The organism is Pseudoduganella rivuli (assembly GCF_009674485.1).
Classification (GTDB): Bacteria; Pseudomonadota; Gammaproteobacteria; order Burkholderiales; family Burkholderiaceae_D; genus Rugamonas; species Rugamonas rivuli_B.
The window spans coordinates 171,287-228,957 of the sequence record NZ_WKJJ01000014.1 but is presented as its reverse complement, the minus strand read 5'-3'; the positions used below and the strand labels follow the sequence as shown (position 1 = coordinate 228,957).

At 65.4% G+C, this 57,671-nt stretch carries 46 protein-coding genes (2 of these 46 running past the window's edge); 30 read left to right on the top strand and 16 right to left on the bottom strand.

The window, feature by feature from the left end; all coding sequences use genetic code 11:
- A protein-coding gene (locus GJ700_RS22285; RefSeq protein ID WP_154377993.1) for a hypothetical protein crosses the window boundary here: on the bottom strand, nt 1-297 show its 5' portion. 33 nt of this gene lie to the left of the window's left edge; 297 of the gene's 330 nt are visible here — the first part of the coding sequence; the start codon lies at nt 295-297; its stop codon lies beyond the left edge, outside the window.
- A 131-nt stretch (nt 298-428) separates the two neighbouring features.
- Here GJ700_RS22285 and GJ700_RS22280 point away from each other — a divergent pair, with 131 nt between their 5' ends.
- The 7 genes from GJ700_RS22280 (at nt 429) to eno (ending at nt 10,806) form a co-directional block, all read left to right on the top strand.
- Complete coding sequence (locus tag GJ700_RS22280) at nt 429-1,565, top strand: mechanosensitive ion channel family protein (protein WP_154377991.1); 1,137 nt, start codon at nt 429-431, stop codon at nt 1,563-1,565.
- A 198-nt stretch (nt 1,566-1,763) separates the two neighbouring features.
- Complete coding sequence (locus GJ700_RS22275) at nt 1,764-2,774, top strand: phospholipase C/P1 nuclease family protein (protein WP_229507170.1); 1,011 nt, start codon at nt 1,764-1,766, stop codon at nt 2,772-2,774.
- Nucleotides 2,774-4,174, top strand: coding sequence for a peptidylprolyl isomerase (locus GJ700_RS22270; RefSeq protein ID WP_229507169.1), 1,401 nt, complete (start codon nt 2,774-2,776; stop codon nt 4,172-4,174). The genes GJ700_RS22275 and GJ700_RS22270 overlap by 1 nt, the downstream gene beginning before the upstream one ends.
- Entirely contained in the window at nt 4,171-4,725 is a 555-nt protein-coding gene (locus GJ700_RS22265; RefSeq protein ID WP_154377987.1) for a flagellar biosynthesis protein FlhF, read from the top strand. The genes GJ700_RS22270 and GJ700_RS22265 overlap by 4 nt, the downstream gene beginning before the upstream one ends.
- A gap of 335 nt (nt 4,726-5,060) precedes the next feature.
- Complete coding sequence (gene ppc, locus GJ700_RS22260) at nt 5,061-7,832, top strand: phosphoenolpyruvate carboxylase (protein WP_154377985.1); 2,772 nt, start codon at nt 5,061-5,063, stop codon at nt 7,830-7,832.
- A 105-nt stretch (nt 7,833-7,937) separates the two neighbouring features.
- Complete coding sequence (pyk, locus tag GJ700_RS22255) at nt 7,938-9,437, top strand: pyruvate kinase (RefSeq protein WP_371868073.1); 1,500 nt, start codon at nt 7,938-7,940, stop codon at nt 9,435-9,437.
- 85 nt (nt 9,438-9,522) lie between these two features.
- Entirely contained in the window at nt 9,523-10,806 is a 1,284-nt protein-coding gene (gene eno, locus GJ700_RS22250) for a phosphopyruvate hydratase (RefSeq protein ID WP_154377982.1), read from the top strand.
- A gap of 68 nt (nt 10,807-10,874) precedes the next feature.
- On the opposite strand, the gene GJ700_RS22245 is transcribed toward eno, so the two are convergent.
- Nucleotides 10,875-12,665, bottom strand: coding sequence for a sensor histidine kinase (locus tag GJ700_RS22245; RefSeq protein WP_195763976.1), 1,791 nt, complete (start codon nt 12,663-12,665; stop codon nt 10,875-10,877).
- A 215-nt stretch (nt 12,666-12,880) separates the two neighbouring features.
- On the opposite strand from GJ700_RS22245, the gene GJ700_RS22240 reads away from it, so the two are divergent.
- Genes GJ700_RS22240 through GJ700_RS22195 form a run of 10 tightly spaced genes read left to right on the top strand, consistent with a single transcriptional unit; the run spans nt 12,881 to nt 20,539 of the window.
- On the top strand, nt 12,881-14,035 hold the full coding sequence (locus GJ700_RS22240) for a sigma-54 interaction domain-containing protein (protein ID WP_371868071.1): 1,155 nt from the start codon (nt 12,881-12,883) through the stop codon (nt 14,033-14,035).
- Complete coding sequence (gene ccmA / locus GJ700_RS22235) at nt 14,032-14,757, top strand: cytochrome c biogenesis heme-transporting ATPase CcmA (protein WP_154377978.1); 726 nt, start codon at nt 14,032-14,034, stop codon at nt 14,755-14,757. Before GJ700_RS22240 ends, ccmA begins: the two co-directional genes overlap by 4 nt.
- Nucleotides 14,754-15,422: a heme exporter protein CcmB gene (gene ccmB, locus GJ700_RS22230; RefSeq protein ID WP_154377976.1), complete on the top strand. Its 669-nt coding sequence runs from the start codon at nt 14,754-14,756 to the stop codon at nt 15,420-15,422. The genes ccmA and ccmB overlap by 4 nt, the downstream gene beginning before the upstream one ends.
- Nucleotides 15,423-15,452: 30 nt before the next feature.
- Nucleotides 15,453-16,232, top strand: coding sequence for a heme ABC transporter permease CcmC (gene ccmC / locus GJ700_RS22225; protein WP_154377974.1), 780 nt, complete (start codon nt 15,453-15,455; stop codon nt 16,230-16,232).
- A complete protein-coding gene (gene ccmD, locus GJ700_RS22220; RefSeq protein ID WP_154377972.1) occupies nt 16,229-16,414 on the top strand; it encodes a heme exporter protein CcmD in 186 nt (61 codons plus the stop codon). The genes ccmC and ccmD overlap by 4 nt, the downstream gene beginning before the upstream one ends.
- The gene (gene ccmE / locus GJ700_RS22215) at nt 16,411-16,899 is read left to right on the top strand and encodes a cytochrome c maturation protein CcmE (RefSeq protein ID WP_154377971.1); all 489 of its coding nucleotides are present in this window, start codon (nt 16,411-16,413) and stop codon (nt 16,897-16,899) included. Before ccmD ends, ccmE begins: the two co-directional genes overlap by 4 nt.
- Complete coding sequence (locus tag GJ700_RS22210) at nt 16,896-18,893, top strand: heme lyase CcmF/NrfE family subunit (protein WP_154377969.1); 1,998 nt, start codon at nt 16,896-16,898, stop codon at nt 18,891-18,893. Before ccmE ends, GJ700_RS22210 begins: the two co-directional genes overlap by 4 nt.
- The gene (locus GJ700_RS22205) at nt 18,890-19,420 is read left to right on the top strand and encodes a DsbE family thiol:disulfide interchange protein (RefSeq protein WP_154377967.1); all 531 of its coding nucleotides are present in this window, start codon (nt 18,890-18,892) and stop codon (nt 19,418-19,420) included. Before GJ700_RS22210 ends, GJ700_RS22205 begins: the two co-directional genes overlap by 4 nt.
- Nucleotides 19,413-19,868 (top strand): cytochrome c-type biogenesis protein, encoded by a 456-nt coding sequence (locus GJ700_RS22200; protein ID WP_371868070.1) that lies wholly within the window; start codon nt 19,413-19,415, stop codon nt 19,866-19,868. Before GJ700_RS22205 ends, GJ700_RS22200 begins: the two co-directional genes overlap by 8 nt.
- Entirely contained in the window at nt 19,865-20,539 is a 675-nt protein-coding gene (locus GJ700_RS22195; RefSeq protein ID WP_154377965.1) for a tetratricopeptide repeat protein, read from the top strand. Before GJ700_RS22200 ends, GJ700_RS22195 begins: the two co-directional genes overlap by 4 nt.
- 226 nt (nt 20,540-20,765) lie before the next feature.
- Here GJ700_RS22195 and GJ700_RS22190 read toward each other — a convergent pair whose 3' ends face one another.
- From GJ700_RS22190 to GJ700_RS22140, 11 genes are all read right to left on the bottom strand, one after another.
- A complete protein-coding gene (locus GJ700_RS22190; protein WP_154377963.1) occupies nt 20,766-21,497 on the bottom strand; it encodes a lectin in 732 nt (243 codons plus the stop codon).
- 13 nt (nt 21,498-21,510) lie between these two features.
- Nucleotides 21,511-21,990: a c-type cytochrome gene (locus tag GJ700_RS22185; protein ID WP_154377961.1), complete on the bottom strand. Its 480-nt coding sequence runs from the start codon at nt 21,988-21,990 to the stop codon at nt 21,511-21,513.
- A gap of 70 nt (nt 21,991-22,060) precedes the next feature.
- A complete protein-coding gene (locus tag GJ700_RS22180) occupies nt 22,061-23,050 on the bottom strand; it encodes an SMP-30/gluconolactonase/LRE family protein (protein WP_154377959.1) in 990 nt (329 codons plus the stop codon).
- 21 nt (nt 23,051-23,071) lie between these two features.
- Nucleotides 23,072-23,668, bottom strand: a complete 597-nt coding sequence (locus GJ700_RS22175) for a peroxiredoxin (RefSeq protein ID WP_308700703.1) — start codon at nt 23,666-23,668, stop codon at nt 23,072-23,074.
- 21 nt (nt 23,669-23,689) lie between these two features.
- Nucleotides 23,690-24,337 carry a c-type cytochrome gene (locus GJ700_RS22170; protein ID WP_371868076.1) on the bottom strand — a complete coding sequence of 216 codons (648 nt, stop codon included), beginning with the start codon at nt 24,335-24,337 and terminating at the stop codon, nt 23,690-23,692.
- A gap of 54 nt (nt 24,338-24,391) precedes the next feature.
- A complete protein-coding gene (locus GJ700_RS22165) occupies nt 24,392-24,694 on the bottom strand; it encodes a hypothetical protein (protein WP_229507167.1) in 303 nt (100 codons plus the stop codon).
- A 153-nt stretch (nt 24,695-24,847) separates the two neighbouring features.
- Nucleotides 24,848-26,293: a DUF1501 domain-containing protein gene (locus GJ700_RS22160; RefSeq protein WP_154377956.1), complete on the bottom strand. Its 1,446-nt coding sequence runs from the start codon at nt 26,291-26,293 to the stop codon at nt 24,848-24,850.
- Nucleotides 26,294-26,341: 48 nt separating this feature from the next.
- Nucleotides 26,342-28,687 carry a DUF1549 and DUF1553 domain-containing protein gene (locus tag GJ700_RS22155; RefSeq protein WP_154377954.1) on the bottom strand — a complete coding sequence of 782 codons (2,346 nt, stop codon included), beginning with the start codon at nt 28,685-28,687 and terminating at the stop codon, nt 26,342-26,344.
- Nucleotides 28,688-28,882: 195 nt separating this feature from the next.
- Complete coding sequence (locus tag GJ700_RS22150; RefSeq protein WP_195763975.1) at nt 28,883-31,705, bottom strand: LamG-like jellyroll fold domain-containing protein; 2,823 nt, start codon at nt 31,703-31,705, stop codon at nt 28,883-28,885.
- A 240-nt stretch (nt 31,706-31,945) separates the two neighbouring features.
- Entirely contained in the window at nt 31,946-34,705 is a 2,760-nt protein-coding gene (locus GJ700_RS22145) for a TonB-dependent receptor (protein ID WP_154377953.1), read from the bottom strand.
- Between the two features lie 207 nt (nt 34,706-34,912).
- On the bottom strand, nt 34,913-37,759 hold the full coding sequence (locus GJ700_RS22140) for a TonB-dependent receptor (RefSeq protein ID WP_154377951.1): 2,847 nt from the start codon (nt 37,757-37,759) through the stop codon (nt 34,913-34,915).
- Nucleotides 37,760-38,185: 426 nt separating this feature from the next.
- Between GJ700_RS22140 and GJ700_RS22135 the strand changes: the two genes are divergently transcribed.
- From GJ700_RS22135 to GJ700_RS22105, 7 genes are read left to right on the top strand one after another with little or no spacing between them, the layout of a single operon-like run.
- The gene (locus tag GJ700_RS22135; protein WP_154377949.1) at nt 38,186-38,647 is read left to right on the top strand and encodes a rhodanese-like domain-containing protein; all 462 of its coding nucleotides are present in this window, start codon (nt 38,186-38,188) and stop codon (nt 38,645-38,647) included.
- A gap of 13 nt (nt 38,648-38,660) precedes the next feature.
- Entirely contained in the window at nt 38,661-39,755 is a 1,095-nt protein-coding gene (locus tag GJ700_RS22130; RefSeq protein WP_154377947.1) for a cytochrome b/b6 domain-containing protein, read from the top strand.
- Between the two features lie 36 nt (nt 39,756-39,791).
- Nucleotides 39,792-40,580: an energy transducer TonB gene (locus GJ700_RS22125; protein WP_154377945.1), complete on the top strand. Its 789-nt coding sequence runs from the start codon at nt 39,792-39,794 to the stop codon at nt 40,578-40,580.
- A 55-nt stretch (nt 40,581-40,635) separates the two neighbouring features.
- A complete protein-coding gene (locus tag GJ700_RS22120; protein ID WP_154377943.1) occupies nt 40,636-41,373 on the top strand; it encodes a MotA/TolQ/ExbB proton channel family protein in 738 nt (245 codons plus the stop codon).
- Nucleotides 41,373-41,783 carry an ExbD/TolR family protein gene (locus GJ700_RS22115; protein WP_154377941.1) on the top strand — a complete coding sequence of 137 codons (411 nt, stop codon included), beginning with the start codon at nt 41,373-41,375 and terminating at the stop codon, nt 41,781-41,783. Before GJ700_RS22120 ends, GJ700_RS22115 begins: the two co-directional genes overlap by 1 nt.
- 16 nt (nt 41,784-41,799) lie before the next feature.
- Entirely contained in the window at nt 41,800-43,092 is a 1,293-nt protein-coding gene (locus GJ700_RS22110; RefSeq protein WP_154377939.1) for an efflux RND transporter periplasmic adaptor subunit, read from the top strand.
- Entirely contained in the window at nt 43,089-46,247 is a 3,159-nt protein-coding gene (locus GJ700_RS22105; RefSeq protein ID WP_154377937.1) for an efflux RND transporter permease subunit, read from the top strand. Before GJ700_RS22110 ends, GJ700_RS22105 begins: the two co-directional genes overlap by 4 nt.
- Before the next feature lie 8 nt (nt 46,248-46,255).
- Here the strand turns inward: GJ700_RS22105 and GJ700_RS22100 are convergent, their stop codons facing one another.
- The 3 genes from GJ700_RS22100 to GJ700_RS22090 form a co-directional block, all read right to left on the bottom strand.
- Nucleotides 46,256-49,834: a pectinesterase family protein gene (locus GJ700_RS22100; RefSeq protein WP_154377935.1), complete on the bottom strand. Its 3,579-nt coding sequence runs from the start codon at nt 49,832-49,834 to the stop codon at nt 46,256-46,258.
- 28 nt (nt 49,835-49,862) lie between these two features.
- Nucleotides 49,863-50,474 carry a PEP-CTERM sorting domain-containing protein gene (locus GJ700_RS22095; protein WP_154377933.1) on the bottom strand — a complete coding sequence of 204 codons (612 nt, stop codon included), beginning with the start codon at nt 50,472-50,474 and terminating at the stop codon, nt 49,863-49,865.
- A 208-nt stretch (nt 50,475-50,682) separates the two neighbouring features.
- Nucleotides 50,683-51,645, bottom strand: a complete 963-nt coding sequence (locus GJ700_RS22090; RefSeq protein ID WP_154377931.1) for a LysR family transcriptional regulator — start codon at nt 51,643-51,645, stop codon at nt 50,683-50,685.
- A 130-nt stretch (nt 51,646-51,775) separates the two neighbouring features.
- On the opposite strand from GJ700_RS22090, the gene GJ700_RS22085 reads away from it, so the two are divergent.
- The 6 genes from GJ700_RS22085 to GJ700_RS22060 form a co-directional block, all read left to right on the top strand.
- Nucleotides 51,776-53,053 (top strand): NAD(P)/FAD-dependent oxidoreductase, encoded by a 1,278-nt coding sequence (locus tag GJ700_RS22085; protein WP_154377929.1) that lies wholly within the window; start codon nt 51,776-51,778, stop codon nt 53,051-53,053.
- Between the two features lie 96 nt (nt 53,054-53,149).
- Nucleotides 53,150-54,517, top strand: coding sequence for an MATE family efflux transporter (locus GJ700_RS22080; RefSeq protein ID WP_154377927.1), 1,368 nt, complete (start codon nt 53,150-53,152; stop codon nt 54,515-54,517).
- Between the two features lie 128 nt (nt 54,518-54,645).
- Entirely contained in the window at nt 54,646-55,197 is a 552-nt protein-coding gene (locus tag GJ700_RS22075; protein WP_154377925.1) for a hypothetical protein, read from the top strand.
- A 113-nt stretch (nt 55,198-55,310) separates the two neighbouring features.
- Nucleotides 55,311-56,864, top strand: coding sequence for a S10 family peptidase (locus GJ700_RS22070; RefSeq protein WP_443094166.1), 1,554 nt, complete (start codon nt 55,311-55,313; stop codon nt 56,862-56,864).
- Nucleotides 56,861-57,250, top strand: coding sequence for an EF-hand domain-containing protein (locus GJ700_RS22065; protein ID WP_154377923.1), 390 nt, complete (start codon nt 56,861-56,863; stop codon nt 57,248-57,250). Before GJ700_RS22070 ends, GJ700_RS22065 begins: the two co-directional genes overlap by 4 nt.
- A 78-nt stretch (nt 57,251-57,328) precedes the next feature.
- A protein-coding gene (locus tag GJ700_RS22060; protein ID WP_371868068.1) for an AMP nucleosidase crosses the window boundary here: on the top strand, nt 57,329-57,671 show its 5' end (the start). 1,145 nt of this gene lie beyond the right edge of the window; only the first 343 of its 1,488 coding nucleotides appear in the window; the start codon lies at nt 57,329-57,331; the stop codon falls past the right edge of the window.

Here is a 57,671-nt window from a genome sequence, read left to right as displayed (position 1 = left end):
CCCGGGACGGTCGTCGGCGAGTTTTCCCGCGCCGCTTTCCACCGGCGTGCCGGAACCGCGTGTACCAGCCTCGTGGCCGTAACCCGTATTGCCGCTGACGGCTGGCGCCACATCGGCGCGCTGCATGGAGTCGCCGCCGCGCGTTCCAGCCGTATTGCCGTGCGGCGTAGCGGCGTTATTGGTGCTGGTGGTGCTGGTGGAGCTGATGACGCTGTTGGCTGGATGGCCGGTGGCGGCATTGCCGCTTTCATGCGCGGCCGGTTGTTCGCCGCGGCTGTGTTCTTTTCCTGTATGCATGTTGAACTCCTGTGGGACTGACTGTCAGGCTGCCACGGTTGCCGTCCCGCCGTATGTGCGGCCGCGCACGGTCAGGGCCGCATTGCCGCATTACAGTAGCGGCTGGCAAGTAGGCATGGAAGGAAACAGGTTTGAGCTACCAAAAATTCATCGCAACGTTCGATGGCATCGTGGACGGCATCGACTGGCAAAACTGGCTGCTCAGCATTGGCGTGGCGGTCGCCAGCTATCTGGCGATTCACGGCGCGGTGGCGCTGTGCCGCCGCCGGCTCGAGCAAGTGCAGGCGGACCGCCGCGCCAGCAAGCCAATGGCTGAGCTGCTGTGCGCGATGCTGAAAAAGACCAGCAACCTGGTGGTGGTGGTCACGGCGCTGCTGATCGGCCTGACGGTGCTGGACTTGCCGCAGCCGTGGGCGGACCGCGTGACGCACCTGTGGTTCGTGACGCTGGGCGTGCAAATCGGCCTGTATGTGAACCAGCTGGTCGATATCAGCGCGCGCCGCTATTTCGGTGGACGCTCGTCCGTGAGCATGCGCGATACCGGCGCCGCCAACCCGACCGTGGCCCGCACGCTGATGGTGTGGGCGTTGAAGACGGCGCTGTGGGTCGTGCTGTTCCTGGCCATCCTGTCCAACCTGGGCATCAATATTTCTGCCTTCGTCGCCAGCCTCGGGATCGGCGGCATCGCCGTGGCGCTGGCCGTGCAAAATATCCTGGGCGACTTGTTCGCCTCGCTGTCGATCGCCGTCGACAAGCCGTTTGAAGTGGGCGACGCCATCAGCGTCAACGGCTTTTCCGGCACGGTGGAGCACGTGGGGCTGAAAACCACGCGCATCCGCGCCGACAGCGGCGAACAGATCGTCATCGCCAATGCGGATTTGCTGAAAAATACCGTGCGCAACTTCAAGCGCATGCAAAACCGGCGCGTGCAGTTTTCGCTGAACCTGGCGCCGTCGACGCCGGTCGAGGTGGCCGAAAGGGTGCCGGAAGCGTTGCAGCACGTGGTGGAAGCGCAGCGCCAGGTGCGCTTCGACCGCGCGCATTTAAAGTCCGTCACGCAGGACGCGCTGGAATTCGAAGTCGTCTATTACGTGCTCGACCCGTCGTATGCCGCCTACATGGACGTGCAACAGCAAGTGCTGCTCGGTTCCATGCGGGTGCTGTCCGGCATCGGCGCGAGCACGGCCAAGGCCAGCCAGCGCGTGCTGGTCGACGGCCAGGGCCATCTGCGGCCCCCGACGCCGTTGCGTTCGATGCCCAAACCTTAGCGCACCCCACCGAATCCCCTGTCACGGTTGTGTCACAAAGCGCATATAAAGTGTGGCTTTTACGCAAAAATTGCATAACAAGTTTGTCAAATAGTTAAATTTGCCGATTTGTTATGTTACGCTGCGCGACTCGTTTTAAACGCGACCGTTCGTACTTTTTCGTACTTTTACACACACAGGGGAAACATGAAATTTGGAATGACTGCCATGGCGCTGGCCATGGCGGCGTGCACCGTTGCGCCTGCCCACGCCTGGCAACAGGAAACCCACCGCCGTATCGTGCTGGACGCGGTGACGTTCATGAAAAACAATCCGTCCACCACCAACTACACCAAGCTGGCGACGGGCATTGCGCGCGCCGGCTACACGGTCGACCAGTTCGCGCAGGCGCTGGGGCAGGGCGCCTATGACGTCGACGATTTCGCCGACACCTACCTGTGCGGCGCATCGACGGGCAGCTGCGTGCTGGCGCCGGTGTGGGGCGCGGGCGCGTCCATCGTCAAATACACGTCGTACTGGCACTTCCAGAACCACACCTCCGGCCCGGACGTGCACGGCAACCCGTTTGGCGGCTACAACTACGCCAAGCTGACGGTGAACGGCGACGTCGACAACATGGCGGCCGGCTGGCTGTATGGCGACTACCTGGACGACGGTCCCGGCGGCCTGAAAGGCTGGTTCGGCGACAGCAGCAAATACAACAGCTATGGCATCACGGAAGCGCACTACCGCCTGGGCGGCAGCTCGAACGTGAACCAGTACGCCGACTTTGAAACCATGCCGTTCCAGCCGATCGACAACCTGGGCCAGTACTGGTTCCAGCAATTCCTGGCGCAACCGACCGCGCAGACGCTGGGCTTCGTGCTGCACACCACGGACTTGCTGCAGCCGCACCACACGTGGACCACGTCCGCGCACGACCACGGCGGCTGGGAACAGTGGGTGCAGGATTACTACGACACGGAAAAACTCAACGATCCGGCGCTGGTGAAAGCCGCGCTGGCCGACTTCACGCCGGTGGCGCCGACCGGCGTCGACATCCGCCCGCTGCTGACGCAGGGCGGCACCTATTCGTACGCCAACGGCGGCATCGTGCTGTCGTCCAGCGACCACGGCGACCGCCGCCGCGTGGCGCAGCAAATGGTGCCGCATTCGATCGCCATGGTGGTGCATGTGCTGAACCGCGCAGCGGAACGGTTGGGTAACTGATGGGCGTGCGGGCAGTGTTGTACCAGCCCGCGCGGGCGATGCTGGCGGCGGTTGCGCTGGCCGGCATTGCGCTGCCGCCGGCAACGGCCGCCGTGCGCTATGGCCTCGACGATCCCGCGCTGGCGGCCCGCATCGATGCGGCGCCGCTGCATGCGTTCACGGTCGATACACTGTGGCGGCAGGCGCGCCTGGCCGATCCGCAAGCTGCCCGCGCGGCGACCCTGGAAGGGCTGGTGGCCGAACGGCTGCTGGCCGCCAGCGCCCGTGCGCAGTGGGGCGAAGCCGCATTGTTGACGGGGCAGGGCGTCGCGTATGCGCACGACGTGGCGCTGGACGACCAGCTGGCCGCGCTGCTGCGCAGTCTCTACAAAACAGAATTGGAACAGGCGCTGGCGCAACTGCCGGGCGGCAGCCTCGATGGGCTGGTGGTGGCGGAACCCGCCATCGATGGCGCCGCGATGGCGGCTACGTTCGATGCCGTGTTCGGCAAGCCGGGGGCGCTACGCCTCGATTATTCGCTGACGGCGGCGCAAGCGCAACACGCGAAAGCCATGCCGGTGCTGGCCTACCGCTTGCCGGGCGGCGGCGCCGGCACGCTGTCGCTGTACGACATATACCGCCGCCAGAACGTGCAGGGCCGCATTGCGCTGCATATGCGCCAGCCGGGGGCGTTGAAACAGCAGGCGCGCCAGGCGCTGGGCGTGCTGGCCGTGCTGGACTGGGCGGGATCCCGCTTCGGGGCGGCCGCGCTGGCGGACCTGCGCCGCGCCCTGTCCGACCAGGCGGTGACCCTGGCGGTGCAGCGGTTGCACGGCATCGGCGCCGATACCGACAGCGGCAGCCCGCTGTTGAACCAGCTGGCGGCGCAGGCGGACAGCGATGCCATCCGCGCGTATTACGACCAGCACCGCGATGAATTCCGCCGCATCGACAAGGTCAGGGCGCGCCATGTGCGCACCCATGATGAGGCGGCGGCGCAGGCAGCCTACGCCGCGCTGAAGGGCGGCGCGGACTTTGCCTCGGTGGCGCGCAAGTTTTCCATGGCTGCCGATGCGGCACAGGGCGGCGACCTGGGATGGATCGATGCCTCCGGCAAGACGTCGTGGTTGCAGCAACTGGCGTTTGCGCAGCCGCCAGGCACGGTATCGCGCCCCGTGCGTGCGCCGGTCGGACCGCAGGACAAGGCGTACTGGGAAATCGTATTGGTGGAACAGCGCGTCGATGGCGTGCAGCCGCCGGAAGCGGAAAGCGTCCGTTACGTGGCCAGCCGCGCCATTGCGCGCCGTAGCGCCATCGCGCAATTGGCCGCGCTGCGCGCCCGCGTGGTGCGGGAGGCCGACATTGAACTGAACCGCAGCCTGCTCGATGCGCCGCTGCGGGTGCTGGAGGCGCGGCCATGAAACGCATCACCGTGATTGCCGCGCTGGCGTTCATTGGCGCCGCCGCATGGTATTGGTGGCCCGCGCAGGGCGAGGCGGCGGGGCCGGGTGGTGGCGCGCCGGCCGCTCCGGCCCCGGCCCCTGCCGCGCAGGCCGCAACCCGTCCGCAATGGATGGATGCGCTGGCGGAGCAACCGCCGCCCGAGCCGGAGCGGGTGCCGCTGCCGCCCGTCGACAGCAGCGCCCCCGCATGGCTGTCGATGGCCGAAGCGCGCGAACACGGTGACCCGCGCACTCCGCCCGTGGTGCACGACGACCCCGCCACCCACGCGCAACCCACCGCCGGGCAACTGGCCGACCCGCAGGCATACCGCCGCTTCGAACAGGGCCAGCATGCGCGGCTGCTGGCGTCGTTCGCCGACGCCGCCCGGGATGAAGTGCCACGCCTGCGCGCCGATGTGGAGCGGGGCAGGGCGGCAGGGGTGGCTGAGGCGGAGCTGGCGAAGATGGAAGAAAAGATCCGGCGGATAGAAGCGTTGCGGGACGAGGTGGCGCGGGGGGCCACCCAATAGTTTCCATGGCCGCGCTTGCGGCAGGAAAAAGTGAAAATTTCCTTCTTAGTAATTTTCTCCCCGGGAAAAACCTGTCGCAGCAGGGCTCTCCGGCGGATGCTTTGACCAGTTGCAACGATTGGTCTACACAACTCCCAGCCGCACGATCGTGCCTTTCTTACCCCCATGCTGCGTCGCAAAACTTTCTAGTTGCCTGCTTTAACGATTTTGCACATAATGTAGTAAATTTACCTTATACCTGATGTACGCCACGGCTTATAGTTGAGCTATGTCGTATTTGGTGTAATTCTTATTCTAATCTGTAAAATTACTACATATCGGTGAAGGACGGCAACATGGATGGGTCGAAGGCGGTTGAGTTCAAGGATGAGTTGCTGGGACGGGATGTCCGGCAATTGGGGCGCATGCTGGGCGATACGATACGCGCGCAGCACGGTGAAGACGCGTTCAACCGCATTGAAAACATCCGTCAGCTGGCGATCCGCTTCCGCCGCGACCAGTGCGAGCAGGCCAAGGCGGAACTGGACCAGGCGCTGCACGCGCTGGGCCAGGAAGAAACCAGCCAGCTGATCCGCGCTTTCACGTATTTCTCGCTGCTGGCCAACATCGCGGAAGACCAGCACCACACGCGCCGCAGCCGCGCCCACCTGATCGCCGGTTCCGCGCCGCGCGTGGGCAGCATGGCCAAGGCCGTGCAGAATGTCGTCAACGCGGGCCGCGTCGATGCGCTGCCGGATTTCTTCGCCGACGCGCACATCAGCCCCGTGTTCACCGCGCACCCGACCGAAGTGCAGCGCAAGTCCACGCTGAATTGCCAGATGGCGATCGCCCGCATCCTCGATGAGCGCGACCGCGTGCAGATGACGCCGGAAGAACAGGAAAACAATGAAGCGGCGCTGGCGCGCGGTATCCACACGCTGTGGAATACCCGTCTGCTGCGCACGGCCAAGCTGTCGGTGCTCGATGAAGTGGAAAACGGCCTGTCGTTCTTCGACCGCACCATCCTGTCCGGCCTGCCGCAACTGTATTGCACCTTGCAGGACGCGTTGGCCAAGCTGGATCCGCACTGGATCGACGAGGAATTGCCGACCTTTATGAAGGTGGGCAGCTGGATCGGCGGCGACCGTGACGGCAACCCGTTCGTGACCGCGACCATCCTGAAAGCGACCCTGCAACGGCAGGCCGACGTGGCGCTGGAACACTACCTGGGCGAATTGCACAAGCTGGCGTCGCAATTGTCGCTGGCGCAAACCATGACCGGTTCGTCCGACGAGTTGCGCGCGCTGGCCGACGCATCTGCCGACCTGTCGCCGCACCGCATCGACGAGCCATACCGCCGCGCCATCTACGGCATCCACGCGCGCCTGTCGGCCAACCGCCTGCGCTTTGCCACCGGCGCCCAGGCCGATGCCAAGGTCCAGCCTTACGCCTCCGCGCAAGCGCTGCTGGCCGACCTGGATATCGTGCACCGTTCGCTGGTGGCCAACGGCTCGGCCGTGCTGGCCCGTGGCCGCCTGCGCCACCTGCGCCGCGCCGTCAAGGTGTTCGGCTTCTCGCTGGCGCCGATCGACCTGCGCCAGAACTCCGACGTGCACGAGCGCGTCGTGGCCGAACTGCTGGCGGCCGCGCGCCCGGGCGTGGATTACAAGTCGCTCGATGAAGATGCCCGCTGCAAGCTGCTGCTGGAAGAATTGCACACGCCGCGCCTGCTGATCTCCCCCTACCTGGAATACAGCGAAGACACGGCGGGCGAGCTGGCGATCTTCCGCGCGCTGAAAGAAGCGCATGCGGCCTACGGCCCGGAAAGCGTCACCAACTACATCATTTCGAAAGCCGACAGCGTGTCGGACTTGCTGGAAGTGGCGCTGCTGCTGAAAGAACACGGCTTGCTGCGCGCCGGCCGCGTCGATGCCGAGTCGCACATGGCGGTCAACATCATCCCGCTGTTTGAAACCATCGACGACTTGCGCGCCGGCCCCGCCATCATGACCAAGGCGTTCGGCATCCCGCTGTACATGGACTTGCTGCGCTCGCGCGGCAGCATGCACGAAGTCATGCTGGGCTATTCGGATTCCAACAAGGATGGCGGCTACTTCACGTCCGGCTGGGAACTGTACAAGGCCGAGATCGAGCTGGTCAAAGTGTTCGAGCGCTTCGGCATCAAGATGCGCCTGTTCCACGGCCGCGGCGGTTCCGTCGGCCGTGGCGGCGGTCCGTCGTACGAAGCGATCCTGGCGCAGCCGCAAGGCGCCGTGCAGGGCCGCATCCGTTTGACGGAGCAGGGCGAGGTCATCACCGCCAAGTATGCGAACCCGGAAGTGGGCCGCCGCAACCTGGAAGTGATGGTGGCCGCGACCATGGAAGCGACCTTGCTGGCGCAACCGGGCCGCACCGCATCCGCCGATGCGGAACCGGCGCAACTGGCGGCCATGCAGGCGCTGTCGGACGAGGCGCTGCGCACCTACCGTTCGCTGGTCTACGAGACCGAAGGCTTTGAACAGTATTTCTGGGAATCGACGGTGATTTCCGAGATCGCGGCGCTGAATATCGGTAGCCGCCCGGCGTCCCGCAAAAAGTCCACGTCGATCGAAGACTTGCGCGCGATTCCATGGGTGCTGAGCTGGGCGCAATGCCGCGTGATGCTGCCGGGCTGGTTCGGCTTCGGCTCCGCCGTGCAATCGTTCCTGGCCAACCAGCCGAACGGCCTGGCGCAGCTGCAGCAGATGTACCGCGACTGGCCGTTCTTCAACACGCTGTTGTCGAACATGGACATGGTGCTGGCCAAGAGCGATATCGCGATCGCCAGCCGCTATGCCACCTTGGTGCGCGACGAAGCGCTGCGCGACGCCATCTTTGGCCGCATCAAGGCCGAGCATGAACTCACGGTGGACGTCGTCAAGCAGATCACGGGCCAGGCGGAATTGCAGGACGCGAACCCGCTGCTGCAACGTTCGATCCGCAACCGCTTCCCGTACATCGACCCGCTGAACCACGTACAGGTCGAACTGCTGCGCCGCTTCCGCGACGGCGACACCGACGCCGCCACCCGCGAAGGCATCCACTTGTCCATCAACGGCGTGGCGGCGGGCCTGCGCAACAGCGGCTGACCAGCATTACCCCCAGACCGGCACACGCCGGTCTTTTCTTTGCGGAAAAAAAGTCCCTGGCACTTTTTTTCGCAGAATTAACTGATACATCCGAGAGGAAATACCGTGAGAGACACAGCGAAAGACAGCGTGAATGTGAATGCGCAGGTAACCATCAAGCAGCGCGCGACGAAAATCGTATCGACCATCGGCCCGGCGTCGAATGACATCGAGACGCTGGTCCGCATGTTCCGCGCCGGCACCAATGTCGTGCGCCTGAACTTCTCGCACGGTAAGGCACAGGACCACGTCGACCGCGCCCGCATGGTGCGCGAGGCGGCGGCCATCGTTGGCCGCGAAGTGGCCATCATGGCGGACTTGCAGGGCCCGAAAATCCGCATCGGCAAATTTGAAAACAGCAAGATCCAGCTGGAAAACGGCGACAAGTTCATCCTCGACGCCAAGTGGGGCGAAAACGGCGAGCTGGGCAACCAGGAACGCGTCGGCCTGGACTACAAGGACTTGCCGCGCGACCTGAAAGCAGGCGACATCCTGCTGCTGAACGACGGCCTGATCGTGCTGACCGTGGACCGCATCATCGGCAGCGAAATCCACACCACCACCAAGATCGGCGGCGAACTGTCGAACAACAAGGGCATCAACCGCCAGGGCGGCGGCCTGTCCGCGCCGGCGCTGACGGCGAAAGACATGGAAGACATCAAGACCGCGATGAGCTTCCAGGCCGATTACGTTGCCGTATCGTTCCCTAAAAACGCCACCGACATGGAAATGGCGCGCCAGCTGGCCAACATCGCGGGCGAGCCGTTTGGCCACAAGCCGTTCCTGATCGCGAAAATCGAACGCGCCGAAGCGATCCCCGCGCTGCAGGAAATCCTGGACGCGTCCGACGGCATCATGGTGGCGCGCGGCGACCTGGCCGTGGAAGTGGGCAACGCCGCCGTGCCGGCGCTGCAAAAGCGCATGATCAAGATGGCGCGCGCGTCCAACAAGCTGGCCATCACCGCGACGCAAATGATGGAATCGATGATCGTCAACGCCGTGCCGACCCGCGCCGAAGTCTCGGACGTGGCCAACGCCGTGCTGGACGGCACCGACGCCGTCATGACGTCGGCGGAAACCGCTTCCGGCAAATACCCGGTTGAAACCGTGGAAGCCATGGCCGCCATCTGCCTGGACGCTGAAAAATGGAACCCGTCGAACCCGGACGTGGACCTGATCAACACCACCTTCAGCCGCATCGACCAGTCGATCGCCTACGGCGCGCTGTTCACCGCGCACCACCTGCGCGTGAAAGCCATTGCCGCGCTGACGGAATCCGGCTCCACCTGCCTGTGGATGAGCCGTAACAGCATCGACGTGCCGATCATCGCGCTGACGCCGAGCGTGGCCACCCAGCGCAAGCTGGCGCTGTTCCGCAACGTGACGTCGCTGGAACTGAAACAGAACCGCGATCGCGAAACCGTGCTGCGCGCAGTGGAAGACTTGCTGATCGCGCGCGGCATCGTGCAGCGCGGCGATAACGTGGTGCTGACCTGGGGCGAGCCTATGGGCCTGGTGGGCGGCACCAATGCGCTGAAGATCATGAAGATCGGCGCGCCCGCTTAACGAGCCGGCAAACCAAATGAGATTGCCCTTCCGCACACGTGGAAGGGCCACGGGGCAAGGGCCCCAAACTTAACGGAGATAGGAAATGACTGCTATTGTCGACGTCATTGCACGCGAGATCATCGATTCGCGCGGCAATCCGACTGTGGAATGCGATGTGTTGCTGGAATCCGGCGTGACCGGCCGTGCTGCTGTACCTTCCGGCGCTTCGACCGGTTCGCGCGAAGCCATCGAACTGCGCGACGGCGACGCCAAGCGCTACTTCGGCAAGGGCGTGCTGAAAGCCGTTGAAAACATCAACACCGAAATCGCGGAAGCCATCATCGGCCTGGACGCTTCCGAGCAGGCGCTGATCGACCGCACGCTGATCGAACTCGATGGCACGGAAAACAAATCGCGCCTGGGCGCGAACGCCACGCTGGCCGTGTCGATGGCCGTGGCCAAAGCCGCCGCCGACGACGCCAAGCTGCCGCTGTACCGCTACTTCGGCGGTTCGGGCGGCATGCAGCTGCCGGTACCGATGATGAACGTGATCAATGGCGGCGCCCACGCCGACAACAACCTGGATATCCAGGAATTCATGATCATTCCGGTCGGCGCGCCATCGTTCAAGGAAGCCATCCGCTACGGCGCGGAAGTGTTCCACACGCTGAAGAAAATCCTGCACAAGAAGGGTTTGACCACGGCAGTGGGCGACGAAGGCGGTTTCGCCCCGTCGGTCGAGTCGCATGAAGACGCGATCAAGCTGATCATCCAGGCCATCGAAGAAGCGGGCTACCAGCCAGGCGCGCAAATCGCGCTGGGCCTCGATTGCGCCGCATCCGAGTTCTACAAGGATGGCAAATACCACCTGGAAGGCGAAGGCAAAGTGCTGACCGCCGCCGAATTCACGGCGCTGCTGGCGTCGTGGTGCGACAAGTACCCGATCGTGTCGATCGAGGACGCGATGCACGAGGGCGACTGGGAAGGCTGGGCGCACCTGACGTCCGTACTGGGCAAGAAAGTGCAACTGGTGGGCGACGACCTGTTCGTCACCAACACCAAGATCCTGAAAGAAGGCATCCAGAAAGGCATCGCCAACTCGATCCTGATCAAGATCAACCAGATCGGCACGCTGACCGAGACGTTCGCCGCCATTGAAATGGCCAAGCGCGCCGGCTACACCGCCGTGATTTCGCACCGCTCGGGCGAAACGGAAGATTCGACCATTGCCGATATCGCCGTGGGCACCAACGCGCTGCAGATCAAGACCGGTTCGATGTCCCGTTCGGACCGCATGGCCAAGTACAACCAGCTGCTGCGCATCGAGGAAGACCTGGGCGCAACCGCTTCGTACCCAGGCCGTGAAGCGTTTTATAACGTGAAGTAAAACCCGTAGGGCGGTTTCCGCGCAGCGGAAGCCGCCATGCATGCGCCGCGTTGACGCTGGCTTCGGCGTTACGCCAGCTGTGTCTCTACCGGCGCATCGCACATCGGCAGCCGTATCGTAAAGCAGCTGCCTTTGCCCGCGCCTTCGCTGCTGGCGGTCACCGTGCCGCCATGCAGTTCCACGATTTTCCTCACTAATGCCAGACCCAGTCCAAGCCCTCCGGCGGCGCGGTCGGGACGGCGCGCGCCCTGTGAAAACAGGTCGAAGATACGGGGCAGCAGATCCGGCTCGATGCCGGTGCCGTTGTCGGCCACCGACAGCACCAGCGTATCGCCATCGGCGCCGGCGCGCATGACGATACGGGTATCGGGCGGCGAATATTTGACGGCATTGACCAGCAGGTTCGTCAGCACCTGCACCAGCCGGATCGCATCGCCGCTGATCCATAGCGGCTGCTTGCCGGTTTCCACCACCAGTTCATGCCGGCCTGCTTCCACGATGGACGACGCCTGTTCAATGGCGCTGGCGATGATGGACTGGATGCGCAAGGGTTTGCGTTCCAGTGAAATCAAGCCCCGGGTGACGCGCGACACGTCCAGCAAATCGTTGACGAGTCGGTTCATGTGTTCAACCTGGCGGCCGATGACCTGGCCCGCGTGGCGCAGCTTGGCCGCGTCCAGGTTCGGCAGCGACAGCATGTGGGCGGCCATGCTGATGGGCGCCATCGGGTTGCGCAATTCATGGCCCAGCATGGCGAGGAATTCATCCTTGGCGCGGTTTTGCGCATCGGCCACTTCGCGCGCCTGCTGCGTTTGCACCAGCAAGCGTTCGCGCTCCAGCGCCGCTTCCGTCAGCAAGCGGTTGGCCTGGTAGACGCTTTCCTCCAGGTGATCCAGTTCATCGATGCCGCTGCGCTGCGGCGGACCACCCGCGCCGGCGCCCAGTGCGCGGGCTGCGGCGCTGGTTTGCGCGATGGCTTTGGCAATCCGGTCCGACAGCGCCCACGCGGTGGCAATGGCCAGCGCCAGGGCCAGCGCCAGGCCCAGGCCGGACAGTAGCACGGTGCGCTCGGTCGTGCCGTCGACTTTTTCCGTGGTCTCCGACATGGCAATCCACCAGCCGGTCAGCGCGGAGCGGGCCAGCACGGTATAGGTGCCGTCGCCGGTGCGAATCAGCCCGGCGTCGCCGGCCTGGATGGCGGCGGCAATCGGCGCCGGGGCCTGCGAACCGGCGCCTGTCGGCAGGCGGTTGCTCTGGATCAGGCGACCCTCGCGGTCATAAATGCGGAACACGGCCCGTCCCGGGGCCGGCGGCGGCAGCGCCTGGGCCAGCAGCGCCGCGTCGAAGCCGTAGCTCATCACATAGTTGCGGTTTTCCGGCAAGTGCACGGGGAATTCCAGCGCGACCACGTGGCGGCCGGCGCCGGGCGCGCGCAGCAGGTTGGAAATCACGGGTTTGTCGGCCGCCAGCACGGACGCGATGCGTGCGCCGGAAACCGCGCGCGTGTCGGGCAGTGCGGCGTCGGTGGACATCGAAGTATTGATGAGTTGCTGGCCTTCGTGGTCGAACAGTACCAGGTAAGACGAACGGCCTTGCACCAGCGAACGGGCTTTGCCGCCAAACGCCGCCATCTGGTTGCTTTCCAGCTTGCTGGAATTGCTGGTGGCGCGCACCAGGCCGATCACTTCATACCATTGCGCATCGACCGCCAGCGACGTGGCGCGCGCGGCTTCCTGCATGGTGCGGACACCCGCATCGCGTTCCGCTTCGACCAGCCGGCTCAGTGGCGCCGCAAAGAACACCACCACGGGCACCAGCGCGACGGTGATGGTCAGGGCAAGTAGCGAACGGACTTTCATGGCAGGTTGAGATTGACGACGCCATATTGTTGCATAGTTTGCATTTATTTGCACCTTGTGAAACGCTGCAATGCCGCAACGGCGGGTCATATCTAATTTGTGAATTTGTAACTTTGGAATGATTCGTGTGCGAATTTCCCCTGAGCCGGTAGTCTGACGCTACCAACAAAACAACGGCGCAACATCCGACGCTGCGCTGCACAAGGGGAACACTCGTGGATAAATTACTGACTTTTCCGGACACGTCCGGCATGGCGCTGTCGATACGCGCCAAAGCCCTGATGTTCCACGATCCGCGTTCCGCGGAATTGCTGGAGCAGGTCGAACGCATCGCGCCGACCGAGGCCACCACGTTGATCATCGGCGAAACCGGCACCGGTAAGGAGTTGATCGCGCGCCACATCCATAACGTCAGCGGCCGCCGTGGGCCGTTCGTGGCCGTCAACTGTGGCGCATTCAGCGAAACACTGATCGACGCCGAACTGTTCGGCCATGAAGCGGGTGCCTTTACCGGTGCGACGCACGCGCGCTCCGGCTGGTTCGAGGCGGCCAATGGCGGCACCTTGTTCCTCGACGAAATCGGCGACTTGTCGATGGCGCTGCAAGTCAAACTGCTGCGCGTGCTGCAGGAGCGGCAAGTGGTGCGCCTTGGCGCGCGCACGCCGATTCCGCTCAATGTGCGGCTGGTGGCGGCCACCAACGTCGACTTGCACAAGGCCGTGGCGGCGGACCGCTTCCGCTCCGACCTGTATTACCGCCTCAGCGTGGCCACCGTGCACCTGGCGCCGCTGTGCCAGCGTCCCGGCGACATCATTCCGCTGGCGCGCCATTTCATCGGCGTCTACAGCGAAAAAATGAAGGCGCCGGAAGCGTCGCTGTCGCCGGCCGCGCGCCTGGCGCTGCTGGAATACGATTGGCCCGGCAATATCCGCGAACTGGAAAACGTCATTCACTTTTCGCTGATCGTGTGCCGCGACGGCGTGATCCAGCCGGACGATTTGAAGCTGTCCGGCGTGTCGCGCCGCCGGCCACGGGAGGAGCCGGTCGCCGTTCCAGTACCCGTTGCCGGCGCCCGCGCGCAGGAAGGCGCCGCGCACGACGGATTCCGCCAGCGCCTGGCCGCGCTGGTCAACGGCATGATCGAAGCCGACCAGCCGGACTTGTTCGACACGGTGGAAGAGATCATCGTGCGCACCGCGTTCGAATCCTGCCACCGCAACCAGGTGCAGACGGCGCGCGTGCTGGGCATCAGCCGCAACATCCTGCGTACGCACTTGAAACGCTTTGGCCTGATCGGTTATGAGCCGGCGGGGCAGGGTTTGCCGGTGGAGGCTCAGGCGGCCGCGCGGGGCGCCGAGCTGCTGCAATGAAGCGCGCCGCTTTGCAGGCTTGCGCGCTGGCGTGCGAGCGGGGCGGGCGGCGGCTGTTCGAAGGCGTGGAATTCGCGTTGCATGACGGCGAGGCGCTGTGGCTGTCCGGCGGCAACGGCAGCGGCAAGACCAGCCTATTGCGCCTGCTGGCGGGCCTGGGCTTGCCGGCCGAGGGCGAAGTGCGCTGGCGCGGCAAGCCGGTGCGCGAATTGCGCGAAGACTATAACCGGCAATTGCTGTACTGCGGCCATGCGGCCGGTATCAAGGATGATTTGACCGCATGGGAAAACGTCGTGGCCGGCGCCGCACTGTCCGGCCGCCGCATCGGACGCGAACAGGCGGAAGCCGCGCTGGCGCTGGCGGGCCTCGATCACGTGGCGGTGTTGCCGGCGCACGCGTTGTCGCAGGGACAGCGGCGCAGGGTGGCGCTGGCGCGGCTGCACCTGGACCCGCTGCCGCCGCTGTTGCTGCTCGATGAACCGTTTACTGCGCTCGATGCGCGCGCCGTGCAGGCGCTGAGCGAACGCATTGCCGCGCACCTGGACGGCGGCGGCATGGCCGTTTATACGACGCACCAGGCGCACGGCCTGCACCCGGCGCGCCTGCAGCGGCTGGACCTCGACAGCCTGGCGGCCGGTGTGGCGCACGGCGCCGTGCCGGTGCTGGCGGCGGACCCGGTGCGGGACATGCCGCGATGGGGCCTCGCGGAGGCGCTGCCATGATGACCGCCCTCGGCTGGACCGTTAAACGCGATGTGCTGCTGGCCTGCCGCCGCCGCGCCGACGCGCTGGGATCGCTGGGCTTCTTTGTCATCGCGTGTTCGCTGTTCCCGCTGGGTGTGGGACCCGAACCGGCCGCGCTGCGGTCCATGGCGCCCGGCGTGCTGTGGGTGGCGGCGCTGCTGGCGGCGACGTTGTCGCTGCCGCGCCTGTTCAGCGCCGACCACGCGGACGGCGCGCTGGAACAGATGCTGCTGTCGCCGGAACCGCTGGTGGTGATCGTGGCGGGCAAGGCGCTTGCGCACTGGCTGGTGTCCGGCATGCCGCTGGTGCTGCTGTCGCCGCTGCTGGCGCTGCAATTCGGCCTCGATGCGCCGGCGCTGGCGGTGCTGATGGCCAGCCTGTTGCTGGGCACCCCCATCCTCAGCCTGGTGGGGGCGGTAGCGGCGGCATTGTCGCTGGGCGCGCGGGGCGGCGGCGTGCTGGTGGCGCTGCTGGCGCTGCCGCTGTACACGCCGGTGCTGGTATTCGGCGCCGGCGCCGTCGATGCGCTGGGCACGGCGGCGGGACCGGAAGCGCATTTGCTGTTGCTGGGCGCAGGGCTGGCGTTTGCGCTGGGACTGGCGCCGTGGGCGGCCACCGCCGCGCTGCGCATCGCGTTGGAATAAATGGATATCGTTGTATTGAAAGGAGTCACCATGTCGGCACACATCACTGGCGCCATTCCCGCAGGGCGGGGCAGGCGCTGGCTGCAATTCGCATCGCCCCAGGCATTTTTCGCGCCGGCCGGCGCCCTGGCGTCGCTGTTCCTGTCGGTATCGCTGCTGCTGGCCGCGGTCGGCCTGTATATCGGCTTTTTCGTCGCTCCCACCGATGCGCAGCAGGGCGACGCGTACCGCATCATCTTCGTGCACGTTCCCGCCGCCTGGCTGTCGATGGCGATCTACGTGGGCATGGCGTTCTGGTCGGCCGTCGGGCTGGTGGTCAACACGCGCCTGTCGGCGATGATGGCGAGCGCGCTGGCGCCGACCGGCGCGCTGTTCACCTTCCTCGCTTTGTGGACCGGCGCGCTGTGGGGCAAACCCACGTGGGGCGCGTGGTGGGTATGGGATGCGCGGCTGACGTCGGAATTGCTGCTGCTGTTCCTGTACCTGGGCTTTATCGCGCTGCAGGCGGCGATTGACGATCCACGGCGCGCCGACCGTGCCGGCGCGGTATTGGCGCTGGTGGGCGTGGTGAATGTCCCCATCATTTATTTTTCCGTGCAGTGGTGGAATACCCTGCACCAGGGCGCGTCGGTCTCCGTCGCCAGCGCGCCGACCATCGCCACGCCGATGCTGCTGGGGATGCTGGTGATGGCGCTGGCCATGTGGGCCTACGCGGCCGGCGCGGCACTGGTGCGGCTGCGCTGCATCATCCTCGAACGCGAAGGCAATACAGCCTGGGTGGCGCGGCTGGCTGGCGGAGGTGCGGCATGATCTGGGGCAGCTTCGCTGAATTCATCGCCATGGGCGGCTATGGCTTGTATGTCTGGGGTTCCGTGCTGGTCACGGGCGGGGGCCTGGCGCTGGAACTGGCGCTGCTGTCGCGCCGCAAGCGCGCCGCGCTGGGCGCGGCCGCGTTGTCGGCGCGGCTGGCATTGCGCGGGAGGCGGTCATGACGGGCCGGCGCAAACGCTTGCTGTTGCTGGCTGTCGCGCTGCTGGCGCTGGGGGGCGCGGCGGCGCTGGTGCTGTCCGCCTTCCAGAAAAATCTCGTGTTCTTTTACTCGCCGGCCCAGGTGGCGGCGGGTGGCGCGCCGGCAAACCGCAGCTTCCGTATCGGCGGCATGGTGGAGCAGGGCAGTGTGCGGCGCGACGCGGATGGCGTCTCCGTGCACTTTGCCGTCACCGATTATGCGCGCACGGTGCAGGTGCGCTACAAGGGCATCTTGCCGGACCTGTTCCGCGAAGGGAAAGGCGTGGTGGCGCAGGGGCGGCTGGATGGCGCATCGTTCGTGGCCGACGAAGTGCTGGCCAAGCACGATGAAAACTATATGCCGCCGGAAGCCGCGCGAGCGATGGCGGCGGCGAAACAGTCAGGGGTGCGGGACAAGTGGGCCGAACGCGCGCCCGGCGCCGCGCTGCCGGCGGGAGGTGTGCAATGACGGGCGAACTGGGTAATTTTGCACTGATGCTGGCGCTGGGCCTGGCACTGGTGCTGGGCGCCTTGCCGCTGGCGGGCGCCTGGCGCGGCAACGAGCGCTGGATCGCGCTGGCCCGGCCCAACGCCTATGCGCTGGCGCTGTTCGTCACGCTGGCCTTCGGCCTGCTGCTGGCGGGTTTCGCGCAAAACGACTTTTCCATCCGCTACGTGGCGGCCCATTCGAACAGCATGCTGCCGCTGTATTACCGCCTGGCCGGCGCGTGGGGCGGCCATGAAGGTTCGCTGCTGCTGTGGATACAGGTGCTGGTGCTGTGGCTGGCGGCGGTGGCGCGCGGCAGCCGCCGCCTGCCGGACGATGTCGCTGCCCGCGTGCTCGCGGTGATGGGCTTGATCGCCGTGGGCTTCCTGGCGTTCATCCTGCTGACGTCGAATCCGTTCGAACGCCTGCTGCCCGCTGCGCGCGATGGCCGCGACCTGAACCCGCTGTTGCAGGACATCGGCATGATCATCCACCCGCCACTGCTGTACATGGGCTACGTCGGTTTTTCCGTCGCATTTGCGTTTGCCGTGGCGGCCCTGCTGGGCGGGCGGCTCGATGCCGCGTGGGCGCGCTGGTCGCGCCCATGGACCCTGGCCGCATGGGCCTTCCTTACGCTGGGCATCTTCATGGGCAGTTTCTGGGCCTACTATGAGCTGGGCTGGGGCGGATGGTGGTTCTGGGACGCGGTGGAAAACGCGTCGTTCATGCCATGGCTGGTGGGCACCGCGCTGCTGCATTCGCTGGCCGTGACGGAAAAGCGGGGCGCGTTCCGGGGCTGGACCGTGCTGCTGGCCATCCTCGCGTTTTCGCTGTCGCTGCTGGGGACCTTCCTGGTGCGCTCGGGCGTGCTGTCGTCGGTGCATGCGTTTGCCAGCGATCCGCAGCGGGGCTTGTTCATCCTGGGCTTCCTGGCCGTCGTCATTGGCGGGGCACTGGGCTTGTACACGTGGCGGGCGCCGGTATTGGCGCAAGCCGTGAAGGGCGGGACCTTTGCGCCATGGTCGCGCGAAGCGCTGCTGCTGGTGAACAACGTGCTGCTGCTGTCCGCCACGGCGGCGGTGCTGCTGGGGACGCTGTACCCGTTGCTGCTCGACGCGCTGGGGCAGGGCAGGATTTCCGTCGGGCCGCCGTACTTTGACGCCGTGTTTGCGCCGCTGATGCTGCCGGTGCTGGCGTTGCTGGCAGTGGGCCCGTTCGTGGCGTGGAAGCGCGATACGTGGCAGGCATTGCCGGTGTCGCTGCGCTACGTCGCGCAGGCCGCCGCGCTGGCCGGGCTGGCGGCGGCGTTTGGCGCGGGCTTTGGCGTGCAGGCCGCGCTGGGCGTGGCGCTGGCGCTCTGGGTGGCGTTGGCCACGTCACTGCACCTGTGGCGGCGCCTGTCCGATGGTGACGGTTGGCGTGTACGCCTGCTGCGCCAGCCGGCCAGTTATTGGGGCATGCTGGCCGCGCATGGCGGGCTGGCCGTGTTCGTGGCGGGCGTGACACTGGTGAAGTCGGGTGAAAGCCATGTCGACGCCAGCGTGCGGGTCGGCGCCACCGTGCAGGCGGGTGAACTGGCCTACCGCTTCACCGCCATGGAACGCCATGACGGCGCCAATTATGTGGCGGCGCGGGCCACGTTCGAAGTGTGGCGCGGCGCCGAGCGCATCGCCGTGCTGCAACCGGAAAAGCGTTATTACCCGGTGCAGCAGGCGCCGATGACGGAAGCGGCGATCGACCGGGGCTGGACGCGCGACCTGTATGTGTCGCTGGGCGAGCCTGCGGCCGATGGCGGCTGGCAGGTGCGCATCCAGCACAAGCCGTTTGTCGGCTGGATCTGGGCCGGGGCGCTGGCCATCGCGCTGGGCGGTTTCCTGGCGGCCTTCGACCGGCGTTACCGCGCGCGCCGCGTTGCCGCTGAATCTTCTGTTCCAACCACACGGGCCGCATCGCTGGCCGACGGAGTCTCTGTATGAAGCGCTATGTTCCCGCGGCAATATTTGCCGCATTGCTGATCTTGCTGGGTGTGGGCTTGCGCCTGAAACCCGATGAAAAACCATCCGCGCTGGCCGGCAAGCCGAAGCCGGCGCCGGTCTTCACGTTGCAGCGCATCGGCGCGCCCGGTCCCGCGTTTGCATCGCAGCAAATGGCGGGCAAGGTGTGGCTGCTGAATGTGTGGGCGTCGTGGTGCGGGCCGTGCCGCGCCGAACACCCGGTGCTGGTGGAACTGGCGAAGCAGGGCGTGGCGCCCATCGTGGGCTTGAACTACACCGACAAGCTCGACGAGAGCAACCGTTGGCTGGCCGAGCATGGCAACCCCTATACCGCCGCCGTGTTTGACGGCGACGGCCGGGTGGGCATGGATTGGGGCGTGGTGGGCGTGCCGGAAACCTTTGTCATCGACAAGCAGGGGCACATCCGCTTGCGCCATGTGGGTCCGGTGACGGATGAGGTGGTGCGCGACAAGCTGCTGCCGCTGCTGAAGGAGCTGGAACGTGCGTAACGAATTTGACCGGGGGACGGCGCAGCGGCGTTACCTGCGTGCGGCGGGCTTGCGCAAGGGGATGGCCTTGCTGGGATTGACGGCGTTGCTGGCGCTGGCTTGTGCCGCGGTATCGGCCGCCCCGCCGGCCGGCGCCGAACTGGAGGCGCGCGTCGAGCGGCTGTCGACGGAATTGCGCTGCCTGGTGTGCGACAACCAGACCATCGCCGACTCGAACGCGCAACTGGCGCGCGATTTGAAGGGCGTGGTGCGGGAACAACTGGCGGCGGGACGCAGCGAAGACGATGTGATCGCGTTCCTGACGCAGCGTTATGGCGATTTTGTGCTGTACAAGCCGCCGTTGCGGGCCAGCACGTGGCCGCTGTGGTTCGGGCCATTCATCCTGCTGGGCGGTGGTTTATGGTGGCTGTGGCGCACGTTGCAGCGGCAACAGGGAGATAAGGCATGACGTGGTTTTTTGTGGCGGCCATTGCGATGGCCTTGCTGGCATTGATTACGGTGGCGGCGCCGCTGGCGCGCGCTTCCGGTACATCCGGTGTGTCGTCGCGCTGGGCGCGCTGGCGTTCCGCGCTGCCGGTGGCCGTGGTGCCGCCGCTGCTGGCGGTGGGGCTGTATGCGGCGCTGGGCAATCCGGCCGCGTTGCTGCCGGAGCAGCAGGCGGTGGAAGAGGCGGCGCCGCCGCAAGTCGAAGCCATGGTGGCGCGGCTGGCGGCCCGTTTGAAAGAGCAGCCACGCGATGCGGAAGGCTGGCGCATGCTGGCGCGTTCCTATGAAACGCTGCGCCGGTTTGACCAGGCTGCCGGCGCCTACCGGCAACTGGTGGCGCTGGAAGGCGACAACGCCGACCTGCTGGCCGATTACGCGGTGGTGCTGGGCATGGCCCAGGGCCAGCATTTATCGGGCGAGCCGGAAAAGCTGCTCGAACGGGCGCTGGCGCTCAATCCCCAGCATACGCAAGTGCTGGCGTTGCTGGGCAGTGCGGCGCTGGAGCGCAACGATTACGACGCTGCGCTGCGCGCCTGGAAGAAAATCCTGTCCCTCGCCCCGGCCGGCAGTCCCATGGCGCGCACCATCGAAGACAGCATCAAGCGCGTGGAAGCCCAGGCCGCGCAACGTTAAACCCCGTCGGGTCAGGCGTGCAATGGTGCACCGGGATGCGCCATATTTGCCCGTTTTGCACGTTTCGATGTCACTGTAATTTCTTACGACGCCAGGCACTGCCTGGCGTTCTTCATTCTACGCGGTGCGCAGTTACAATTGCACGCCTGACCCCACGCGCTTGAACCAAAAAAAAGCACGCGCCCTGGGGACGCGTGCCTGTCAAGCTGATACGCCGGTGATGCGCTTAGTTCGCGGCGAAGCAGTACAGCAAGCCTGCGCCGCCGGTGGACACGAGGTTTTGCTGGCCGCAGCCGCGGCTCGGGTGGGCCGAGTTCCACGACGTGTTGCCGCCGCCGGTGCGGTCGAAATGGCCCAACTGGGCGGAACCATCGGCGGCGCTGGTCGTGTAGTTCTTGCACGTGCGGTCCGCCGCGTCGGCGAACGCGCGTCCGTCCGGCGTGGAGCCGGTCAGGATATCGTGCTCGTTCGGCTTGTCGCCGGCGCCTTTGACGGGCTCGTTCTTTTCCGTCAGCACCGTGTTCTTGCTGAGGTTATTGCCCAGCTGCGCCGCTTCCACCGTATCGCCATGCAGGTGCGCCACGTCGCGGGCGATCTGCACGCCGCGCGTGTTGTACCACGGCCCCTTGCCGATGCGGTCGCGCGCATTGACTGCCGGCTGCCCGTCGGCGGCCTGCGTGCTCAGGTAAGCGCGCCACGTCTTGCCGCCCGCACCGACGCTGGCCGCCAGCTTCTGACAGTGCGCATCGGCGCCGGCGATGCCGCCCAGGTCCGCGCCCTTGCCGGTGCCTTCACTGGTGACGAAGAAGCTCAGCGGCTTGGTCGGATCGGTGGAGCGGGCAGTGGAAGGCGCGGCGGCCGCCGCCTGTCCCGCCGCCTGCGCCAGCACGTGGCCGCCCCACGCGGAAGCCACAACGGAAGCGCATACCAGCGCCGCGGTATGGAGTTTGATCTTCATGCTTCAGTATCCCTTATTCCTTGGCCTTGAAATCGTCATGGCAGCTCTTGCAAGTGCGCTGCAGCTTGCCGAATTGCGCCTTGATGGCGTTCACGTCGCCACCGGCGGAGACCGATGCCAGTTCATTGGCTTCCTTGCCGAAGCTGGCGCCCAGTTCGCCGAACTTCTTGGTGTCCTTGAACAGTTCCGGCTTCGAGCTGGTGTCGTGCCAGCCCTTGCCCTGTTCCGTACCAGGCGCAAACAGGGCGCCCAGGCCGCCGTTGGCGATGGCGGCGATGCTGTTGGCGGCGCGCTGCACTTCATCCTTGTTGTACGTGCCGTCCAGCGAGGCCTTGATGCGGCCCGTGTTCCAGGCCACGACCTGGAACGCCGACTGGCGCCACTTGATCAGGTTTTCCGGCTTCGGGCCCTGCTGGGCGATGGCGGGCGCCGTGGCGGCGAACGTGGCGACAGCGACTGCGGCGGCCGCGATGAGGGTTGCTGCTTTCTTCATATATGCTTCCTTAAAAGGTTGGGCGTGAATGGGGGACAGGCCGCGCAAAGGCGGCCTGGTAATGCAAACGTTATTTGGCGCGGCCGGTGAAGCCCTGCGTCAGCGTGGCGATCTTGTATGCGGCGCCACGGCCCACGGCGTACAGCGTCTTCTTGCCTGGTCCTGCGAACGCAATGTTTTGCGGCGCCTTCGGCAGCGCGATCACGCCCAGCGCTTCTCCCTTGTTGCTGAAGACCTGGATACCCACGGTGGTGGCGACATAGACGCGTCCATCGGCATCCACCGCCAGGCCGTCCGCGCCGCTGGTGCCGCCGGTCTCGGTTTTCTTGAAGCCTTCCAGCTTGGCGAAGTTGCGGCGCGGGCCCACTTTGCCGTCGCCAAGGATGTCGTAAGCGATCACGTATTCGCCAAACGTGTTGGCCACGTACAGGGTTTTTTCGTCGGGACTGAGCTGGATGCCGTTCGGGCGCTCGATGTCCGCGGCCAGCCGGGTCAGCGCCCCCTCGTTGGAAATGTGATAGACGGCCGGCTTGGCAGGCTTTTCAGCCGGCTGCGGCGCAGGCGCGGCGCCGGGGGCGGGCGGGTTCACGCCGGAGTCCGTGAAATACACGCCGCCTTTGCGGTCCAGCACGATGTCGTTCGGACGGCCGAACGGCGCGCCGTCATAGCGGGCCGCCAGCGTGCGGGCGCGCTGCGGCGGGTAGACGATGCCGACTTTCGGATCGGCCACCTGCACCGCGTAAATGTCGCCTTCCGCGTTGATGGCCAGGCCGTTGGAACCGTTGGAGTTTTCCAGCAGTGTGGAAATCGCGCCTTCCGGCGTGATGCGCGTGATGCGGTTGGCCGGCGTTTCCGTGAACGCGAAACTGCCGTCCGGCAGCGCGACCGGCCCTTCGGTGCCGTTGAAGCCCTCCTTGATCAGTTCAATCGGCGTGCCGGCCGCCACCACGCCGGCAATGGCAACGGTGGCCAGCTGGGCATGCGCGCTGGCGCCGTAGGCGCCCAGCAGCAGCGCGACAATCGGGGCCACGACGGGTGCAATAGTGAATCTCTTTTTCATGTTTTATCCCTTGTTTTTCTATCAGGTGCGCTTGCGCGCCAGTTGCTGCACGGTTTCCAGCGCCTTTTCCACATTGGCCGCTGGCGTCAGGCCACCCACGGCGGCGGCGATCTTGCCGTCCGGGGTGACGATGAAGGTGGTGCGCTCGGTGGTCGCGTGGTCGATGTCGACGCCACGCGTGTCTTTCTTGCCGGATGCCGCTTCGCGGATCGCCAGTTCATACGAGCGCGCAATGCGGCCGTCCGCATCCGCCGCGACAGGGAATTTGCCCGCGCAGTAATTCGGGTCGGCGGAAAAATCGTTCAGGCGCTGGATGCTGTCGAGCGACACGCCCACCACGGTGGCCCCGGCTGCCGCGAACTTGTCATGGTTGACGGCAAACGTGTGCGCCTGCACATTGCAGCCGCCCGTGTAGGCCGACGGGTAGAAATACACCACCACCGGCCCTTTCTTCAGCGCGTCCTTCAGCGAAAATTCAAACGCCTTGCCCGCCTGCGACGCCTGCGTGGTAAAGCCGGGAGCGGCGTCGCCCGCCTTCAATGCGGCGTGGGCGGGAAGGGCGCCCAAGGTTGCCGCGGCCGCGAAGGTTGCTGCTGCCAGCATCAGTTTTTTCATCATGGTTTTTCTCCTGTGGTGGTTTTACATTTCCGATACATACAGCGCGAGCGCTTCGATTTCCGAATCCGTCAAGCCGGCGGCGGCTTCGCGCATGCCCGGCCCCGGCGCATTGCTGCGCTCCCCGCTGCGCCAGTTGTGCAACTGCTGCGACAGGTAGCGCCGCCCCTGGCCGCCAATGACCGGCGCGACGCCCGCGATTCCCTCGCCGCCTGCGCCGTGGCAGGCGGCGCAGGCGGCGACCTTGCGCGCCGCATCGCCCTGCCGGAACAGCACCGCTGCAACGCCTGGCGTTGCGCCGCCTTTGCCGCCTTCTTTGGCAGCGGCCGGCATCGCCGGCTGCGCCGCAAAGTACGCGGCGATGTCGGCCACGTCTTCATCGCTGACGCTGTTGGCCATCATGGCCATGAAGTCGTTCTTGCGGCGGCCGGCGCGGAAGTCCTGCACCTGCTTGACGATGTACGCATGCTGCTGACCGCCAAGGCGGGCAAACTTGCCGTCCTCGCCCGCGCTGTGGCCCTGCGCGATACCCGGCTGCACGTGGCATTCCAGGCAGCGCTCCGCTTCGGCCTTGACCCGTCCAGCCTCCGCGTTGCCCGGCAAGACCACTGCCGGCCTGGCCGCGGCTTTAGGTGCCCCGGCCTGCGCGGCCGCCTGTGTGGCGGACAACACTGCCAGCAAGCCGGCAGCCAGCCACGCGCCCCTGCTGTGATTCGCAGCGATGGCTTACTCCTTCTTGTAGAACGTGTGGCAAGTGCGGCACGTGCGCGACAGCGTGGTGGCTTTGTCGGTGGCGGCATCGAATTTGCCGGTCGCGACCAGCTGGACGATGTCGGCCGACAGTTCGCGGCTCTGCCTGGCCAGGTCTACCGCGTTTTTCGCGTCGCCCTTGTGTTCAAAGAAGGTTTCCACTTCCTGGAACATGCGGGTCAGCTCTTGCGCATCGGCGCCGGCAGCCTGCTTGTTGGCCAGTGCGATATTGGAGGACAGGCTCTTGTTGGTATCCTCGATGTTTTGCATCAGGTCCATGCCCATTTCCGGTTCGGCGGACCCTGCGTTGAAGGCAATTGCGGCGGCGGCTAAGATCAAAAATTTCGGTACTTTTCGCATACGGTGTCATGTCAAGTCCGTGCCGGGGCAGGCAGCCCGCCCCGGCACGGTGGTACGGCTACGGCAGGTGCATCACGCGATCAATTCCTTGATCACCTTGCCGTACACCACGGTCGGACGCTCGGAGCGGCCGTTGTTCAGGAACGTCGTCTTCAAGTGATCGAGGCCCATCAGTTGCAGCACGGTGGCGTGCAAGTCATAGGTATCGACCGCCTGGTCCTTGTTCGCCACTTGCAGGCCGATTTCATCGGTCGCACCGTGCGTGTAGCCGGCCTTGACGCCGCCGCCCGCCATCCACTGGGTGTAGCCCCATGGATTGTGGTCGCGGCCATTGCCGCTCTGGCCATACGACGTGCGGCCGAACTCGGACGTCCACACCACCAGCGTGGTATCGAGCAAACCGCGCGATTGCAGGTCGGCCAGCAGGCCGGCGATCGGCTTGTCGATCATGCGGGCATTGACGCCGTGGTTCTTTTCCAGGTCGTTGTGCGCATCCCAGCTGGTGACTTCGGTCTGGCCATCCGGCGCGCCCGACACCACCTGGATGAAACGCACGCCGCGTTCCACCAGGCGGCGCGCACGCAGCAGCGTGGTGCCGTAGCTGGACGACGTTTCATCGTTCAAGCCGTACAGTTCCTTGGTGGCGTCGGATTCTTTCGACAAGTCCACCGCTTCCGGCGCGGAGACCTGCATGCGGTCGGCCAGGTCGTACGAGCGCAAGCGCGCCTTCAGTTCCGTGTCCGACGGGTAGCGGGCGGCGTTTTGCTGGTTCAGCTTGCGCAGCAAGTCCAGCGACGCGTGCTGCTGGCCATCGGTGCGCAGTTCCGGACGTTCGAGGTAGAAGATCGGCGACGGGCCCGGACGGAAGGCGGTACCCTGGTAGACGGCCGGCAGGAAGCCCGAGTTCCAGTTGACGGAACCGGCGCTCGGTTCGTTCTTGCCGTTGTACAGCACCACGTAAGGCGGCAAGTCCGGATTGGCCGAACCCAGCGCGTAGCTGATCCATGCACCCAGCGACGGACGGCCCGGGCTCAGGTCGCCGGTGTTCAGCTTCAGGATCGAAATGTCGTGGGTGGCGCCCACGGTCACGCTGGACTTCACGAAGGCGATCTTGTCGGACTGGGTGGCGATGTTCGGCACCAGGTCGGAGAACCAATGGCCGCTTTCGCCATGCTGTTTCCATTCACGCTTGGAGGCGAACAGCTTGCCCACGCCACCCTGGGTACTGGTCTTGATCCCTTTCAGGAACGACGCCGGCACGTCCTGGCCGGCCAGCTTGATCAGGTCGGGTTTGTAGTCGAACAGGTCCAGCGTGGATGGCGCGCCATTCATGTGCAGCCAGATCACGGATTTCACCTTGGCCGGGAAGTGCGGCGCTTTCGGCGCCAGCGGATCGATCAGGTCGGCCGCCATGGCGCCGGCTAACAGTCCGCCGCCGGGCAGGAAGCCGGTAACGGCAGCGGCGCCCAGGCCAAGGCCGGATTTCAGCAGGAAGTCGCGACGCGAAGATTGGCACATATTGAATTTCCTTTTTTGTGTAAGTTGTCGGTGGTTGGTTGTGTGAGGTCAGAAGCGGTAAGCGAAATCGTTCGAGTTGGCCACCGTGTGCACCAGGTCCACCAGCGCCGCGGCGCGGATCGGATTGACGGTCTGGTTGGCTTTCAGGCCGGTCGGCACCGCCACCTCGAACTTGCCGTCGTTCTTGCTGTCGGCCTTGTCGCCGGAGTTACGGGCCAGGATGATTTTTTCCTGGCGGTCCAGGAATTCCTTCAGCGTGGCGCGTTCCGCCTTGCTTGGCGTACGGGCAAACAGGATTTCGTACAAGCGGTTCAACTGCGCGGTTTCATCGGTGCCTGCCTCACGAATCACGCGTCCGGCCAGCGCCTGCGACCAGTTCAGCACCACGTCGCTGTTGAACAGGGCCAGCGCCTGCAGCGGCGTGGTGGTCACGTTGCGCTTGTGGTGCGCTTGCGATGGATCGGCCGGGTCGAAGTTCTGCGTCAGCGGATACGGCACGCTGCGGCGCACGAACGTGTAGATACTGCGGCGGTTCTGGTCATGCGGATCGTTGGACGCGGTCCACAGGTTGCCGGCGCTGAAGTTCGACGGCACTTTCGGGAACACGGCCGGGCCACCGAGCTTGTCTTCCAGGCGGCCGGACGCGGCCAGCAGCGAGTCGCGGATCTGTTCCGCTTCCAGGCGTTTGCGCGGATACACGGCCAGCAGCTTGTTGTCCGGATCGGCGGCGGCCACGTCGGCGCGTTCGGCGGACGACTGGCGGTACACCGACGACAGCAGGATCTGGCGGTGCAGCTGCTTGATGCTCCAGCCATTCTTCACAAAGTCGGCCGACAGGTAATCCAGCAATTCAGGGTGGGTTGGCTTCTGGCCGGCGCGGCCGAAGTCCGCCACCGTCGAGATGATGCCGTTGGCGAAATACTGGCTCCACACGCGGTTGACGAACACGCGCGCCGTCAGCGGATTGTTTTCGCTGGCCAGCCAGTTCGCCAGCGCCGTGCGGCGGCCGGACGACGTGGCGGTCGGCTTGATCTCGACTTTCGCGCCATTGGCCCACAGGGCAGGAATGCCTGGCTCCACCGGATCGAGCGGCGCTTCATGCACGCCGCCAAAGCGCACGTGGGTCGGCGGCGCGTCCGGGTGGCCCAGTTCCGTTGCCGCCGTGTAGAACAGCGAACCGCGTTCCGGACGCTGCTTGTCGAACTTGCGCAATTCCGCCGTCAGCTTCTGGTATTGCTTCCACTTTTCCACGTTTTCCGGGTTGTAGTCCGGGCTGTCCTTGTCTTCCGCAGTCAGGCGCAGGTATTGCACGACGTCGTTTTCCGTGCTGACGGATTTCAGGCGGAAGTTGACCCAGCGGTCCAGCGGCGTCCATTGCGCTTCCGGCTTGAAGATGGATTCGCGGCTGTCGGTCAGGTAGCGTTCCTTGTGGTACTTGACGCCCGCTTCGCGCACGGTGTCGAGGATGGCCTTCTGCTTGTCGCGGATGTCCTTGGTGGCGGCGCGGTACGCGGCTTGCTGCTTTTCATACGCCAGTTCCGCTTCGCCTTTCTGTGCCGGCACCTTCTCGTCGAAGCTGGTGTTGGCGAAGAACGCCTGCAGCTGGAAGTATTCCTTCTGGCTGACGCGGTCCGCCTTGTGGTTGTGGCAGCGCGCGCAACCGATGGTGGACGCGAGGAAGGTTTCGCCGACGGTGTCGGTCATGTCGGTGGCGATCTGGTATTTACGCTGCACCAGGTCGCGCGAGTTCGAGTTGTCCGGGTAGCCTGCCAGGAAGCCGGTGGCGATCTTCGCTTCCTGGCTGTCCGGGAACAGTTCGTCGCCCGCGATCTGTTCCTTGATGAAGCGGTCGAACGGCTTGTCGCTGTTGAACGCGTTGATCACGTAGTCGCGGTAGCGGTAATTGTTCGGGCGGGTGTTGTCGTTCTGGAAGCCTGCGCTGTCCGCATAGCGGGCCAGGTCCAGCCAGCGGCGCGCCTGGCGCTCGCCGAAGTGCGGCGACGACAACAGGCGGTCGGCCAGCTTTTCATAGGCGTTGGGCGACTTGTCGTTGACGAAGGCGTGGACTTCTTCCGGCGTCGGGATCACGCCCCAGGTATCGAGCGTGGCGCGGCGGATATAGGTGGCACGGTCCGCATCCTGCGAAGGCTTGAGGTTCTTCTGCTCCAGCTTGGCCAGCACGAACGCGTCGATCGGCGAGCGCACCCATGCCTTCTGTTTGACTGCCGGGATGTCCGGCCGCTGGACCGGGGTGTACTGCCAGGCTTTGTTGGCAGTGGCCGCAGTGTTGAGCGGGGTAACCTTGGTGTCCGCTGCGGCTTTCTCGTCCGCAGCGATGGTGACGGCAGTGGAGGTGGCTAACAGTATGGCAATGGTGATGGCTTTCAGTTTCATCGGCTGAGGCTCCTGTGGAATGGATTCGTAACTGAACCATTAAGAGCAACTGCCGTGCCAGCGTCTTGCAAACTGCTAACTAATTGAATTTAAAGATAATACATGTGCCGCCAAATGATCAGGGTGATGATCGGAATACACAATCGCAACAGCCCTGCTGCTGGATCAGCAGCAGGGCCGGCCTTCGGATCAGGGCTACTGTGCGCCAGCCAGCACGGCGATGTCCGCCGCGCTGGCGGCGCCCCGGTAAATCCGGAAGTCGTCGATCTTGCCGCTGAACGAAGGGTCCGACGAAAATTGCGAACGCCCCAGCCAGTTTTGCGTGGTGGTTCCCAGTTGCAGCGGCGGCAGATTGACGCCGCTGGCAGTCTTCACTGCCACGCCGTTGACGTAGATGGTGAAGTCCGCGCCGGCCAGCGTGACGGCCACGTGCACCCATTGCCCGCTCGGCAGCGGGGCGGGGGCGTCGACCCGGTACTCCGCCCTGCTGCCATTGGTGGTGATGGCAAATCCCAGCGTGCCCCGGCCGGTGCGCGGCGACAGGAACATGTAGCGCGTGGTATTGCTGCCGAAATCGAGGATCCGCGCCCAGGTCTGGTTGCCATTCCAGTACACCCATGCCGCCATGGTGAAGTCGGACAGGTTGTCGACCAGGCCGGCGGGCAGGCTCACATGGGCGCCGCCGCCAGGGAGCGACAGTGCCTTGGCGAGCGGCTGCCGGCCCGCCGTCCAGGCCGCAGTTCCCGCCAGGGTGGCGGTGTGGCCATTGCCGCTGGCGTCGGCGGCGGTGGCGCCGCCGCCTTCACCGAACGTCAGCCAGGTGTGCAGATTGCTGGTGGCGCCGCACAGCGCGGCAATGTCCGCCGCGCTGGCGGCGCCCTGGAGAATGCGGAAGTCGTCGATCATGCCGTTGAAGGTCGGGTCGCCCGAATATTGCGAGCGGCCCAGCCAGTTTTGCGTGGTGTGCCCGAGCTGGTACGGCGGGATGAAGACGCCGCTGGCGGTCTTCACCACCGTGCCGTTCACGTAGATGGCAAGGTCGGTACCGGACAGCGTCACCGCGACATGGGTCCACTGGCCGGCCGGCAGCGGGGCCGGGGCGTCGACGATGCATTCGCCGAAGCCGCCATTGAGCGTGACGGCGAAGCACATCGTGCCCCGGCTGGTGCGCGGCGACAGGAACATGTATTGCAGCGTATTGGTGCCGAAATCGAAAATCCGGGCCCAGGTCTGGCCGCCGTTCCAATACACCCAGGCGGCAATGGTGAAGTCGCCGACAGTGTCGAGCAGGTTGGCCGGCAGGCTGGCGTAGGCGCCGCCGCCGTTCAGCGCCAGGGCGCTGCCTTGCCCGCCCTTGCCGGGCGCCCATGCCGCACCGTTGACCAGCGCAGCGCCGTGGCCGTTGCCGCTGGTGTCGCCGGCGGCGGCGCCGGCGCCTTCGTCAAACGCCAGCAACGTGTGCAGCTTGCTGCCCGCCACGGCTTGCGCCTGGTTCGACGCCGCGGTTTCGCCGGACGGCGTGACGGCAGTCACCACATAGTAGTAGGTGCCGTTGGCCAGGCCCCGGTCGGTATAGGTCAGCAGGTCGGTAATGCCGGTGGCAATCACCGTGTACGGTCCGGCGGGGGCGGTGGCGCGCTTGACGTTGTAGCTGGTCGCGTTGGTGCTGCCCCACCACGACAGCACGACCTGGCCGGCGGTGGTGACGGCTGTCAGCCCGCTTGGCGGCGCGTCCGCCGGCAGCGGGTCGCGCGTAAACAGCAGCGTGCCGTAGCCCAGCTGGTCCCACGTGCCGCCCCCCTGCGGATAGCTGCCGCCGGTTTCCGGGGCTACCAGTTGCGAGAACTTTTTCGTATACGGGGCGGCCAGGCCCATGCGGTTGGCATAATGGTTGTAGATCAGCGCCCATGCCGGGCGCTGGATGCCCTGGCCGCCAGTGGCGAAGGTCGTGGTGGAAAATCCCTGTATCGCATAGGGCGCGAACGGCACCGTGTAATACGTCGAGCCGGACTGGATCAGGTTGCCCTTGGCCGTATATTCGCAGGCCGCCAGCACGCGGTTGTTATCGTAGCCATACAGGTCGACGCCCTGGTTCCACGCCATTTCGCAAATGACAGTGACCAGCGCGATGCTCAGCGTGTTGTGGCCCTGGTCGCGTCCGGATTCCTGCGTTTGTCCCAGGTAGCCGGGGTGGATGTAATACGTCATTTGCGCGATGGCGCCATTGGCCGTTCCATGCTGGAAGCGCCGCACCGCGTCGTCGAACCTGGCCTGGTCGTCGCACAGCACCGCGATCGCCACGGAGGCGGCAATCGCGCATAAATCCCAGCTGGAAAATATTTGCAGGTTATTGTTGCTGGCCCCCACCATCGGATAAAACACGTTCAGCATCATTTGCTGGAAGGTGGCGATATCGGCTGCGGCCCAGCCGGAATAGCCGCGCATGATTTCCGCCACGTTCGCGAACTGGTAGCCCTGCAGGCCGGCGGCCAGGAAGCCGTCGTAATGGCCATCCGTGGTATTGATGGCGGTCAGGGTCGAGCCCCACGCATTCAGGATGCGCACGGCGGTATCGGCGGCGGCTGTGTTACCCGTGATCTTCCACTGCAAGGCATTCAGGTAGGCCGCCATGACGTCCCACTGCAGCACTTGCACGTTATCCCCATGCACGCCATCGTTGCGGTACACGACCGGGCGCGCATCGGGATTCCATGTATTGCTGGCCAGGTTGTTTTGAAGCAGCAGAAGCCAGTCGCTGAACCACGGCGCAGCGCGGGCGGCGACTTTCTGGCTGATGCGGTCGAAATCGGCCTGCGTATGCAGCAGCCCGGGGTGGGTAAAGGCGCCGGGAGCTCCTTGCCGCTTCGGCGCGGCCTGGCCGGATACTTCGCCGGCGTCGGCGCCCGCGCCGCATCCGCTCAGGCCGAGCGCGCCCAGGGGACCGAGCGCCAGCAAGCCAAGCGTGTTGGCGCAAAAGGCCCTGCGGTTGGAGGAGAGAGTTTGTTTGGTCTTCGGCATAGTCTGCGAGTCAGTGTGGTGGAGGAATGCCGGAGCGGCGAAAAGCCGCCCGGCCTGCGCTTTGCTGCTGTCGCGTACCCCGATTGCCACCCTGGCTCGCAGCCAGGACGATGTGGGCCCGTAGCAAACGACGGGCCGATTATGTCAGTGAAAATTGCCTTGCAGCAACATCTCACTGGGTTGTGCGAAAAAACATAAATGCACTTGCACGAAATGATGACGTGCCGGCGGCGGCCCGGCTTACAGCTTGCCGCTCACCACCAGGCCGATCCAGCGCGGCACGGCAGGCGTGTAGCTGTTCCACGTCTTCGTCAGCGGCGCATCGTTCTGGAAGGCGTTCTTGACGATCACGCTGACGTCGAACGACCCGCTGCGCGTGCCCAGGCCCACGGACAGGTCCGTGATGGCCGAGCCGCCCACCCAGCCATAGCTGGACAGCGTGTTGTCCGCGTTGTAGCGCGAGTTGTATGCCGTGTTGAAGCTGGCGTGGAACGCCTTGTCCGTGAAGACCGGCTTTTGGTAGTCGACGCCCACGTTGAACGTGAACTTCGATGCGCCCGGCAGCGCCTGGCCCGTCACGTCGCGGTAAGGCGCGGCCCCGGCATAGCCGTTTTCCACCGGCTGCGCGGACTGCTTGAAGTCCTTGTAGCGCGCATCCGTGTAAGCGCCCGAGAAGCGCAGTGTGGTGTTGGCGATGCCGGAATAGGCGCCGTCGAATTCCAGGCCCTTGGCTTGCACCTTCGGCGCGTTGCCGGTGGCCGTGGTGTAGTACAGCTGGCCGTCGTTGTTCAGGTTCGTCGTGTAGACGTCCAGTACCCGCACCGCCTGCTGGTAATCCTTGATGTTCATCAGGAACAGGTTGGCGTTGATCAGCAGCTTGCGGTCCAGCAGCGCGGACTTGATGCCGGTTTCCAGCGCATTGGTTTTTTCCTTGCGCACCAGGTTCGACACGCCATTGGTCAGCTGTGAAATGCCGGCTTTTTCACCGTATTGCCACGACGCGTACGCGGTCAGGTCCTTGTTGAACTTGTACGAAGGGCTGATCACGAACGCCGGCAGCGTATCCTTGAACGGTTCCGCTTCGGTCGGCGCGAAGATCACGCCGATTTGCGAAGCACGGATGGCTTTCGCGTCGGCCACCTGCTGTTGCTGGGCCGCCGTCAGCGCGCTGTATTGCGCCACGCCGAAGTACTTGCTGGCCACGCTGTTGGCCAGCGCGATTTGCGCGGCGCTGTTGGATGCCAGCAGCGAGCCGTTGGCGGCGCTGGCGAAACCGCCGAAAGCCACGCCGTTGACGGCAACCGGGTTCAGTTCCGGCGCATTGCCATTATTGTTAACCAGGGTGCTGCCCTTGTTGCGGCGGTCTTCGCGGGTGAAGCGCAGGCCCGTGGTGACGGTCAGCGGATCGGACAAGTGCCAGTTGGCCTGGGCAAAGATGGCGGCGCTCTTGTTGCGGATATCCTGCGTGCCGGCCGGCGAGTTGAACGACATCTGCAAGCGGTCCAGCGAATTTTGCAGCAGGTAGCGGCCCGCCGCATTGGCGTCGAGGCGGTTGTATTGCGCCGCGTTGGCATACCAGGCGCCCGCGTCATTGCCCCATTCGCGGCGGTAGTCGGCCTGGTTATCGACCTTCATCAGGAAGACCCCGGCCTGGTAATCGACAAAGCCGCCCGGCTGTGACGAGATGCGCAATTCCTGCGTGGCCTGGCGGTAATCGTTCCAGAAACCGCCTGAATTGCGGTGCACGTCGAACGGCGTGCCTTCGTCATTGGTGGCGTTGAAGTGGTAATCCTTGTACGCGGTGATCGACGTGATGTTGAACTTGTCCAGGTACCAGTTCAGCTCCGCCGCCGCGCCATTGCTGCCGGTGACCAGCGGACGCTGGTTGTCGTTATTGACCTGGTGCGTTTTCTCGTTGAGGAAGTTGTCCTGGTACGTATAGCCCGTTTGCTGCGTGAACCAGCGGCGCGCAAGGCGCACCGCGGGATCGGTGGCCAGCGTGTTGACGGATCCATTCGCATAGACGGCCGGCGTTGGCGTGTTGATGGTGCGCGCGTTATAGGTTTCGCCGGCGCGCGGCTGCGCATCGAGCGCGACGCGGGCGCTGAACGACGAATCCGGCGTCAGCAGGAATTGCAGGCGGCCCGATACGCGGTCCTTGTTGGTGTACGTGATGTCCTTGTTGTACGCATTCTTGATGTCGCCTTCGCCCTTGCTGACGGACAGGTTGGCGCGGTAGGCCAGCAAACCGTCGACGATCGGTCCGCCGGCGGCGAAGCGGCCTTGCACCGTGTCCTGCTGGCCGATGGTCAGCGACCACGACGCGTCCGGTGTGAACGACGGGCGGCGCGTGGTGACGTTGACCACGCCCACGCTGGTGTTCTTGCCCAGCAGCGTGCCTTGCGGACCGCGTGTGACTTCGACCGCGTCGACGTCGGTGAAGTCGAAGCTGGACGACAGTGCGTTGTACGCGTAGTTGACGCCGTCGACGATCAGGCCGACGCTGGGATCCTGCGCCTCGGTCTGGCCCTGCTTGCCGACGCCCCGGATGGCCAGGCTGGCGGTACGCTGGTTACCCTGGTTCCACGACACGTTGGCGGCGCGTTGCGTCAGTGACTTGATATCGGTGGCCTGAAGGCGGTCCAGTTCCTTGCCGGTCACGACGGACACGGACAACGGCACGTCCTGCAAGCGCTCCAGGCGGTTGCGGCTGCGGACGGTGACTTCGCCCAGGGTTTCGGATTCTTCGGCGGCGGGTGCGGGCTGGGCGACGGCGGCAGGTGCGGGCGCAGCGACAGCCGCCGGCGCACCCTGTGCGGCCGAAGGATTCTGAGCTGCGATGACTTGCTTGAGTCGCGCAATTTCCGCCTGCAGTTCGGCCACGGTCGGTTCGGCAGCATAGAGCGGCGCCGATGCCAGCATGGCGGCGCCAGCCAATGTGGCCGCGACAGGGGACAAACGGAAGGGCAGGGCGGTACGGTATTGTGCTTGAGTCGTCATTGCGAGGCTTTCATTGAACAAGAGAACAGCCTTACCTCTGCAATTGGCGTGCCAAGCCGAAAACCCGCGCAAAACCAGCATATCCGTGGAAAATCACGGCGGTGCTGCTGCATCAGCAACAGCGCCGCCTTATTACTGTCTACTTCAGTGGTGCGATCCGTTCATGACGAAAACGATATATGCATATGGTCACGTGCCGGCGGCGCCTTACAGCTTGCCGCTGAACGTGATGCCATACCAGCGCGGATACGGGTTCGGCGAATAGCTGACCCAGGCCGGTTCGTGGTTGCGGTTGTCGAACGCATTCTTGACGGTCAGGCTGACGTCGAAGCCGCCCTTGAACGCCACGCCGAACGACAGGTCGGTAATGGCGCCGCCGCTGACCCAGCCATACGACGACAGCGTGTCGGTATTGTTATAGCGGCTGGTGAACGCGGTATTGAAGCTGGCGTGGTATTCGCGGCCGTTGTACGGCTTGCGGTACTCGGCGCCCAGGTTGCCCGTCCATTTGGCGGCGCCGGGCAAGGCCAGGCCGCTCTGGTCGACGTAGGCGCCGGGCAGGTAAGCCAGTTCGTCGGGCTTGGCGGCTTGCGGGAAGCTGACGTAGCGCGCATCGTTCCATGCGCCGGAGAAGCGGATCGACAGGTTCGGGATCGCCGTGTAGACACCGTCGATTTCAAAGCCCCTGGCGCGCGCCTTCGGCACATTGCCCTGCGCCGTCACATACGCGATCGGGTTGGCCTGGTTGTTGGCGATGTTGGTGGCGGTGGTGAATTCGTCGACCACGCGCACGGCGGACTGGTAGTCGCGGATGTTCATCAGGAACAAATCCGTGTTCAGCACCAGGCCATATTGCGGCAGGCTGGTTTTCAGGCCGATCTCGAACGCGTGGGTCTTTTCAGGCCGCACATTGGCATTGGCGCCATTGACGTTCAGCGCGGAACCGGACTTTTCGCCGTATTGCCACGACGTGTACGCCGTGTACTGGTCGCTGAAGCGGTATGACGGCGCCAGCGTGGCGGTATACAGCGTGTCGTCGTATTTGGCCTGGATGCCGGAAATCAGCTGGCCGATCTGCCCCGCGCGCAGCGCCTTGGCGGCTGCGACCTGCGCCTGCTGGGCCGCCGTCAGGCTGGCATAGGCCGCTCCCGGCACCGGCGTGATCGCGGCGCCGTAGTATTTGCTGGCGATGGCATCGGCCAGCGCCAGTTGTGCCGCGCTGTTGCCGGTGGCCAGCGCACCGCTGGCGGCGCTGTTGAAGCCGCCCAGCGCCACGCCCCGCACCGACACGGGATTCAATGCCGCGCCGGCGCCATTGGCGGACAGTACGCGGGTATCGGTGGTGGTGCGGTCTTCGCGCGTGACGCGCAGGCCGCCGGTCAAATTCAGCTTGTCCGACGCGTGCCAGGTCGCGTTGCCGAACAGCGCATTGCTCCTGGTGTGCACCACCGTATCGCCCTTGACGATCAAATCGTCCAGCGAATCTTTCAGCAGCGCCAGGCCCGCACCCCGATTGGCGCCAGCATTGCGCTCCAGCGTGTTGTACTGCGCCGTGGTGGCGAACCACGCGCCCGCGTCGGAACCCCAGCCGGATTTCGACGCGATGTCGTCGTCGGTGCGGATATGGAACAGGCCCGCCGTGTAATCGAGCACGCCGCCCGGCTTGGACTTCAGCTTGAATTCCTGCGTGAACTGGCGGTACGCGACGCCGCCGCCGCCATTGCGGCTGATATCGAACGGCGTGCCTTCGTCGTTGTGCGCATCGAACGAATAAATACGCACGGCAGACTGCGACGTGAACGTATGGCCCGGCAAATCCCACGTCAGCTCCGCGGAACCGCCCTTGTTATGCACGGTCTGGCCCTGGTTTTCGTTGAAGTTGATGTTGTCGTCGCCGATATAGTTGGCTTCATACGTGTAGGGCGCGCCATTGAACGAGCGGCCGTTGAACCATGCGCGCGGGCCGGTGAACGCGCCACTGGCATTGGTAAATCCCGTCAGCTTGGCGCGGGTGCTGGTGCCGCTGGGGTCGGTCAGGCTGCCGTCGGCGAACCGGTCCGGCTGGTTCTTGTAAAACGTCAGGCCGTTTTGCACTTGCGGCGCGCGCGGTTCCACGTCGAGGCTGATGCGCGCATTGAAGGTGCTGGTGGGCGTGAACAGGAACTGGGTGCGGGCGCTGACGCGGTTCTTGTTGTACAGGCTGTAGTTGTGGTCGAAATTGTTGTCGTAAAAGCCGCGCGCCCGGTGCACGATGAACGAACCGCGCCACGCCAGCAATTCATCGATGACGGGGCCGCCCAGGTTGGCTTTGCCGATCACGGTTTCATTCTGGCCGTACGTGATGGAATAGTCGGCGGTCGGGTAAAACGACGGCTTGCGGGTATTGATGCTGACGACACCGGAGCTGGCGCCCTTGCCGCCCAGCGTGCCTTGCGGGCCGCGCGTCACGTCGACGGATTCGACGTCATAAAAGTCGAAGTTGGCCAGTTGCGACAAGCCGTAGCTGACGCCGTCGACCACCACGCCCACGCTGGGATCCTGCGTTTCCGTGAACGAGCGCTTGCCCAGGCCGCGTACCGACAGCGATGCGCCGCGCGTGTTGTTCTGGTTGAACTGCACATTGGCGCCGCGTTTGGTGATGGCCGACAAATCCTGCGCCAGTTCACGGTCCAGTTCCTGGCCGCTGACCACGGAAATCGACAGCGGCACTTCCTTCAGGGTTTCGATCTTTTTGCGGCCCCGCACGGTGACGGCGCCCAGCGCCTGTGGTTCTTCTTCCGGCGTTGCCGCCGCTGTTGCGGGGGAAGCGGCTGGCGCGGTTGCCGGGGTGGCGGCATTGGCGCCTTGCGCGGCCAGCGCTTCCTTCAGGCGCGCGTTTTCAGCCTGGATGCGGGCAATCTCGGCGCGCAATTCGGCGACGCCGGCATCGGCTGCCTGGCCGGCGGCCTGCGCGCTGAAGCCGGCGCCGGCCAGCAGTGCGACGACCGGCAGCAAACGGAGGGTACGGGAAGCATGGTGACGGGGGATATGACGGAACTGAGCTTGCTTATGCATGGATGACGCTTTCGTTGTGATGAATGCCTGATGCGTCGCAAAGACCATGCCACTGGCGGAAAGCCCGCCGTTGCAGGCGAAACGCAAAACAGGCCCGGTACGCGCTGATGGCGGCGCAGCAGCGGGCCAGCGGCGTTGATGAAGATGCAACAAGCCGCAACGTCAGGTGGCGCCGCTGTTGCGCCCTGTTGAATTCTCAACAGGGCTGCCGGTGGGCATGGTGGGCTGGCACCAGAGACGATCCTGCCAATGTGGTGCTCGGGCGCCCAGTTGGAAATCGTGGAAAGCCAGTAACGGCGGGCGTTATGGGGCGAAGGTGCGTCCCGGTCAGGGCGTTTTCCAGCCACTGGCACGCTAGTTGCAATAGTCCCCTGCGACAGCGGTGCGAATCGCGCACTGCACAGCAACCACCAGGAAGGAAACACCATGAACGCTTTGAAAACCGCCATCACCCTGACTCTGGCCCTGTCGGCCGCATCCTCCCTGGCCCAGCAAGCCCCGCAGCCGTGGAAATACAAGACCAGGCAACTGGAACGGGCGGACGTCGACAAGTTGCTGGCCGCGCCGGAAAAACTGCTGGTGGTCGACGTGCGCCGTCCCGATGAGCTGACGGCCAAGGGCAGCTTCCCTGTCTACCTGAACGTGCAGGCCAAGGACGTGGAGCAGCATCTGTCGTATATCCCGAAAGACCGCGTGATCCTCACCGTGTCCAATCATGCGCACCGCGCGGGCGCCGTGGGCGACCTGCTGACCAGTAAAGGCTACAAGGTGGCCGGCGCCACCGGTTCGGAAGATTACGAGGCGCAGGGCGGCAAGATCACCCGCGTCGCCCCGCCGGCGCCACGCCAGACCGCGCAGGCTGCCCAGCCAGTGACGGCGCAGCAGTAAGGCGGATAGCGGTATGAGCAGCAAGTTCTTCGCCAGGGCCTATGCCGGTGACGGTGCGCAGCCTGCGCAGCCGGCACAGGAAGTACGTAAGAGCCTGCGCAGCGTGGCGAAAGCCAAACTGCGCGCCAGCAAGGCGGCATCGGCCGCTTACCTGGCCAGCGCCGGTGGCGCCGCCGCCCGCAGTGGCCAGCCGGGCGCGGTCCGCGTGCAGCCGGTGCACAGTGGCGCCGTGGTACGCGGCCTGCATGCGCGGGCGATTCCACCCGGCCACGCGGGAGACATTGCCCGGGCCGTGACGGATGGCGCCTGTGCCTGTGACGCCGTCGTTCAGCCGGCACGCATCCACGTATGGGACTTGCCCACGCGGCTGTTCCACTGGTCGCTGGTGCTGTCGGTGACGCTGGCGCTGGCCACGGGACTGGTGGGTGGCGACTGGATGCCGGTGCACGGCTATGCGGGTATTGCCATCGTGGGGCTGGTCGCGTTCCGGCTGGTGTGGGGTATCGCCGGTGCTGCCCATGCGCGCTTTGCGAATTTTGCACCGACGCCGGGCCGCCTGCGCGCCTACCTGGGCGGCAACTGGCGCGGACATGGCCACAACCCGCTGGGCGCCTTGTCGGTGTTCGCGCTGCTGGCGCTGCTGGCAGTGCAGGCGGGAACGGGGCTGGTCGGCACTGACGAGATTTCCTTCCAGGGCCCGCTGGCGCAACTGGTCGATGAAGCCCGCTCGCTGCAATTGACGGGATTGCACCAGCAACTGGCCTACGTTTTGATGGGGTTGATTGCCTTGCATGTGCTGGCCATTGCCGCTTATCTGCTGGTGCGCAAGACCAACCTGGTCAAACCCATGGTGACGGGCTGGAAGGAGCTGCCCGCAGCGGATGCGGCCAGCGAGGCCGATAGCGAGGTGCAGGGCGTGAATGCGTGGCGCTGGACCGCGCTGGCTTGCGCGCTCGGCGTGGCCGTGGTGGCGATGGCGTTTGCCAGCGGTGCGGGGCTGGCGCAGGACAGCGCGCCGGCCACCGCATCGACGGCATCGACGACAGCGCAGCCCCAGGGCGCCACCCCGGTTTCCGCACCTGTATCCAGCCCGGCGCCCGCGTGGTAACGGCGCCTTCACTTCCGGATTCAAGAAAGGTATCCCATGACGACACTGACATTCGACAGTTTTCATTCCGCCTCCCATGCGCCGCGCCGCGCCAAAGCGCGCCGTGCGACGCGCCCCGCGGTACAGCCGGCGCAGGCGTTGCCCACTGCGGCGGCAGTGCGCCCGGACTTGCTGAAACAGGGGCTGTACAACAAGACCGGCTTGACCATCCTGGCCGGCGCCGCGGTGCTGCTGCATGCCGCCATCATCGTCGGCGTGCACAACCTGCCGGCCGACGCGAAGCTGCCGCCACCCAAGGCGGAGCCGCTGGCGCTGGAATTCGCGCCGCCACCCCCGCCGCCGCCACCGCCCGAGCCGCCCAAGCCGCAGCCACAGCCGCAAGTGGTGAAGCAGGCGCCGGCGCCGCAACCGTTGCCGGTGGTACGCAACGTGGTCGATTCCGGCCCGCCGACGGCGGACACCGTGGCGGTGGCGACGACGCCGCAGCCACCCGCGCCGCCGGCGCCAGTGGCCGCGCCTCCCGCCCCGCCGCCACCGGAGCCGGTGACCGAGCCGCGCGGCTTTGCCGGCTACAAGAACAACCCGGCGCCGGAATATCCCGCGCTGGCGCAGGACCGGGGCTTGCAGGGGCAAGTCATTCTCAAGGTACAGGTGCTGGCCACCGGCAAACCTTCCACCATCAACATCGATAAATCCAGCGGCCACAAGATCCTGGATGACGCGGCAGTCAAGGCGGTGCAGGGCTGGGCGTTCGAGCCCGCACGGCGCGGCCAGACGCCGATCGACGGCTGGGTCAAGGTGCCGCTGAACTTCAAGCTGTCCTGACGCCATTTCGAATCAATCGCATTGAATTAATCGTATCAACTGAAAGGAATCATCCATGCAATCCCATTACCTCGAACTGATCGTGCAGGGTTCCCTGTACGCGCTGGTGGCGTTTTCCGTCGTGACCTGGGTGCTGATCGCCGCCAAGGGGATCCAGCACTACCGCCTGGGCAAGCGCGACAAGGCATTCGGCAAGGCCTTCTGGAGCGCCAGCTCGCTCGACGCCGCCGCGGCGCTGCCCAGCGGCGCCAGCCCGAAAGCGCGCCTGGCGGAAGTCGGCTTTGAAGCGCTGTACGTCAGCGATGCCGACGCCAGCGCCGACCTGGAACACAGCTGGGATCGCCGCGAGCTGCTGGAGCGCTACCTGCGCCAGCAAATCCAGAAGGAATACCAGTCGCTGGAAAGCGGCCTGGCGGTGCTGGCATCGATCGGCTCGACCGCGCCGTTTGTCGGCCTGTTCGGCACCGTGTTCGGCATTATCCATGCGCTGGGCGCCATCGGCGCCAGCGGTTCGGCCAGCATCGACGTGGTGGCCGGACCGATCGGCGAGGCGCTGATCGCGACCGGTGTCGGTATCGCCGTGGCGGTGCCTGCCGTGCTGGCGTTTAACTTCTACGTGCGCCGCCTGAAAGTCACGGCCGCGGAGCTGGACAACTACGCGACGGACTTCGTCAACCTGGCGCAGAAAAACAACTTCCGCGTTTCCACCGCTCCCGCAGGCAAGACGCCCGTGCGCGACACGGCGGCCCAGGGCGCGCTGGCAGCCGGCTTGCCGGCAGGAGTGTACGCATAATGGCTTTCACGACAGGCAGGGATAGCAGCGACGTGGTCAGCGAGATCAACATCACGCCGCTGGTGGATGTGATGCTGGTATTGCTGGTGGTGTTCATCCTCACGGCGCCGCTGCTCAATAACGCGGTGCGGATCAACCTCCCGAAAACCGCGGCCACCACGCCGGCGACGCCGAATAAAAGCGTGACGGTCAGCGTGGACGGCGAGAACCGTATCTTTATCGACAAGCGCGAAGTCACGCTCGATGCGCTGGAACCGGAATTGCGCACCCTGGTGGGCACGGATCCGGAGCTGGCGCTCAGCCTGCAGGCTGACCAGGCGGTGCCTTACCGCGCGGTGGCGCAGGTGATTGCCCATATCCAGCGCTCCGGTGTCAGCAAGCTGTCGGTGCTGACGGAGCCGGCAAGTTAGCCGGGACGGGAACAGCATGACAATCATCAGGGAACGCGCCCGTACCAAGGGTGGGCGCAAGGTGCTGGCGGTGGCGGCGGTGGCCGCCGCCGTCGGCGCGGCGGGATGGTACTGGGCCGGCGGCAGCCAGGCCCCGGGCCGGTTGAAGGACGCCACCGCGGCGGGCGCGCAGGATGGCGCCCGTGCCGGTGGCAAGGGGGAACCGCAGGGCGCCAGGGAAGGCGGCGGACGGCGCGGCGGTCCCGGCGCCGGTGGCCCGCCGCTGGTGCGGCTGGCGGCCGCGCAGCAGCAGGACGTGGCAGTGGAAATACAGGCCAACGGCACGGTGGTGCCGCTGTCCACGGTGGAAATCCGCCCGCAGGTCAGCAGGGTGGTGCGCCAGGTGCACGTGAAAGAAGGACAAAACGTGGCAGCTGGCGCATTGTTGTTTACGCTCGATAACCGCGCGGAGCAGGCGGCGCTGGACCAGGCGCAGGCGCGCCTGGTGCGCAGCGAAGCCACGCTGGCCGACACGGAGCGGCAGGCGGCCCGCTCGCGCGAACTGGCGGTGCAAAAATTCATTTCCGCCAGCGCGGCCGACAGCTTGCAGGCGCAGGCCGAAGCCGCCCGCGCGCAAGTGCAGGCCGACCGCGCGGCACTGCGGTCGGCGCAGGTGGATCTGGGCCACACGGTGCTGCGCGCGCCGTCGTCGGGCCGCATCGGCGTCATCAATGTTTATCCGGGCAGCATGGCGCAGGCCTCGGCGGCGCTGGTGACGGTGACGCAAATGCACCCGATCGCCGTCAGCTTCACCGTGCCGGAAAGCGGCCTGCCGGGCTTGCTGGACGGGCAAAAGGCGGGCGGCGCCAGGGTCAGCGCCACCGTGCCGTCCAGCGGACCGGGACAGGAGGCGCACAGCTATGCGGGGCGCCTGAGCTTTATCGACAGCGCGGTGGACGCCCAGGCGGGCACCATCCGCGTCAAGGCGCAATTCGCCAACAATGCGTCGCAATTGTGGCCGGGCCAGTTCGTGCAGGCGAAAGTCACGCTGGACAACTTGCGCGCGGCCGTGGTGGTGCCGCTGGCGGCCATCGTCACCAGCGGCAATGGCGCGCGGGTATTCACGGTGGACGGTGAACAGCAGGCGCAGTCCCGTCCCGTCAAGGTGTTGCACGCTTTCGGCGGCAAGGCCGCCGTGGCGGGCATCGAAGCCGGCGAGCAGGTGATCGTCGAAGGCAAGCAGAATTTGCGGCCCGGGGTCAAGGTCCGGATCGACAAGGGCGGCAATGACAGCCGCGCCACGCTGGCCGCACTGGGAGGCGCGGCATGAATTTGTCCGAACTGTGCATCCGGCGTCCTGCCATGGTGATCGTGCTGGCGCTGGCGCTGGCGGCGGCGGGCGTGCTGGCGGTGCTGAAATTGCCGGTGGCCGCGCTGCCCAGCTATAACACGCCCGTCATCAACGTCAACGCGGACTTGCCGGGCGCCAGCCCGGAAACCATGGCGTCGTCCGTGGCGCTGCCGCTGGAAAAGCAGTTTTCCACCATCGCGGGCCTGAACCTGATCACGTCGTCCAGCGGTTCCGGCGCCACGTCGCTGACGCTGGAATTCGATCCGTCCGTCGACATCAACGTGGCGGCACTGGACGTGCAGGCGGCGCTGCTGCGGGCGCAGCGCGCGTTGCCGCAGGAAGTCACGGAATTGCCGTCTTACCGCAAGAGCAATCCGGCGGACGGACCGACATTGTTCATCGTGCTCAATGCGCCGTCGCTCAGCCTCGCTGAACTCAACGATTATGCGGAAAACCTGATCGCGCCGTCGATCGCCACGCTGGAGGGCGTGGCGCAGGTGAACGTCAACGGGCAGAAGCGCTTTGCCGTGCGCGTCAAGGCGCAATTGGACAAGCTCACGGCGCGCAACATGACGCTCGATGAACTGGCGGCCGCGATCCGTGCCGCCAACGCGAATTCGCCGCTGGGCGTGATCGAAGGGCCGCAGCAATTACTGACCATCCAGGCCGACGGCAAGCTGATGAAGGCGGCGCAATTCGGCGAACTGATCGTCGCCACCCGCAACGGCTTGCCGGTGCGGCTGAAGGAAGTGGCGCAAGTGGAAGACAGTTACCTGTCGGTGCGCACCACGGCCAGCTACAACGGTGCGCAATCGGTGGTGCTGCAAGTGCAGCGGCAGCCGAACGCCAATACCGTGGCGGTGGTCGACGCGGTGCGCAAGCTGTTGCCGCGCCTGCAGGCGCAATTGCCGTCGTCGATTTCCGTGACCTTGTCGGGCGACAGTTCGCTGTCGATCCGCGAAGCGATCCACGACGTCAACGTCACCTTGGCGCTGACGGTGGCGCTGGTGGTGATGGTGATCTTCCTGTTCCTGCGCCGGCTGGCGGCCACGGTGATTCCCGCCGTGACCTTGCCGCTGTCGCTGCTGGGCGCGATGATCCTGTTCCAATGGTGCGGCTACAGCCTGAATAACGTGTCGCTGCTGGGCATTACGCTGGCCGTGGGGCTGGTGGTCGACGACGCCATCGTGGTGCTGGAAAACATCGTGCACCACACGGAAAAGGGGGAAACTCCGATGAAGGCGGCGCTGGTGGGCGCCCGGGAAATGGGCTTTACCATCGTGTCGATTTCCGTGTCGCTGGTGGCCGTGTTCATCCCGATCTTCTTCATGCCGGGCGTGATCGGTTTGCTGTTCAGGGAGTTTGCCGTGGTGGTGTCGCTGGCGGTGCTGGTGTCGGCCTTGGTGTCGCTGACGGTGGTGCCGATGCTGGCCAGCCGTTTATTGCCGAAAGATGCCGATGCGGGCGTGGTGTCCGGCGGCTGGCTGGGAAGGGCGTTCGAGGCCGGATTCGCGGCGCTGACGCATGCCTACCGCGTGTCGCTGGACTGGAGCCTGCGGCACCGGCTGGTGGTGCTGGGCGGTGCGCTGGCCAGCGTGGCGCTGACGGTGACGTTGTACCAGGACATGCCGAAGGGTTTCTTCCCCGAGGAAGACCTGGGCCGCATCCGCGTCACGACGGAAGCCGCGGAAGACGTGTCGCCCACGGCCTTGCTGGCATTGCAGTCGCAGGTGGCGGAGCGTTTCCGCAACCATCCCGCCATGCAGGGCGTGCTGTCGTTCACCGGGCCGGGCGGGCCGGGCGGCGGCAATACGGCATCGAGCGGGCGCATGATCCTGACATTGAAGCCGCGCGGCGAGCGGGCGCCGATGCAGGAAGTGCTGGCGGCGTTGCGCAAGGAAGCGCGCGCGGTGCCGGGCATTGCCGTCTACCTGAGCCCCATGCAGAACTTGCAGATCGGGGGGCGCAGCAGCAAGAGCCGCTACCAGTACACGCTGCAAAGCGTCAGCCCCGAGGGGCTGGAGGCCTGGGCTGAGAAAATCCAGCAGGGCATGCGTGGCGATCCGATGTTCCGCGACGTGACCAGCGACAGCCAGAGCCGGGGCTTGCAGGCCAGCCTGCGCATCGACCGCGACAAGGCGGAAGGGCTGGGCGTGCGCATGGCCGATGTGCGCAGCGCTCTGTACCTGGCGTTTGGCGAGCGGCAGGTATCGACCATTTATGCGCCCAGCGCCAGTTACGCGGTGCTGATGGAAGCGCTCGACAAGGAATACCAGGAAGCGCTGGGCAAGGTTTCCGTGCGCGCCGCCAACGGCACGCTGGTGCAGCTGTCGTCGATTGCCACGGTCGAGCGTACGGCCGGGCTGCTGGCGGTGAACCACCAGGGGCAATTGCAGGCCATCACACTGTCGTTCAACCTGGCGCCGGGCGTGGCGCTGGGCGAAGCGACGGCGAAGATCGCGGACATCGGACGCGAAGTGCAGTTGCCGCCATCCGTGATCACGCGCTATGGTGGCGAGGCGGCCACGTTCCAGGAAACGCAGGGCAGCCAGCTGGTGCTGGTGTTCGTGGCGCTGGCGGTGATTTATGTGCTGCTGGTGGTGCTGTATGAAAGCTGGATCCATCCGGTGACGATCCTGGCGGGTTTGCCGTCCGCCGTGGTGGGGGCGTTCCTGTCGCTGAAACTGTGCGGCATGGAGCTGACGTTGATCGCCACCATCGGCGTGCTGATGCTGATCGGTATCGTCAAGAAGAACGCCATCATGATGATCGACTTCGCCCTGCATGCGCAGCGTTCGCAGCGCGTGCCGCCGGACGAAGCGATCCGCCAGGCCTGCCTGCAGCGCTTCCGCCCCATCATCATGACGACCCTGGCGGCGCTGATGGGCGCCGTGCCGCTGGCGTTCGGGCTGGGCGCGGGAGCGGAACTGCGCCAGCCGCTGGGCGTGGCGGTGGTGGGGGGCTTGCTGTTCTCGCAAGTGGTGACCTTGTACATCACGCCCGTGATTTACCTGGCGCTGGACCGCTACAGCGGCACGGGTCCGCTGACGGACGCGGAACTGGCGGCGCAGACCGGCGCCGCGGTGCCGGTGACCGCGCAGCCCGTGCTGGTTCCCGAACGCGACGCCGCCTGACCCGGTTTTTACGGTTGCGGGTCCCAGCCAGCGTTGCTGTTGTAGGCGGAGAACACCAGTGCGCGGGTGGCGAAGCTGGCGGCGACGTCGGTGGCGTTCAACTGGTAGCCGCCGACGCGCGTGGCCAGGTTGACGGGGTTGCCCGCCAGGTCCGTCGTGCCATATTCACGCCAGCCGCTGGCGGCCGTCGCGGTGACCGGGTTTGGCGCCGGCTGTCCGTTGACACCCAGCCCGGCCCAGCCCACCGCCGCCACGTGGCTGTCCATGCGGCAGTTGATGAACGCGATGTTGTCCCACGTGCTGGTGCTGCCGGCGCTGCGCGCCAGGTAGGTGGCGCCGTTCGGGATGTCGCCGTGCAGCGGACCCGGGCCGGGGCCGTGCGTCAGCGTGCTGTTGAGGAAGACGTAACCCTTGTCCGCCGCATTGGCCACGCGCGCCTGCAGCACGTAGCCGCCGCTGGTGGTGCTGGTGGTGTCGCCCACGGAGCGGATTTCGCTTTCCTCGAACAGCGCGGCGCGGCTGGAACCCCAGATGAAGTCCACGTTGCCCGCCACCAGCGTGCGGTAGAACCACGACCAGCCCTTCAGGTTCAAGGTATCCTGCTCGCTGAAGAAATTCGCGTCCGTTGCGATCAGGCGGCCGCTGTCGTTGTTGAAGTACAGCGTCTCGGCCTGGGCGGAAATCGACGGCGAGCGCAAGGTCGTGTTGCGGATCGTCAGCGATTGCAGCCGCAGCATGTCCGACGCTTCCACCAGCAGCACGGCGCGGCCGCCGGCCGGCGTGGCGTTGGTGCCCGCCGCCTGGCTTGCGCCGCTGCCCGTGTTCAGCGTGTCATGGTTGGTGTAGCGGATTTCCACGCCATTGCGGCTCTCGCCGAGTATGGTCACGTTATCCTTGCCGCGCAGGTACAGCAATTCCTGGTATTGGCCGTTTTTCACGCGCACGGTGACCGGGGCCGCCTTGTCCATTTCCTTCATGATGAAGTTCAGGGCACCCTGCACGGTATCGAAGTCGCCGCTGCCGTCGGCCGCCACGGCGATGTCGCCGTCCGCCAAGGGTGGCGCTGCGCGCGTGGCAAAGGACCAGCCGCCCAGTTTTCCGATGCCGACAAACGGTACGCCGCCCAGTGTGGCGCCCGTGATGGCGCCATTCGATATCGCCACGTAGTATTCGACGCCGTAGGCCAGCTTGTTGGCGTGCGGACGGATCGTCAACGTATTGCCGTTGATGGACAGCGGGGTCGTGTTCACCTTGCGCACCAGCGCCTGGCCCGCATAGCCGATTTCCTCCGTCTCGCCGGCCAGCTTGATGGTGTCCACCAGCGCATCGTCCACTTTGCGGAAGATGCGGATGGTGCCCCCCGAGCCGAACGAGGGCGGGTTGTCGAAGGTCAGCTTCAGGCTGGCGTCGACATTGACATTGGCTTGCGCCACGGCAGGCGAAGCCCCCGTCAGCGTATAGGTCTGCGTCGGCTGCACGAATTGCGGGCTGATGGTGGCGGCGATGCTGCGTTTCAGGGTTGGATCGCCATCGCTGGTGACGACGATATTCGCCGTGCCTGCGCCCACCGGCGTCACCGTCAGTGTAGTGCCATTGATGCCCACGGCCGCCACGGCCGGGTTGCTGGAACTGGCCATGAAGGTGTCGGCCGAACCATCGGGCTTCACCGCCGTGACGGCGACCGGCAATGGCGCATCGCCGGCTTCGGCCGCATACGTGGTTATGGCGGGATTCAGTGCCAGTTGCGATGGTTTTAAACGGGGATCGCCGATCCGCACGTCGTCGATCTGGAACGATTTATTGGCGGTATATAGACCCACCAGCCCCCGTGCCGTGAACGACGTATCGGTGACGGAGCCCAGCGATTCACCATCGAGGTAGACGGTCAGCGTGCCGGCGATCATTTCAAAGCGCACCGTATAGAACTGCGCATCCATCTGGATCGGCTTTTTCACTTGCTTCGGGCGGCTCAGCGAACCCGCCGCCATCTTGGCGATTTCCACCTGGGTCGACGCCGTCGTGCTTTGCACGTTCAGGCCCGCCCCGTACCAGTTGCTGGCATTGCTGTAGCGCGCCACCAGGTACAGCTGCTTGTTGCCGGTGGTGCTGTTGGTCAGCGGCTTGATGCGCGCTTCCACATAATAGTCGGCGCCCGGGATCGCGGCCAGCGCCTCGGGTTTGAGCAACGCCAGCACGCCGCCCGTGGTGGCGGCCGTGTATTGCAGCACCTTGTTGGCGCCACCGATGGTTTCGGCCTTCACGCTGAACGTGCCGTTTGGTCCCGCCACCGGCAGCAAGTCCCAGTTGGCGCTGGAGCCGTTCTGGAAATCGTCGCAGAAATACAGGCCATTGCCCGTGGCAGGGCAAGTCTGCGTCAGCCCGGGATCCGTGCTGACGTCGCCCGTGCCGGTAATGGCGGTGGTGAGCTTGCCGCTACCGGCCTGCGCCAGCGCATTGGCTTTCACCAGCGCCACGGGCCGCGGCGAGAACGCATACGGCGGCGTCCACGTCACGGCACTGGACACCGTGCAGCCGGACAGCGCCGCGCCGTTCACCAGCGACCCCGTGTCCTTGAATGTACCGGTCGGTGTGCCGCCCGGGTTTTTCACCACGTGGTCGCACGTCGTCGCGCCCGCGATCTCGAACACGTTGCCGTGCGAGAGTACTTTCGCGTTGTAGCCGGGGCCGATGCTGTAATCGTGCGGATACACGGCGTGCGATTTGCTGCCGGTGAAGTAATTGTTCAGCATGTGCACCTGGCCGTAGCGCACGCGCGGCGCACGGTTGGTGACGTCGCGGAACACGTTATTGGCAAAGGTCACGCGCAGCTTGCCCTCGTCGGCGCTGGCGGAATCGCTGGAGCCGATCAGGTTGTTCTTGTGGTGCTGGCCGAAGACGTTGTACGACACGGTCACGTAATCCGACGCATTGGTGACATCCAGCGCGCCGTCATGGCATTGCCTGGTCTTGCCATTCTCAATGGGCAGCAAATCGTCCGTGTTCGGCGTATCGGTGAATGTATTGTGGTCGATCCACACATGGTCCGATTGCGAAACACCGATGCCGTCATAGGCCGAATTCCAGTTGCCCGTGGCGCCATCGGTCGGGTCCCAGACCGGTCCCACGTCGCACGCATTGACGATCTTCAGGTTGCGGATGATGACCTGGCTGACATTGCTGACGATAATATGGCCATTGACGATGCCGGCGCTGGCGCCGTCGCCGATCAAGGTGGTGTTGCTCTTCATGCGGATGGCGCCGCGGATGGCCTGGTCGCCCGTGTTCGCAAACGGCACGCCTTCGCTCATGTCGATGGCGCCCACCAGCTTGATGATTTTCGCGTTGCTGCCGCCATTGTTCAATGCGGCCAGCAATTGCGCGCGGTTGGTGACAGTATAGATAAAACCGGCGGCGGCATTGGCGCCGCCGGTGGTGCCGCCAGCCTGGCTTGCCCAGCCGTCGGCGGGGGCGGCCTGGCGTGCAGCGTCAGTCACGGCGGCTGTGGTGGATGGCACCACGGTGGTGCAAAGGCCGGCGGCCAGCATGGCGGGCAGGCAAAGCGCGGCCCTGAAACTCCAGTGTTTCATGTTCGACTCCTGTGGTCGGGTTCGCGGATTACAGCGTCTTGCGGCGGCGCGACAGCATCAGCATGCCCAGGCCGCCCAGCAGCAGGGCGGCCGTACGCGGTTCCGGCACGCCGGCGCCGGGGCTTGCGGCGTTGCCCGCATTGGCGGTGATGGTGCCGTAGCCGTCTTCCCAGCTCAACGCGCTGAGGTCCAGTCCCAGCGCACGGCCGCCATCGAGCAGCGACAGCAGCGGCATGCCCGCCACGCCGGTCATCTCGGCCAGCGTGAAGCTGGTCAGTGGCGCGGCCAGCGACGCGCCGAAATCGAAGCGGAAGCTGTAGCTGCCGGTGGGGACGGGGGCATTGTTGTAGATGGTCAGCGAACCGTCGTCGTTGAAGTCGAAGCCGAACAGGGCGTCGGCCGTGAAGAATTCCACGCCCGCGCCGCTGGGGTAAATGGCGGTGGTGTTGGACCCCGGCACGGCGGCAAAGCCCTGGTCCAGGCCCAGCATGGCGGCGCCGTCGCCGTTATAGGTGGCGGTAATGACGGCATTTTGCAGCGGCAGCGGCGTGGCTTGGGCCGGGGCGGCCATGGCGGCGAGGGCGCTGAAAATGGCCGTGCGTGCGATGGCCGTGCGGACGAGTGTCTCCCGTATTTTCATTGTTGCTCCTTGTAGGTCAGGAACTGCTTGTGAGGGATGGGTAACGCGGCCGTGTTGTCAGCCGGCCGCGGTCGGGCCACCTCGCGTGGCCCGTGCCTCATGAACGAGGGCGCATGAAGATGGCCGAGGTTCTGGAAGGGGAATGTGAAACGATTCTATATTGGCCTGACCAAAATTTCAACATGGTCAGGCCGGATTTGGCGAAAATTCAGTTTTTTACGCCGCGTTTGTGCAGGCTCTGGTATTTCTGGTAATACGCTTCCAGCTCGGTTTCAATCAGCGCCTGGCCGGAATTGACCATGAAATCGCGGAAGGCGGCGGCAATGCGGGGCAGCGGCTGGTCGGCCAGGTGCATCACGTGCCAGTCGCCTTCCAGCGGGCTTTCCTTCATCGGCAGGATGTCGATCAGCCCCGCCTTGAATTCCAGCGCGCACGCGTGCACGGACACGAAACCCACGCCCAGCCCCGCCGCCACCATGCTCTTGATGGCCTCGTTGCTCGACACTTCAGAACTGATGTGCAAGGTGTGGCCGTGTTCCTTGAACAGCCGCTCCACGGCCGTGCGCGTGCCCGATCCGCGCTCCCGCACCAGCAGGTTCGACTTCACGATATCGTCCAGTGTCACGCGCTTTTTTTTCATCAGCGGATGCTTCGGGCTGGAGACAAACGCCATCGGGTGGTGCGCGAAGCGGGCTGCATTGATGCGCAGTTCGCGCGGCGGCGTGCCCATGATGGCCAGGTCCACTTCCTTGCGTGACAGCAGGCCGATAATCTCGCTGCGGTTGCCCGCACGCAGGTTCATGCGGACGTTGGGACGCTCCAGCGTGAACTTCACCAGCATCGACGGCAGCAAGTGCTCCGCCGTGAACACGGCGCCGATGCGCAAGGTGCCGGAACTGACGCCCTGCAGCTCGCCCAGTTCGTCGCCGGCCTGGTCCCACAGTTGCAGGATGCGTTCGGCGAAATTGCGCATCACTTCGCCGGCGGCGGTCAGCTGGATGTTGCGCCCGACCTTGCGCGTCAAGGCGGTGCCGGCCAGTTCTTCCAGCGCGCGCAGCTGGGCGGAGATGGCCGGCTGCGTCACGTGCATTTCTTCGGCGGCGCGTGAAACGCTTTCATGCCGGGCCACGAGAACCAGCGCTTCGAGCTGGCGGAAGCTTGCGTGATACATAATCTAAACCTTATCAATCGCTGAAAATAAGTAATTTCTCTTTTCCTTTTGCGGCCACTATATTAGCACTCAGACGCAACGCGGAAGCGATGCGGAAGTAATACGCAGCAACCAAGACGGAGGAAACATCATGCAAACCATCGTAATCGTAGGCGGAGGCGCAGGCGGCCTCGAATTGGCAACCCGGTTAGGGGATACCATGGGCCGCAAGGGCCGCGCGAAGATCATCCTGGTCGATCGTTCCCCAACGCACTTCTGGAAACCGCTGCTGCATACCGTGGCCTCGGGCAAGCGCGACCCGCAAGTGTTCCAGATCGAATACTCGGCGCAGGCCGCCGAACACGGCTTCCAGTTCATCCACGCGGAAATGCGCTCGGTGGACCGCGCCGGCCGCATGCTGGAACTGGCGCCATGCATGCGTGACGACGGCATTGCGCCGCCGGCGCGCACGCTGGAATACACGACGCTGGTGCTGGCGCTGGGCGCCGTCACCAATTTCTACGGCGTGCCGGGCGCTGCCGACCATGTCTGCACGCTGGACCACGTGGGTGACGCAAAAGGCTTTTACCGCCGCTTCCTGGGCGCCTGCGTGCGGGCCAGCCAGGGCGACGGCGAACAGGTCAATGTGATGATCGTCGGCGGCGGCGCCACCGGCGTGGAACTGGCGGCGGAACTGGCGCACAGCGCCCGTGCGCTGGCCAAGTACAAGGTGCATACGCTGGATCCGGCGCGCGACGTGCGCATCAGCATCCTGGAGCGCGGCGACCGCATCCTGCCGCACCTGCCGCCTGACATGTCGGCGCGCGCCGTGAAGTACCTGCAATCGCGCGGCATCGATGTGTGCACGGGGGCGGCAGTCACCAGCGTCGAAGCGGACACCATCCACGTCGACGGCGTGCCCCGTCCCGCCACGCTGACCTTGTGGGCGGCGGGCGTCGAAGGTCCCGCCATCAGCAAGACGTTCGGCCTGTCGCTGGGCCGCATGCGCCAGATCATGGTGAATGCGTCGCTGCGCTCGGTGGACGACCCCAACGTGTTTGCGATCGGCGACTGCGCCAGTTTCGTCTGCCCTGTAAAAGGCGCCGCGCCGCCACGGGCGCAGGTGGCGCACCAGCAGGCGGTATTCCTGGCGGCTGCACTGGCGCGCAAGGAAGGCACGCCGCTGCCGGAATTCCGCTACCGCGATTACGGGTCGCTGGTGTCGCTTGGTCCCGTCGCCGCCGTGGGCGTGCTGCTGGGCGGTTCGGTCGGGCGCCAGATGCCGGTCAGCGGCGCCACCGCGAACCTGTTGTACGGCATGATGTACCAGAAACACCTGATGGCACTGCACGGCGTCGTCCGGGCCGCCGCGGTCATGCTGGTGGACTGGCTGCGCAAGCGCATTACGCCATCGGTCAAACTGCACTGATAGAGCCGTCCCAAAAAAGCTTGCCTGGGCAAGCTTTTTTCAAAGTTGGCATTCAAACCGGTTTTAATTGCGGATGAATAGCGCTATCATTGCGCTATGGCATCCATTTCCGCAATTTCCTCCCGTCCCCACGTTTTCACCCTGGCCTGGCCGCTGCTGATCGAATTGTCGCTGGCGGTCGCCATCGGCGTGGCCGGCACGGCGATGGCGGCCCGGGTTTCCGATACCGCCGGCGCCGCCTTTGCCGTCACGATCCAGATTTCGCAGACGTTGTTCCTGCTGTTCCGCATTATCGGGTCGGGCATCGGCGTGGTCATCACGCAAAACCTGGGCGGCGGGCGGCGCGACGTGGCGGACCGCGTGGCGCTGGCCATGGTGGGCGCCAGCACCTGGCTGGGCGCGGCGGCGGCCGGATTGGCCTTTGCCGGGGCGGCAGCGCTGTTGCGCGCGCTGCATGCGCCGGACGCGGTGCTGCCGCTGGCCGTGCCGATGCTGCAAGTGCTGGCGCCCGCGTTGCTGTTCGATGCATGGAACGCGTCGATGGCGGGCGTGATGCGGGCCCACCTGCGCATGCGCGATTCGCTGCTGGTGCTGGCCGCCATGCACGCCACCCACCTGCTGCTGGCGTTTCCGCTGATGTATGGCTGGGGGCCGCTGCCGGCGCTCGGATTGCCGGGCTATGCGCTGGCGCTGTTGCTGAGCCGTGCGCTGGGCTTGTCGCTGCACTTGATGTTCTGGCGGCGCGGCCTGGGTATCCGGCCCCGCTGGGGCGACTGGTGGCGGCTACGGCGCGGGCCGCTGGCCGACGTGCTGCATATCGGCATCCCGGCGGCGGCTGAGATGATCGCGTGGCGGCTGTCGTTCATGGCCAGCATGGCGGTGGCTGGCAGCATGGGGGAACGGGCGCTGGCCACGATGGCGTACGTGCAGCAGATCGGCGGCGTCGTCATCATGTGCAGCATGGCAGTGGCGCTGGCGGTGGAAATCCTGGTCGGCCACCTGATCGGCGCGGGCCAGTTGCGCGATGCGCACGGCCTGGTGCGGGCGTCGCTGGCGCGGGGGCTGGCCATCAGCGGCGTCATTTCCGCCTGCCTGGCGCTGGCCGGCCCGTGGCTGCTGGGCTGGTTTACGAAAGATCCGGACATCGTGCGGGAAGGGGCGGTCTTGCTGTGGCTGATGGTGGCGCTGGAAGTGGGGCGCACGTTCAACCTGGTGGTCATTAATGCGCTGCGCGCGGCGGGCGACGTGCGCTATCCCGTCGTCGCCGGCGCCGCATCGATGGCGGCCGTGCTGGCGGGCGGCAGCTGGCTGCTGGGCGTGCATTTCGGTCTGGGCTTGATGGGGCTGTGGATCGCCTATGCGGCCGACGAATGGATCCGGGGATTGCTGATGTGGCGGCGCTGGGCAGTCCAGGCATGGGTGCCGCACGCACGGGCCGCGCGCAGACGTTTGCGGCTGCAATGAGGCATGAAATACCGGTGAAGACACTTTGATGACAACTTCGTGATTTTCCGTGACATTCTCTTGCGGAAAACAAGGCACAATAGAGGTTTTGCCCCGCAGGGCATAACAGGGTGGCAAAGGGAGCGGTAATGGCACGGAAATGGATGAGCTGGACGGGAAAGGGCGGCGCGCTGGTGGCGGCGCTGGCACTGGCCGCCGCAGGCGCGTCGCTGTCCGGCTGCTCGCGTTCGGAGCGCTGGCAGGAACAGGTGCGGCTGCAATCGGGCGACGTCATCGTGGTCGACCGCCGCAGCACGGACGAAGGTACGGCGATCCGTTTCAGCCTGCCGTCGCAGCCCGGCAAGTCCTACTACTGGCGCGCCGCGCATGACGGCGGCCAGGGCCAGCATGAGAACCCGCTGGTGCTGGACGTGGAAAACGGCGTGCCGGTCATCTACACGGTGGTGTCCACGTCGCCCGGCTGCCGCCTGTTCACCCGCTACGCCTACCGCGACGGCGACTGGTGGGAGCAAGTGTTGCCGGACAAGTTCCAGGGCAGGGAAATGAACCTGTTCGTCCTGAGCGGGCTCGATATCGGCGACATGGTGACCCTGGAGCAAAAGCGCCGTGAGAGCGCCGCCGTGTCGTATTCGCGCGCGCTGCGCTTCCTGGGGCCGGGCGACAAAACGTGCGGCCTGTGACGGTACACCAGCCTGACTATACAAATTCACCGCGCCATCGGGCATAATCGCTCCAGGCAGTCCTTACCCGGAGAGCGCGCGTGGCCAGACACCCATCCCTTGCAAGAACCTCAATCCGGCCAACGGCGGCTGCCGCGGCGCTGGCCATCCTGCTGACCGGCTGCGGCGGGGGCGGCGGCGGGGCGGGCAACAGCGGGACCACCACCACGCCGCCCGTGGTCACGCCGCCGATCAGCGGCGACAGTGCACTGGCCGATCCCGTGGTCTATTCCGGCAATCCCACCGCCTCGCTGGCCAGCGCCACCGAGAGCGCCGCCATCGTCAAAAGCACGCTGGTGCTGAACGGGCAATCGATCGCCTACACCGCCACCACTGGCCACCTGACGGGCACGGACACGCGCACGGGCAGGGCGGCGTCGTTCTTTTACGTGGCCTATACGGCCGACGGCAAGGATCCGGGCACGCGCCCCGTCACATTCTTCTACAACGGCGGCCCCGGTTCGGCATCGATGTGGCTGCACCTGGGATCGTTCGGGCCCAAGCGCATCCAGACGCAAATCCCGTCCAATGCGATTCTCGGCGCCGCCACCCCGGCCGACAATGCGGAAAGCCTGCTCGACGTGTCGGACCTGGTGTTTGTCGACGCGGTGGGCACCGGTTATTCGGAAGCCATCTCGCCGGCGCGCAACCGCGACTTCTGGGGCGTCGATGCCGATGCGGCGGCCTTCCGCGATTTCGTGCAGCGCTATGTGACTGCCAACAACCGCCTGCAATCGCCGAAAGTGCTGTTCGGCGAATCGTATGGCGCGCCGCGCACCGGCGTCATGGCCAGCCTGCTGGAAACCGCGGGCACCCGTGTCAGCGGAGTGGTGCTGCATTCGGCCATCATGGACTACAACAGCAATTGCAGCGTGCTCAATAACCGCAGCTGCGAAGGCTACATCCCCACCTATGCGGCCACCGGCAATTACTACAAGCTGGCCAATCCCGCGCCGTCCGACGTTACCAGCTTCCTGCAGGAAGTGCGTAGCTACAGCGCCACCACCTACCGCGACGCGGCGGGACGCTGGCTGTCGGCCAACACGCTGCCGCAACCCACCGTGGCCCAGCAATTGTTCAAGTACACGGGTATCCCGGCCGCGAGCTGGCAAACCAACCTGAATTACGGGCCGGATGCGTTTGCACGGGAATTGTTGCCGGGCCAGTTGCTGGGCCGTTACGATGCGCGCGTGTCGGGCGCGGTGGGGTCGGCGCTGACGGCCGATGGCGACCCGTCGCTGACGGTGGTGAACAACGCGTTCACCAATGCGATCCGCAGCTACATCGGCACCACGCTGAAATACACCACGGCCAGCACCTACCTCACGTTCAACGACATCATCGGCACGTGGACGTTCGCGCATGACGGAAAGCCGGTGCCGGACACGATCCCGGACCTGGCCGCCGCCATCAGCCTGAATCCGGCCATGAAAGTGCTGGCGCAAAGCGGCTACCATGACCTGGCGACGCCGTTCTACCAGACCGAACTGGATTTGCAGCGGCTGGGCGCCAACGCGAATATCACGGTCCGCAATTACGCCAGCGGCCACATGATTTACCTGGACGACACCGCGCGCCGCGCGCAAAAGGCGGACCTGGTGCAGTTCTACAGCAGCCTGGGGAAATGATGAACAAACTGATTTTGATGGCGATATGGGCTTACGCCGCCGCTGCCCCGGTAGTTCATGCGGCGGGCGGCGGCCAGGACCCGGCGGTCAAATGCGCCGATCCCTGCGTGCCGCAACACTTGCGCAATGCGCCCGCCACGGCGCCGGCTTCCGGCGAAGCGTTGCAGCGGCAGGCGTTGGCCAAGCTGCGGCAGCGCTTCAATGAAGCGGACCTCGACGCCAATGGCGCATTGACGGAAGAAGAGGCGCGCAAGGCGGGCCTGGGCTACGTGGCGAACCATTTCGCCGACATCGATACCGCCCGCAGCGGCAAGGTCACGTTCGACGATCTGCGCAACTACATGAGCAAAAGGCGCAAACAGGCGCTGGGACCGGGCGGACAATAGGGGCATTGCTGCATCGCAGCGGCATCCCCGCTACAATGAAACCGGCATTGTTGCCGATCGTTCGTAGAGGAGAGCACCGTGCATACCCGTCCGTTCATCGCCCCCCGGCATTTCGATGACCCCGCCGCCGCGCTGGCCCATGTCCAGCATTTGTACGACGATTCCATCGGGTACCTGCGCACCTCGTTGCAGAGTTTTGTCGCCGGAGAAAACCCGCCGGAACATATCCGCGCCTGTTATCCGTATGTGCGCATCAATACCGAGACCGTCGCGCGCGCACCGTCCCGGCTGTCGTTCGGCTTCGTGGCCGGCGCCGGCGCGTTTGAAACCACGCTGACGCGCCCCGACCTGTTTTCGCGCTATTACCACGAGCAATTCCGCCTGCTGCTGAAAAACCATGGGCAGCAACTGGAAGTGGGCA

Excerpts from the sequence above, each read along its gene's own strand:
- GJ700_RS22150 (WP_195763975.1), bottom strand. The coding sequence starts at position 31,705 with ATGCCGAAGACCAAACAAACTCTCTCCTCCAACCGCAGGGCCTTTTGC.
- eno (WP_154377982.1), top strand. The coding sequence starts at position 9,523 with ATGACTGCTATTGTCGACGTCATTGCACGCGAGATCATCGATTCGCGC.
- GJ700_RS22145 (WP_154377953.1), bottom strand. The coding sequence starts at position 34,705 with ATGACGACTCAAGCACAATACCGTACCGCCCTGCCCTTCCGTTTGTCC.
- GJ700_RS22205 (WP_154377967.1), top strand. The coding sequence starts at position 18,890 with ATGAAGCGCTATGTTCCCGCGGCAATATTTGCCGCATTGCTGATCTTG.
- GJ700_RS22075 (WP_154377925.1), top strand. The coding sequence starts at position 54,646 with ATGGCACGGAAATGGATGAGCTGGACGGGAAAGGGCGGCGCGCTGGTG.
- GJ700_RS22185 (WP_154377961.1), bottom strand. The coding sequence starts at position 21,990 with ATGAAGAAAGCAGCAACCCTCATCGCGGCCGCCGCAGTCGCTGTCGCC.
- GJ700_RS22160 (WP_154377956.1), bottom strand. The coding sequence starts at position 26,293 with ATGTGCCAATCTTCGCGTCGCGACTTCCTGCTGAAATCCGGCCTTGGC.
- GJ700_RS22265 (WP_154377987.1), top strand. The coding sequence starts at position 4,171 with ATGAAACGCATCACCGTGATTGCCGCGCTGGCGTTCATTGGCGCCGCC.
- ccmB (WP_154377976.1), top strand. The coding sequence starts at position 14,754 with ATGATGACCGCCCTCGGCTGGACCGTTAAACGCGATGTGCTGCTGGCC.
- GJ700_RS22100 (WP_154377935.1), bottom strand. The coding sequence starts at position 49,834 with ATGAAACACTGGAGTTTCAGGGCCGCGCTTTGCCTGCCCGCCATGCTG.
- GJ700_RS22080 (WP_154377927.1), top strand. The coding sequence starts at position 53,150 with ATGGCATCCATTTCCGCAATTTCCTCCCGTCCCCACGTTTTCACCCTG.
- GJ700_RS22090 (WP_154377931.1), bottom strand. The coding sequence starts at position 51,645 with ATGTATCACGCAAGCTTCCGCCAGCTCGAAGCGCTGGTTCTCGTGGCC.
- GJ700_RS22065 (WP_154377923.1), top strand. The coding sequence starts at position 56,861 with ATGATGAACAAACTGATTTTGATGGCGATATGGGCTTACGCCGCCGCT.
- GJ700_RS22105 (WP_154377937.1), top strand. The coding sequence starts at position 43,089 with ATGAATTTGTCCGAACTGTGCATCCGGCGTCCTGCCATGGTGATCGTG.
- ccmE (WP_154377971.1), top strand. The coding sequence starts at position 16,411 with ATGACGGGCCGGCGCAAACGCTTGCTGTTGCTGGCTGTCGCGCTGCTG.
- GJ700_RS22245 (WP_195763976.1), bottom strand. The coding sequence starts at position 12,665 with ATGAAAGTCCGTTCGCTACTTGCCCTGACCATCACCGTCGCGCTGGTG.
- ccmC (WP_154377974.1), top strand. The coding sequence starts at position 15,453 with ATGTCGGCACACATCACTGGCGCCATTCCCGCAGGGCGGGGCAGGCGC.
- GJ700_RS22190 (WP_154377963.1), bottom strand. The coding sequence starts at position 21,497 with ATGAAGATCAAACTCCATACCGCGGCGCTGGTATGCGCTTCCGTTGTG.
- GJ700_RS22180 (WP_154377959.1), bottom strand. The coding sequence starts at position 23,050 with ATGAAAAAGAGATTCACTATTGCACCCGTCGTGGCCCCGATTGTCGCG.
- ccmA (WP_154377978.1), top strand. The coding sequence starts at position 14,032 with ATGAAGCGCGCCGCTTTGCAGGCTTGCGCGCTGGCGTGCGAGCGGGGC.
- ppc (WP_154377985.1), top strand. The coding sequence starts at position 5,061 with ATGGATGGGTCGAAGGCGGTTGAGTTCAAGGATGAGTTGCTGGGACGG.
- ccmD (WP_154377972.1), top strand. The coding sequence starts at position 16,229 with ATGATCTGGGGCAGCTTCGCTGAATTCATCGCCATGGGCGGCTATGGC.
- GJ700_RS22140 (WP_154377951.1), bottom strand. The coding sequence starts at position 37,759 with ATGCATAAGCAAGCTCAGTTCCGTCATATCCCCCGTCACCATGCTTCC.
- GJ700_RS22125 (WP_154377945.1), top strand. The coding sequence starts at position 39,792 with ATGACGACACTGACATTCGACAGTTTTCATTCCGCCTCCCATGCGCCG.
- GJ700_RS22270 (WP_229507169.1), top strand. The coding sequence starts at position 2,774 with ATGGGCGTGCGGGCAGTGTTGTACCAGCCCGCGCGGGCGATGCTGGCG.
- GJ700_RS22195 (WP_154377965.1), top strand. The coding sequence starts at position 19,865 with ATGACGTGGTTTTTTGTGGCGGCCATTGCGATGGCCTTGCTGGCATTG.
- GJ700_RS22155 (WP_154377954.1), bottom strand. The coding sequence starts at position 28,687 with ATGAAACTGAAAGCCATCACCATTGCCATACTGTTAGCCACCTCCACT.
- GJ700_RS22110 (WP_154377939.1), top strand. The coding sequence starts at position 41,800 with ATGACAATCATCAGGGAACGCGCCCGTACCAAGGGTGGGCGCAAGGTG.
- GJ700_RS22085 (WP_154377929.1), top strand. The coding sequence starts at position 51,776 with ATGCAAACCATCGTAATCGTAGGCGGAGGCGCAGGCGGCCTCGAATTG.
- GJ700_RS22095 (WP_154377933.1), bottom strand. The coding sequence starts at position 50,474 with ATGAAAATACGGGAGACACTCGTCCGCACGGCCATCGCACGCACGGCC.
- GJ700_RS22210 (WP_154377969.1), top strand. The coding sequence starts at position 16,896 with ATGACGGGCGAACTGGGTAATTTTGCACTGATGCTGGCGCTGGGCCTG.
- GJ700_RS22115 (WP_154377941.1), top strand. The coding sequence starts at position 41,373 with ATGGCTTTCACGACAGGCAGGGATAGCAGCGACGTGGTCAGCGAGATC.
- GJ700_RS22120 (WP_154377943.1), top strand. The coding sequence starts at position 40,636 with ATGCAATCCCATTACCTCGAACTGATCGTGCAGGGTTCCCTGTACGCG.
- GJ700_RS22130 (WP_154377947.1), top strand. The coding sequence starts at position 38,661 with ATGAGCAGCAAGTTCTTCGCCAGGGCCTATGCCGGTGACGGTGCGCAG.
- GJ700_RS22275 (WP_229507170.1), top strand. The coding sequence starts at position 1,764 with ATGACTGCCATGGCGCTGGCCATGGCGGCGTGCACCGTTGCGCCTGCC.
- GJ700_RS22175 (WP_308700703.1), bottom strand. The coding sequence starts at position 23,668 with ATGATGAAAAAACTGATGCTGGCAGCAGCAACCTTCGCGGCCGCGGCA.
- GJ700_RS22135 (WP_154377949.1), top strand. The coding sequence starts at position 38,186 with ATGAACGCTTTGAAAACCGCCATCACCCTGACTCTGGCCCTGTCGGCC.
- GJ700_RS22165 (WP_229507167.1), bottom strand. The coding sequence starts at position 24,694 with ATGGACCTGATGCAAAACATCGAGGATACCAACAAGAGCCTGTCCTCC.